General features: G+C 40.5%; 52 protein-coding genes and 2 pseudogenes (1 of these 54 running past the window's edge). 36 read left to right on the forward strand and 18 right to left on the reverse strand.

Annotated features, from left to right (window positions below; genetic code table 11):
* The 7 genes from V7K48_RS09050 to V7K48_RS09080 all read left to right on the forward strand — a co-directional run.
* Positions 1-1,498: hypothetical protein (locus tag V7K48_RS09050; protein WP_335071607.1), on the forward strand; the 1,498-nt coding region annotated here is incomplete at its 5' end.
* A 60-nt stretch (positions 1,499-1,558) separates the two neighbouring features.
* On the forward strand, positions 1,559-2,353 hold the full coding sequence (locus V7K48_RS09055; protein ID WP_335071609.1) for a CIS tube protein: 795 nt from the start codon (positions 1,559-1,561) through the stop codon (positions 2,351-2,353).
* A gap of 75 nt (positions 2,354-2,428) precedes the next feature.
* Positions 2,429-4,336 carry a VgrG-related protein gene (locus V7K48_RS09060; RefSeq protein WP_335071611.1) on the forward strand — a complete coding sequence of 636 codons (1,908 nt, stop codon included), beginning with the start codon at positions 2,429-2,431 and terminating at the stop codon, positions 4,334-4,336.
* 132 nt (positions 4,337-4,468) lie between these two features.
* Positions 4,469-4,894 (forward strand): GPW/gp25 family protein, encoded by a 426-nt coding sequence (locus tag V7K48_RS09065; protein ID WP_335071613.1) that lies wholly within the window; start codon positions 4,469-4,471, stop codon positions 4,892-4,894.
* Positions 4,895-5,024: 130 nt separating this feature from the next.
* Positions 5,025-7,226: a putative baseplate assembly protein gene (locus tag V7K48_RS09070; protein ID WP_335071615.1), complete on the forward strand. Its 2,202-nt coding sequence runs from the start codon at positions 5,025-5,027 to the stop codon at positions 7,224-7,226.
* A gap of 69 nt (positions 7,227-7,295) precedes the next feature.
* On the forward strand, positions 7,296-8,324 hold the full coding sequence (locus V7K48_RS09075) for a phage tail protein (protein ID WP_335071617.1): 1,029 nt from the start codon (positions 7,296-7,298) through the stop codon (positions 8,322-8,324).
* A gap of 242 nt (positions 8,325-8,566) precedes the next feature.
* Positions 8,567-9,766, forward strand: a complete 1,200-nt coding sequence (locus tag V7K48_RS09080) for a DUF4159 domain-containing protein (protein ID WP_335071619.1) — start codon at positions 8,567-8,569, stop codon at positions 9,764-9,766.
* 612 nt (positions 9,767-10,378) lie between these two features.
* On the opposite strand, the gene V7K48_RS09085 is transcribed toward V7K48_RS09080, so the two are convergent.
* From V7K48_RS09085 to V7K48_RS09105, 5 genes are all read right to left on the reverse strand, one after another.
* A complete protein-coding gene (locus V7K48_RS09085) occupies positions 10,379-10,621 on the reverse strand; it encodes a hypothetical protein (RefSeq protein ID WP_335071621.1) in 243 nt (80 codons plus the stop codon).
* Between the two features lie 59 nt (positions 10,622-10,680).
* The gene (cls, locus tag V7K48_RS09090; protein ID WP_335071623.1) at positions 10,681-12,123 is read right to left on the reverse strand and encodes a cardiolipin synthase; all 1,443 of its coding nucleotides are present in this window, start codon (positions 12,121-12,123) and stop codon (positions 10,681-10,683) included.
* Position 12,124: 1 nt separating this feature from the next.
* Complete coding sequence (locus V7K48_RS09095; protein WP_335071625.1) at positions 12,125-12,970, reverse strand: endonuclease/exonuclease/phosphatase family protein; 846 nt, start codon at positions 12,968-12,970, stop codon at positions 12,125-12,127.
* A gap of 230 nt (positions 12,971-13,200) precedes the next feature.
* Positions 13,201-13,371, reverse strand: a complete 171-nt coding sequence (locus V7K48_RS09100) for a hypothetical protein (protein ID WP_335071627.1) — start codon at positions 13,369-13,371, stop codon at positions 13,201-13,203.
* A 29-nt stretch (positions 13,372-13,400) separates the two neighbouring features.
* Positions 13,401-13,532: a hypothetical protein gene (locus V7K48_RS09105; RefSeq protein ID WP_335071629.1), complete on the reverse strand. Its 132-nt coding sequence runs from the start codon at positions 13,530-13,532 to the stop codon at positions 13,401-13,403.
* Between the two features lie 11 nt (positions 13,533-13,543).
* Between V7K48_RS09105 and V7K48_RS09110 the strand changes: the two genes are divergently transcribed.
* From V7K48_RS09110 to V7K48_RS09150, 9 genes and pseudogenes are all read left to right on the forward strand, one after another.
* Positions 13,544-15,382 carry a serine/threonine-protein kinase gene (locus V7K48_RS09110; RefSeq protein WP_335071631.1) on the forward strand — a complete coding sequence of 613 codons (1,839 nt, stop codon included), beginning with the start codon at positions 13,544-13,546 and terminating at the stop codon, positions 15,380-15,382.
* Positions 15,383-15,514: 132 nt separating this feature from the next.
* Positions 15,515-15,994: a thioredoxin-dependent thiol peroxidase gene (bcp, locus tag V7K48_RS09115; protein WP_335071633.1), complete on the forward strand. Its 480-nt coding sequence runs from the start codon at positions 15,515-15,517 to the stop codon at positions 15,992-15,994.
* Between the two features lie 66 nt (positions 15,995-16,060).
* The gene (locus V7K48_RS09120; RefSeq protein WP_335071635.1) at positions 16,061-16,306 is read left to right on the forward strand and encodes a hypothetical protein; all 246 of its coding nucleotides are present in this window, start codon (positions 16,061-16,063) and stop codon (positions 16,304-16,306) included.
* Positions 16,284-16,478 (forward strand): hypothetical protein, encoded by a 195-nt coding sequence (locus V7K48_RS09125; protein WP_335071637.1) that lies wholly within the window; start codon positions 16,284-16,286, stop codon positions 16,476-16,478. Before V7K48_RS09120 ends, V7K48_RS09125 begins: the two co-directional genes overlap by 23 nt.
* Positions 16,479-16,553: 75 nt before the next feature.
* Positions 16,554-17,180, forward strand: coding sequence for a restriction endonuclease subunit R (locus tag V7K48_RS09130; RefSeq protein WP_335071639.1), 627 nt, complete (start codon positions 16,554-16,556; stop codon positions 17,178-17,180).
* A gap of 3 nt (positions 17,181-17,183) precedes the next feature.
* On the forward strand, positions 17,184-18,410 hold the full coding sequence (locus tag V7K48_RS09135; protein ID WP_335071641.1) for a cysteine desulfurase family protein: 1,227 nt from the start codon (positions 17,184-17,186) through the stop codon (positions 18,408-18,410).
* A gap of 351 nt (positions 18,411-18,761) precedes the next feature.
* A complete protein-coding gene (locus V7K48_RS09140; RefSeq protein ID WP_335071643.1) occupies positions 18,762-19,304 on the forward strand; it encodes a Uma2 family endonuclease in 543 nt (180 codons plus the stop codon).
* 244 nt (positions 19,305-19,548) lie between these two features.
* Positions 19,549-21,502: pseudogene (locus V7K48_RS09145) on the forward strand (protein kinase domain-containing protein).
* A gap of 70 nt (positions 21,503-21,572) precedes the next feature.
* Positions 21,573-22,316, forward strand: coding sequence for a DUF561 domain-containing protein (locus V7K48_RS09150; RefSeq protein ID WP_335071645.1), 744 nt, complete (start codon positions 21,573-21,575; stop codon positions 22,314-22,316).
* 81 nt (positions 22,317-22,397) lie between these two features.
* Here the strand turns inward: V7K48_RS09150 and V7K48_RS09155 are convergent, their stop codons facing one another.
* Positions 22,398-23,546 carry a DegT/DnrJ/EryC1/StrS family aminotransferase gene (locus V7K48_RS09155; RefSeq protein ID WP_335071647.1) on the reverse strand — a complete coding sequence of 383 codons (1,149 nt, stop codon included), beginning with the start codon at positions 23,544-23,546 and terminating at the stop codon, positions 22,398-22,400.
* Positions 23,547-23,873: 327 nt separating this feature from the next.
* Between V7K48_RS09155 and V7K48_RS09160 the strand changes: the two genes are divergently transcribed.
* A complete protein-coding gene (locus tag V7K48_RS09160) occupies positions 23,874-24,650 on the forward strand; it encodes an ABC transporter permease (RefSeq protein WP_335071649.1) in 777 nt (258 codons plus the stop codon).
* Positions 24,651-24,655: 5 nt separating this feature from the next.
* Here the strand turns inward: V7K48_RS09160 and V7K48_RS09165 are convergent, their stop codons facing one another.
* Positions 24,656-24,886, reverse strand: coding sequence for a hypothetical protein (locus V7K48_RS09165; protein WP_335071651.1), 231 nt, complete (start codon positions 24,884-24,886; stop codon positions 24,656-24,658).
* Positions 24,887-24,936: 50 nt separating this feature from the next.
* Here V7K48_RS09165 and V7K48_RS09170 point away from each other — a divergent pair, with 50 nt between their 5' ends.
* On the forward strand, positions 24,937-25,548 hold the full coding sequence (locus tag V7K48_RS09170; protein ID WP_335071653.1) for a hypothetical protein: 612 nt from the start codon (positions 24,937-24,939) through the stop codon (positions 25,546-25,548).
* 196 nt (positions 25,549-25,744) lie between these two features.
* Positions 25,745-26,068, forward strand: coding sequence for an ISAs1 family transposase (locus V7K48_RS34955; protein ID WP_442949424.1), 324 nt, complete (start codon positions 25,745-25,747; stop codon positions 26,066-26,068).
* 217 nt (positions 26,069-26,285) lie between these two features.
* Here the strand turns inward: V7K48_RS34955 and V7K48_RS09175 are convergent, their stop codons facing one another.
* From V7K48_RS09175 to V7K48_RS09185, 3 genes are all read right to left on the reverse strand, one after another.
* Positions 26,286-28,037 carry an ABC transporter ATP-binding protein gene (locus V7K48_RS09175; protein ID WP_335071655.1) on the reverse strand — a complete coding sequence of 584 codons (1,752 nt, stop codon included), beginning with the start codon at positions 28,035-28,037 and terminating at the stop codon, positions 26,286-26,288.
* A 191-nt stretch (positions 28,038-28,228) separates the two neighbouring features.
* A complete protein-coding gene (locus V7K48_RS09180) occupies positions 28,229-28,366 on the reverse strand; it encodes a hypothetical protein (RefSeq protein WP_335071657.1) in 138 nt (45 codons plus the stop codon).
* 33 nt (positions 28,367-28,399) lie between these two features.
* Positions 28,400-29,053, reverse strand: coding sequence for a hypothetical protein (locus tag V7K48_RS09185; RefSeq protein ID WP_335071659.1), 654 nt, complete (start codon positions 29,051-29,053; stop codon positions 28,400-28,402).
* Positions 29,054-29,469: 416 nt separating this feature from the next.
* Here V7K48_RS09185 and galE point away from each other — a divergent pair, with 416 nt between their 5' ends.
* The 3 genes from galE to V7K48_RS09195 all read left to right on the forward strand — a co-directional run bounded on the left by galE (position 29,470) and on the right by V7K48_RS09195 (position 31,006).
* Complete coding sequence (gene galE, locus V7K48_RS09190) at positions 29,470-30,474, forward strand: UDP-glucose 4-epimerase GalE (RefSeq protein WP_335071661.1); 1,005 nt, start codon at positions 29,470-29,472, stop codon at positions 30,472-30,474.
* A 164-nt stretch (positions 30,475-30,638) separates the two neighbouring features.
* The gene (locus V7K48_RS34960; protein ID WP_373690607.1) at positions 30,639-30,815 is read left to right on the forward strand and encodes a DUF6888 family protein; all 177 of its coding nucleotides are present in this window, start codon (positions 30,639-30,641) and stop codon (positions 30,813-30,815) included.
* Positions 30,812-31,006, forward strand: a complete 195-nt coding sequence (locus tag V7K48_RS09195; RefSeq protein ID WP_335071663.1) for a DUF6887 family protein — start codon at positions 30,812-30,814, stop codon at positions 31,004-31,006. Before V7K48_RS34960 ends, V7K48_RS09195 begins: the two co-directional genes overlap by 4 nt.
* Before the next feature lie 103 nt (positions 31,007-31,109).
* Here the strand turns inward: V7K48_RS09195 and V7K48_RS09200 are convergent, their stop codons facing one another.
* Together V7K48_RS09200 and V7K48_RS09205 are read right to left on the reverse strand one after the other, a co-directional pair.
* Entirely contained in the window at positions 31,110-31,805 is a 696-nt protein-coding gene (locus tag V7K48_RS09200; protein WP_335071665.1) for a hypothetical protein, read from the reverse strand.
* Positions 31,780-33,051 (reverse strand): urease accessory protein UreH domain-containing protein, encoded by a 1,272-nt coding sequence (locus V7K48_RS09205; protein ID WP_335071667.1) that lies wholly within the window; start codon positions 33,049-33,051, stop codon positions 31,780-31,782. Before V7K48_RS09205 ends, V7K48_RS09200 begins: the two co-directional genes overlap by 26 nt.
* 264 nt (positions 33,052-33,315) lie before the next feature.
* Between V7K48_RS09205 and V7K48_RS09210 the strand changes: the two genes are divergently transcribed.
* The 3 genes from V7K48_RS09210 to V7K48_RS09220 all read left to right on the forward strand — a co-directional run bounded on the left by V7K48_RS09210 (position 33,316) and on the right by V7K48_RS09220 (position 36,255).
* Positions 33,316-34,278 carry a toll/interleukin-1 receptor domain-containing protein gene (locus tag V7K48_RS09210; RefSeq protein ID WP_335071669.1) on the forward strand — a complete coding sequence of 321 codons (963 nt, stop codon included), beginning with the start codon at positions 33,316-33,318 and terminating at the stop codon, positions 34,276-34,278.
* A 373-nt stretch (positions 34,279-34,651) separates the two neighbouring features.
* Positions 34,652-34,990, forward strand: coding sequence for a type II toxin-antitoxin system death-on-curing family toxin (locus V7K48_RS09215; RefSeq protein WP_335071671.1), 339 nt, complete (start codon positions 34,652-34,654; stop codon positions 34,988-34,990).
* Positions 34,991-35,184: 194 nt separating this feature from the next.
* Positions 35,185-36,255, forward strand: a complete 1,071-nt coding sequence (locus tag V7K48_RS09220; RefSeq protein WP_335071673.1) for a M28 family peptidase — start codon at positions 35,185-35,187, stop codon at positions 36,253-36,255.
* A 410-nt stretch (positions 36,256-36,665) separates the two neighbouring features.
* On the opposite strand, the gene V7K48_RS09225 is transcribed toward V7K48_RS09220, so the two are convergent.
* Entirely contained in the window at positions 36,666-37,118 is a 453-nt protein-coding gene (locus V7K48_RS09225) for a hypothetical protein (protein WP_335071675.1), read from the reverse strand.
* Between the two features lie 679 nt (positions 37,119-37,797).
* Between V7K48_RS09225 and V7K48_RS09230 the strand changes: the two genes are divergently transcribed.
* The 8 genes and pseudogenes from V7K48_RS09230 (at position 37,798) to V7K48_RS09265 (ending at position 47,757) form a co-directional block, all read left to right on the forward strand.
* The gene (locus V7K48_RS09230; protein ID WP_335071677.1) at positions 37,798-39,444 is read left to right on the forward strand and encodes an alpha/beta hydrolase; all 1,647 of its coding nucleotides are present in this window, start codon (positions 37,798-37,800) and stop codon (positions 39,442-39,444) included.
* Between the two features lie 629 nt (positions 39,445-40,073).
* Positions 40,074-40,787 (forward strand): DUF6875 domain-containing protein, encoded by a 714-nt coding sequence (locus tag V7K48_RS09235; RefSeq protein ID WP_335071679.1) that lies wholly within the window; start codon positions 40,074-40,076, stop codon positions 40,785-40,787.
* A gap of 638 nt (positions 40,788-41,425) precedes the next feature.
* Positions 41,426-41,617, forward strand: coding sequence for a hypothetical protein (locus V7K48_RS09240; RefSeq protein WP_335071681.1), 192 nt, complete (start codon positions 41,426-41,428; stop codon positions 41,615-41,617).
* Positions 41,618-41,801: 184 nt separating this feature from the next.
* Positions 41,802-42,281: a CYTH domain-containing protein gene (locus tag V7K48_RS09245; protein ID WP_335071683.1), complete on the forward strand. Its 480-nt coding sequence runs from the start codon at positions 41,802-41,804 to the stop codon at positions 42,279-42,281.
* Positions 42,282-43,197: 916 nt separating this feature from the next.
* Entirely contained in the window at positions 43,198-43,764 is a 567-nt protein-coding gene (locus V7K48_RS09250) for a DUF2808 domain-containing protein (RefSeq protein WP_335071685.1), read from the forward strand.
* Between the two features lie 355 nt (positions 43,765-44,119).
* Positions 44,120-44,425: pseudogene (locus tag V7K48_RS09255) on the forward strand (hypothetical protein); the annotation flags it as partial.
* A gap of 391 nt (positions 44,426-44,816) precedes the next feature.
* Complete coding sequence (hisD, locus tag V7K48_RS09260; protein WP_335071687.1) at positions 44,817-46,100, forward strand: histidinol dehydrogenase; 1,284 nt, start codon at positions 44,817-44,819, stop codon at positions 46,098-46,100.
* A gap of 445 nt (positions 46,101-46,545) precedes the next feature.
* Entirely contained in the window at positions 46,546-47,757 is a 1,212-nt protein-coding gene (locus tag V7K48_RS09265) for a type I restriction endonuclease (RefSeq protein ID WP_335071689.1), read from the forward strand.
* Between the two features lie 100 nt (positions 47,758-47,857).
* On the opposite strand, the gene acsF is transcribed toward V7K48_RS09265, so the two are convergent.
* A complete protein-coding gene (gene acsF, locus V7K48_RS09270; protein WP_335071691.1) occupies positions 47,858-48,934 on the reverse strand; it encodes a magnesium-protoporphyrin IX monomethyl ester (oxidative) cyclase in 1,077 nt (358 codons plus the stop codon).
* Positions 48,935-49,605: 671 nt separating this feature from the next.
* Between acsF and V7K48_RS09275 the strand changes: the two genes are divergently transcribed.
* Entirely contained in the window at positions 49,606-50,100 is a 495-nt protein-coding gene (locus V7K48_RS09275) for a TM2 domain-containing protein (protein ID WP_335071693.1), read from the forward strand.
* Between the two features lie 61 nt (positions 50,101-50,161).
* Here V7K48_RS09275 and V7K48_RS09280 read toward each other — a convergent pair whose 3' ends face one another.
* Entirely contained in the window at positions 50,162-50,944 is a 783-nt protein-coding gene (locus V7K48_RS09280; RefSeq protein ID WP_335071695.1) for a DUF2996 domain-containing protein, read from the reverse strand.
* Positions 50,945-51,349: 405 nt separating this feature from the next.
* Positions 51,350-52,405, reverse strand: coding sequence for a DMT family transporter (locus V7K48_RS09285; protein ID WP_335071697.1), 1,056 nt, complete (start codon positions 52,403-52,405; stop codon positions 51,350-51,352).
* Between the two features lie 254 nt (positions 52,406-52,659).
* Here V7K48_RS09285 and V7K48_RS09290 point away from each other — a divergent pair, with 254 nt between their 5' ends.
* The gene (locus tag V7K48_RS09290) at positions 52,660-53,022 is read left to right on the forward strand and encodes a hypothetical protein (RefSeq protein WP_335071699.1); all 363 of its coding nucleotides are present in this window, start codon (positions 52,660-52,662) and stop codon (positions 53,020-53,022) included.
* A gap of 364 nt (positions 53,023-53,386) precedes the next feature.
* On the opposite strand, the gene V7K48_RS09295 is transcribed toward V7K48_RS09290, so the two are convergent.
* Entirely contained in the window at positions 53,387-54,901 is a 1,515-nt protein-coding gene (locus tag V7K48_RS09295) for an NYN domain-containing protein (RefSeq protein ID WP_335071701.1), read from the reverse strand.
* Between the two features lie 63 nt (positions 54,902-54,964).
* Positions 54,965-55,837, reverse strand: coding sequence for a D-alanyl-D-alanine carboxypeptidase family protein (locus V7K48_RS09300; protein ID WP_335071703.1), 873 nt, complete (start codon positions 55,835-55,837; stop codon positions 54,965-54,967).
* Between the two features lie 541 nt (positions 55,838-56,378).
* Here V7K48_RS09300 and mnmG point away from each other — a divergent pair.
* Positions 56,379-57,671, forward strand: the 5' portion of a protein-coding gene (mnmG, locus tag V7K48_RS09305; protein ID WP_335071798.1) for a tRNA uridine-5-carboxymethylaminomethyl(34) synthesis enzyme MnmG. 630 nt of this gene lie beyond the right edge of the window; 1,293 of the gene's 1,923 nt are visible here — the first part of the coding sequence; it begins with the start codon at positions 56,379-56,381; the stop codon falls past the right edge of the window.

Here is a 57,671-nt window from a genome sequence, read left to right on the forward strand (position 1 = left end):
AGTTGAACCATTACAGCAAGCTACAAACCAGACATTTAACCCGACAATACCAAATATCCAAACAACGACAAATGTCTTGGGTGAATCTGCATCACTTCCAACTTCTGAAGTTGAACCATTACAGCAAGCTACAAACCAAACATTTAACCCGACAATACCAAATATTGAAACAACGACACCTGTTTCTGAGCAAACAGGGTTAACTCCAACTTCTGAAGTTGAACCATTACAGCAAGCTACAAACCAGACATTTAACCCGACAATACCAAATATCCAAACAACAGCAAATATTTTGGGTGAAACTGCATCACCTCCAACTTCTGAAGTTGAACCATTACAGCAAGCTACAAACCAAACATTTAACCCGACAATACCAAATATTGAAACAACGACACCTGTTTCTGAGCAAACAGGGTTAACTCCAACTTCTGAAGTTGAACCATTACAGCAAGCTACAAACCAGACATTTAACCCGACAATACCAAATATCCAAACAACGACAAATGTCTTGGGTGAATCTGCATCACCTCCAACTTCTGAAGTTGAACCATTACAGCAAGCTACAAACCAGACATTTAACTCGACAATACCGAATATCCAAACAACGACAAATGTCTTGGGTGAATCTGCATCACCTCCAACTTCTGAAGTTGAACCATTACAGCAAACATCAATCCAAAACAGTAACGCAACAATACCAAACATCGATACAACAGCGCCAGTTCCAGTTCAACCAGCATCACCAGAAACTATTGAAGTTGAACCCTTACAGCCTGCCTTTGCAGGCTTCGCTCATCTTGGGACACCTTTCAAAGTGTCCCAAGATGATGCCAACGACGGACAAGTAACGCAGTTAAAAGTTGACAATAATCAGCCAATAGCAGCATCAAACACAGTACCTGCTATACTCACACCTGGGAAGTTTGCAATTAATAAAGCAGATACACAAAAAAATCTTAATTTACTTGAACATCATAACAAAGGTGGTACAGCAGAAGATATTATACAAAGAAAAACTGCTGATCAAAATAATTATTCATCGCCACCCTTAATTTTTAGAAAAGCAAATTCGAATAATATATCCTCTGCTAATAATTCAGATATTCCTTCACAATGGTCAAGTATTGAAAGTTTACTAAATATAGGTGATGAAGAGTCTAATATTACTAACTTTAGCAGTAAAATAGCAGACGGATATAATTCCCAAAGAAGTAATCAGTCTTTTCCTATTCAACAAAAACCTGCATATTCGCATAAAGCAATTGATGATAATCAAGATAAAACTTTACCCAGCAATATATCTACTGATATAAAACCAATCACTGAAACTATAAAAAGTTCTTTTGATGAGTCATCTAATTCCAAATCAGCTAATTCCAAAGAAGATGATGAAATAGCTCTCGAAACCCTTGCTCGTGAAGTTTATACTAGATTACGACAACAGCTAGAAATTGAGAAAGAACGTCAAGGCATTTTTCCAGGTCGTTTACCCTGGTAATACGATTTTGGATTTTAGATTTTGGATTTTAGATTTTGAGTTTTAGGAGATAATATTCAAATGCCAAGTCCTTCTGTAATCACTCCTCAAAAACGCCAACCTCAACTTGAAAAAGCTAAACTCAAAGCTTACAACGGGGAGGCACCAGACATTGAGTTAATGTTTAACCCTCATGAAATTAGCTTTTCTCGAACTGTTAACTGGCAAAAACATCCTGGCAATAGAGGAACAACTTTATTGCCAAAGATTAACTTCTCAGGTGTTGAGCCTTATCAATTTACACTTAGACAATTAATTTTCGATACTTATGAAACGAAAGAGTCTGTAATGACATACATAAATATTATTAAAAAGGGAGTTGAAACTATTGAAAACCAAACTGATACACGTCCTCCAGTTTATACATTTATATGGAAGGATGAATATTTTTACTGTGTAATGAATAGTCTAACCTATACCCTGAATATGTTTCTTACTGATGGAACACCAGTTAGAGCAATGGTAGATATTTCATTGCAAGAAGTAGATAAAAATAACCTCCCAGGAGGAACTCAATCTGCTTCTCAGGGACAGGAGCGACAAGATAGCCCTCAAAGTGCATCTCTTTTCAACGAAACCCCGAATCCCGCAGGGGGAGGTCCGAATCCCGCAGGGGGAGGTCCAAATCCCGTAGGGGGAGGTCCAAATCCAGCAGGAGGAGGCCCGAATCCCGCAGGGGGAGGTCCAAATCCAGCAGGAGGAGGCCCGAATCCCGCAGGGGGAGGTCCGAAGCCAGCACCAGGAGGTCCGAAGCCAGCACCAGGAGGTCCGAAGCCAGCACCAGGAGGTCCGAAGCCACCAAGGGGAAAGAAATAAAGTATAAATAATATTTCGGTGGATTTATCTGACCTTTGCTTTCTTCAAGTTTCTGAGTGAATTTTAAAGTGAACTATGGCACAACAAACTCTTTATTTATCTCAACCTCTAGTTGAAATAGGAGGAGAACAAGCACCTCCTGAATTAATCAAGGATTTATTGCAAATTACCATTGAAGAAAGTTTGCACTTACCAGCAATGTTTACATTGGTAGTTCACAACAGCTATCTGCCTACCAACAATAAATCGCAATACCAACCCTGGCGTCACGAACATGTGTTTGAAATTGGTAAAAAAGTCAGATTAGGGTTTAGTTCTAGTACTACCCAAGATGAAAATTTTAACATAGAAAAATCTGGCTACTTAATTGATGGTGAAATTACAGCGATTGAAGTCCATTTTAATGATAAATCTGAGGCTCCTATAATTGTTCGTGGTTACGATACCTCGCATCGACTGCATAGAGGGCGCCAAAATCGCTCTTTTTTGAATAATACCGATAGCGATATAGTACGCAAAATTGCTCAAGAAGTAGGTATACAGCTTGGAAAAATAGACGAGAGTGGCGAAGCTCATGAGTATATTTTTCAAGAAAATCAAACTAATATGGAGTTTTTGCGAGAAAGATCTGCTCGTATTGGTTTTGAACTTTTTATTGAAGAAGGTAAAATAAACTTTCGTAAACCAGAAGCTCAAGAAGCTGTAAAACTGAAATGGCTAGACGAAATTAGTAGTTTTAGTACTCGCGTTACCAGTGCAGAACAAGTGAGTGCAGTTGAAGTGCGTAGTTGGGACTACACTCAGAAAAAGTTAATTACCTCCAAGGCTCAATCAGAGAAGGTAATAACTGATACTGGCAATCAAAAAGGAAGTAATAGCAGTAACAAGTTCAACATTAGCAAACCTCCGCTAATGACTGTTGTAGATAAACCCGTTTTTAGTGCCAAAGAAGCTGAGGTAATGGCTCAAGCTTTATGTGATGAATTGGGGGGAGAATTTGTCTATGCAGATGCAAAAGCAGAAGGTAATCCCAAAATTAGACCGGGTAGGTTTGTAACTCTACAAAAGATGGGCGATCGCTTTAGCGGTAAGTATTACATTACGGAAACACGTCACTTTTACAGCCAGCGAGTTTATACTACGGAATTTAGCGTTCGAGGTTTACGTTCTGGTAATTTATACAACTCAATATCGCCACAAACACGTTTACAACCAGGTCAAACATTTTTAGTGGGAATTGTCACCAATAATCAAGATCCCAAAGGATTGAGCCGAGTTAAAGTTAAGTTTCCCACCCTTACCGAAGAACATGAAAGTTATTGGGCAAGAGTGATATCAACGGGTGCCGGTTCCGGTCGTGGAACTGACTGGTTACCAGAAATTAACGATGAAGTGCTGGTTGGTTTTGAACATGGTGATATTCACCGACCTTATATTATTGGTGCAGTTTGGAACGGGAAAGATGCACCACCAACTTCTGTAAATGACAGTGTAGTTGGCGGTCGAGTTCGTCTGCGAACCTTCAAAACCCGTGTTGGACATCAATTACAGTTTGTAGATGAAGATAAAGCTACTAGTAATACAGGTGTATATATTGAGACAATAGGTAGGCATAAAATTAGTGTTAACGATACTAAAAAGTTTATAGAAATAGAAACATCAGCAGGACAGAAAATACTTGTTGATGACCTTACTGGTAATATCAGTATCAAAGCAAACGCCACTATTAGTAATACTGCTACAGCTTCTATTTCCTCAACAGCCTTATCCATTAATTCAACAGCAGGCACCACTATGAGCATGAATTCAGGTGGTGCGATGACTATGACAGCTGGTCTCGATATAAGTATGACCGCAGGTGGCGCCATCACAATTACTACACCCGGTCTTTTGGCGATTACTGCTGGAACTATGACACTAACTAGTACTTTGGGACCAATTACAATGACTACACCAATAACAGGTCCTAAACCAATTCTATAAATAAGGGGGAAAGGTAAAAATATTTCCTTTACCCTTTACCCTTTCGTTGAAACTCGACCTTTGGCGAATAGGTTTATATCTTCTGCCCCAATATTTTGGATATATATGGTATTTACTGCGGAGGGCGCCGAAATGCCAGATCCATATGGTCAGCAGCGAGAATATTTAGGGAGAGGTTGGACTTTTCCACTGCAATTAAATTTGCAGGGTGGAGTCAAGTTTAGCAGTGAGGATGAAAAAGTCAAAGAGTCGATATGGATTATTCTTCGTACCAGCCTAGGTGAACGGGTATATCGACCGAACTTTGGGTGTCGCTTATCAGAATTGGCGTTTGCTCCCTTGAATAGCGATACTTTACTGCAAATTCGTATGTATGTAACAGAAGCTTTGGAAGTTTGGGAACCGCGTATCATTCTTAATGATGTTCGCGCTGACCCCGATCCAATACGCGGCAGGGTAGACATTATTATCAAATACAAACTCAAAGATTATCCTGACGTTTACAGCTTTGTTTATCCTTTTTATTTGGTTTCAGCGGAGTCGGGACGGGTTAACTAGATTTTAAATTCATTAAGATATCAGTAAAACCGCCCCTACGGTAATCCAAAATTATGTAGAGGCGGGCAAGGATGCCCACCCCACAAGATTAATAATCTAAAATCTAAAATCTAAAATCTAAAATAAAACTGTGGAATTTGACTTTTTACCAAAATTACCTTCTTCAAATTTGGATGACCGTACCTTCGACGATTTGGTGGAAGAGTGCATTATGCGTATTCCTCGCTACTGTCCTGAATGGACAGATCATAATCTGAGTGACCCTGGAATTACGCTGGTTGAACTGTTTGCTTGGTTAACCGACCAAATGCTACTTAGGTTTAATCAAGTCCCACGTAAAAATTATGTCGCCTTTCTGGAATTACTAGGGATTCGTCTCCAACCCCCTGCCCCAGCGCGCACAGACTTAACTTTTTATTTAAGTTCTGATTTACCGGAAACTTACACAATTCCAGAAGGAATTGAGGTTTCAACGGTACGAACTCAAACAACAGAAGCTATTACTTTTAGCACTGATTCTCCTTTAATTATTGCAAAACCCCGTTTACAACATGTTTTAACAGCGTTGAGTGTAGAAGAAATTCCCCAATCTTTACGAGAAAGAATAACTAATACTTGGAACCGTCAATCTGATGCTTTCTGGGAAGGTAGCGAACAACCGATATTTGAAGAAGAACCATCAGTAGGTAACTGTTTTTACTTAGTTATTAATTCGGATGACCCTCTCGATGGTAATGTTTTAGAAATTACTATTCAAGCAGCATCTGCAACACCTACTGGTATTAATCCTAACCAACCCCCGCGCCGTTGGGAAGCTTGGGATGGCGAAAAGTGGCAAAGTATTCTTTTGAAAGAAGTAGACGATAAAACACGAGGTTTTAGTTTTTACGAAATTGCCCAACAAGGTAGCAATCCAGAGCAAGGAACAGAAATACGGTTGCATTTACCGCAAAACTGGCCTGTAACTAACTTTATATCTTATCGAGGTCGCTGGATTCGCTGTGTACTCACTCAATTCGGCACAAATGATTCTGGTTATAATCGTCCTCCACGAATTGCTGGTTTGGGAGTGCGTGCAGTTGGTGGTACAGTCCGCGCAAGTCAAAGTAATTTAATTGAAGATGAACGTTTGGGTCTTAGTAATGGCAAACCAGGACAAATTTTTCAACTTCAGCAACCACCAATATTGGAACGTCGAGAGAAGGAGTATATTATAGTTATTCCTCCAGGTAGTTTGCCTCAAAAATGGCAAGAAGTTCGAGATTTTGCCGATTCCACTTCAGAAAGTTTTCACTACATAATAGATTCGATTAGCGGTACAGTTCAGTTTGGCCCATTAATTCGGGAACCCAGTCAACTTAAAAGTCAAACAGAAGTTCGCTCACGTATCCAGCAACCAAGACCTGAAGATACATTTATTCAAGTTAGTGATTTAGACAAAAGTACTCTCGAACATCAGTACGGAGCAATCCCTGCACGTGGTGCCGAAATCAGAATGGTTAGTTACCGTACAGGAGGAGGTAGACAAGGCAATGTTCAAATTCATTCGCTGCAATTTTTAAAATCTGCTGTTCCTTATGTTGCTACTGTCATTAACCATAAAGGCGCCATTAATGGAGCAGATGCAGAGTCACTCGAACAAGCAGTAATTAAGGCACCGCAAATTTTACGTTCCCGTGACCGTGCAGTTACAGTTGAAGATTTTGAAGTATTAGCCCAACAAGCGGGTCAAGGAGCAATTGCTCGTGTTCGCTGTTTACCAGCCGATGCAAATCGACAAGCTGGTACAGTCAGTTTATTGATAGTGCCCAATTACAACACAGATGCGATCGCTCAAGGACAAGGTTTATCTCCCGATCGATTCGACCTTAGTCCAGCACTTCAAGAACAAGTTTTGCGCTATTTAGATGAAAGAAGATTATTAGGAGTGCAAGTTCAACTACAACAACCGGAATATATCGGTGTTTGTGTCCAAAGCGAAATCGGTTTAGAACCAGCTTATGATAACCCTCTGGCACGTGAAGAAATTCTGCGTGCTATCCGAATATCGCTGTATAAATTTTTAAATCCCTTAACTGGAGGTATTGAAGGAAAAGGCTGGGTATTCGGGCGCCCACTTTACGAATCAGATATTGTGGCATTACTCCAACAAGCTCCCGGTGTCCGTTATCTGGGCCCGGTTCTACTATTTCCTATACGCAAACAAAGCGACACATGGAGACGCCAGCCATCACCGGAGCGGGTAATTGACCCAGGAGTACAAGGTTTAATTTGTTCTTGGGCTGATAATAACTTGCGTTCCAATCACGTAGTTAATATTCTTAATCGTTAGTAAAGACACGATATATCAAAAATACATCAAGACGCTATTATATATCGCGTCTCTACATTTAGTATTACTATGATTCAAAGTCGTTCTACCTCTAAAGTCAAAATAGACTTAATCCCAATGCAAATTCCTGAAGCACTACCGGGAGTAGCTTTGGCGTTTACAGGGGCAGAAAGTTTTGATGTCACTGTTGGGCACAGTTTGTTACTACATCCTGGACAACCCAGCGAAATGATTGTGCAAGTGCAAAACTTGACGGTAAATCCTTTACAGTTGGACTTGAAAGTAAAAGGTGACTTTCCTCAAGAGTGGTGTCAAATAGGTACAGAAGGTTCTGAAATTGCACCTAGAGATACTATGCAAGCTGTGCTTTATTTTCAAGTTCCTGCCACCTTTTTTGAAGATCGCTCTGCAATCATCCCAGGAAAAAAAGATAGATTAGACCTTAACTTTCACTGTTCAGTTCATTTACATCTAGACCCAGGCACAGAACAACAAAAAATTGAGACAAGCGACGAATTTAATATATGTATACGACCTTGGTCTACGTACATGGAATTTTTGCCGCTTTTATATCGGGAAGTAGACTTTATTGGTCGCTTCATAAATATATTTGAACAAGCTTATCAACCAGCTATTGATAGCTTTAATACTATGTGGGCGAACATCGATCCTTTGACGGCGCCGCAAGCATTGTTACCATTTTTGGCTCACTGGGTTGGTTGGAAATTTGACTCAACATGGGAACTTCAACAGCAGCGTCGGTTAATTCGTAGAGCGGTTGACTTATATCGATGGCGAGGAACTCGTAAAGGGTTGCGTCTCTATTTACACTTGTATACAGGGCTACCATTAGATGAAAATATACCAAATGAAAATGATAAACACATTAGTATTACAGAACCTTTTGGTAATAGTTTTACTCTCAATGAAGCAGTACTTGGAAATGCTGTGTTAGGAGGAGGAAGAGCATATCATTTTGTAGTGTGTTTGCGACCAAAAGAATCAAATACTATACACGAAGCACTTGTAAGAAGAATTATCGAACAAGAAAAACCCGCTTTCTGTACATATGAATTATCTATAGAAGGGACAGGTTGACATTATTAGCAGTATCTATATTGTCATTCCAATCCGGCAAAGAATTTCAGTATTTATTACTATAAGCGAAGGACTGTATTCTCATTCTGGGTGTAGCGCTCCGGCGGAGCATTTGCCACAGGCTAGAATCTCAGTGATTTCGATGACTTGCGATATACTTCACTGCGGGACTCATGACATATTGAATACTCCTCTATGATAATCCCAATTCCTAACTCCCAATTTCTAACTCCTAACTCATTATGTCTCACCCTTTTCCACCTCCACCAATTCAACCTTTTGAGCGTTTACAAGCTTCCGATGGTTTACTTATAAATGCTGAACGCTGGCGGAAAGCACATAATTACCACCGCACACGACAAAATACTCATTATCAATGTTTAAACCAACCGGGAATTGTTTGCGGTTTAGGTGTGCGAGATGTTGAGACGCCGAATGAAGTCGAAGCTAAATATCGAGATGGACGCTGGTTACAAATTCAACCAGGTATTGCTATAGATTTGGCTGGTAATTTAATTGTTGTACCGACACCTTACGACTTTCCAATTGATCTGGAAGTGGCAAGTAGTGAGCCGCTGATGGTCTACTTAACAGTTAGTTATATTGACCCAGAAGAACTGCGATCGCGTGAATCAAGAGATACTGTCCGCGAAACTTATCGGTTTGACCAAAGAAATTCAACACTAGATATTTCCGAAATAGAAATTTGTCGTATTCTTTTGCAGCCAGGACAAAAAGATATTACTCAACCTACTGATGCATTTTTTCCTGGTTATAATAATATTAATTTACGTTACCGACGTCAGGCGCAAGCGCGACCTCAAGCAATTGTACAGCTGGCGCAAGTAAACCATAGTGACCCTGGATGCGATCGCAATTTTTTTAATTTATCTTACTTGTTACAATCTATTGAGCCTTTGTACTCTTATTTACAAGGAACTGAAGAAGCAGGACAGGTTACTTTATCAGAGAATATTCGAGAATACGACTTACTTTATCTTACTGGGCAACAAGCTTTATCCTTCAATAATGTCGAGTTGGAATCTCTGAAAAAATATCTCAATTCAGGTGGAGTACTTTTAGTCGATGCACCTAGAGATGCAACTCCTTTAATAGAAAGTACTCATTCTCTAGCCGAACAGTTAAAAAACCCTTTAAAACCTTTAACAGAATTACGAAGCGACCACCCCTTGAGAGTGCAACCTTTTTTGTTTGCGGCTTTACCAATAGTAAATCAACGACCAGTTGAAATATCAACTGCGGGAGGAATTATTCTAATCATTGGTGATTTAGCATCTGCTTGGGGATTAGATAAAGACCTTACCCTGCCTAGACTTGCTATTCGCACCGCTCAAGAATTAGGTATTAATATTCTTGCTTTTGCTTGGAAGCGGCGCCAGTTAATAGGTTTGCAGCAAGAAGACGACACTGGAAAGTGGTAGCTGTTTACATCTTGTGAAATGGGCAAGAAAGCTTGTCCCATAATATGTGTTGTTACTCACTGGGTACAAATTGCCAAAGTTGCTGCTTGTACTCCATCTTCCGCACCTATATAAAACTTGGGGCAACTCGGAACCGCTCTGCTAAATTACGTTGAGATATAGATTCCGATTCATAGGTTTCCATACAGCAGATTGCAACTTCTCTTCTTAGGCTACGTCAAGGTGAGGTACAGATTATCGTAGGGGCACAACATGTTGTGTCCCTAGCGGTGTACTTCATTTACCTGTAATACGCTGTATGTGAGACTTAGGCAGCGATCGCAGCTACACTAATTCCACAAGCGCTGCAACCAAAGCGTGAAAACCATACGCCAAACTCATGGATAAAAATATTACAATGTACTACCTAAATGGTTGCCCAGATCACAGTACCTATTTTGATAGTCCAGATTTCCCTTTCCCCTTTTCCCTTCTTCAGTAATAACTCAGTCGTTGCTAAAGGAAAATGAAGCTGTACATAAAACGTATAATCATCTGGAATAACAGTAAGAGGATGTTTATAATGTCTCAATTAATACTAGTATTTAGTCATCCGAGGTTCAATTCTCCTACTTAACCTTGGGGGCGATCGCAATGGTAAGGATAAAGCCACTCACACTTGAAAAGTCCGTGGGTATGTTTTTCAAAAAAGGTTCCAGCATGGCGTCCAGGCGATATGTCGATCCCAACCTTGGTTTTAATTTCGTATAGCCAAGGAAAGGCTACTACTAAAACAGCGATGACAACGAAGATGTAAAAAATCGTGGTTCTAATTTTGGGTAATCTTCGGGAATTGCTGTTGTGGTTTTGAGGCATAGTAGAAGTGAAAAACTAATAATCAATTTTAGTTTAAAGCTGAAAATGTCGTTGAAATATTAAAGTAAGGGAGTCAGCAATCGAGAGACTCTCACAGCTAACTTGAACCAAAAAGGTTTTTTATCGTACTCATCAAGCTCAACAGCAACACAGACAGCTAAATCATCCTCTAACATCTTTTTCACACTTTGGACAAACTGAGGCTCGGTAACAAAACCCATAACTTCAAAGTTTAGGGAAAAAGAGCGACTATCTAAGTTAACAGTTCCTACCCCTGCTATATTCTGATCAATGACTATAATTTTCTGGTGCATAAACCCATTTTTGTAACGATACAACTTGATACCGATTTTTTCCATTTCGGTGTAATAAGAGAAGGAACATAAATAAACAAATAAGTGATCAGGTCGATTTGGTAAGAGAATTCGCACATCTACACCTCGCATTGCTGCCAGTTTTAAGGCTGACAATGTTGCCTCGTCCGGCACAAAGTATGGACTAGCAATCCAGAGATGAGTTTGAGCTTGATTAATTAGTTCGACAAAAAAAAGCTTACAAGCTGGTAGCTGATCTGCGGGGCCTGTAGGAAGAATGAATGCAGTTTGATTAGTTTCCTGATTAATTTTTACCTGCCAGTTAACTTCGAGAAGTTTTTGAGTTGCCCAATACCAATCTCGCACAAAGGAGTTTTGTAGGCTTTGTACAGTTGGGCCTTCGAGCATCATGTGGGTATCACGCCAAGGACTCAAGCGAGGATTTTTTCCTAAATATTCGTCACCAATATTTAGTCCACCTACAAATGCTATTTCTCCATCCACCACCAGAATTTTCCGATGATTGCGAAAATTATATTGGAGCCGATTACCCTGACCTTGGGTGGTGTTAAATGCACTTACTGCAATTCCATGCTGTTGTAGAGACTGGATATAAGGGCGAGATAGTTTCTTTGAACCAATTTCATCGTAGAGAAAGTAGATGTTTATTCCTTGCTTGGCTTTAGCAATCAATGCTTCTTTAAACTCATTACCAGCTTGGTCATCGTTAACAGTATAGAATTGGAACAAAATATAATTTGTCGCCAATGCAATCTTTTTCAGCATCGCTTCAAAAGTTTGCTGACCATCAATCAGTAATTCGGCAGCATTGCCTGATGTGAAAGGAATTTCTGTAAAAGCCTCCGCGAATGGTTGCAACTTGGCTAGATTATCTGGTGGTGCAACCTGAAATTTATTAATTTCACTATAAATCGGATGAATAAGCTTGTAATGTTGTGCATAGACTGAGCGCAGTGTTTCAGCATATCCATGAAATTTAGTTCTTCCTAAAATCCAATACAACGGAATAGCTAGCCAGGGAAAGGTAATTAGAGAAATGCTCCAGGCAATTGCCCCTTGGGAAGAACGCACATTCATCACTGCATGGGCTGCATGTGCAACTCCCACGAGATGAACAACAACTGTAGCTGTGCTAAAAATAGCTAGAACACCACCATCTAGAAGCATCTTAATTTTTTTGAGTATTGGTATAAGTAAATTCTGCCAACAATGGCTTGTGATCGGATGAATAAATTTGGTCTAGCACCTTAGCACTGGCTTTCTTCACACTGAGATTTCGATAAAAGATATGATCTAAAGGGGGTGATAACAGGAAGCGTTTAATTTTCTCTTTCTCATCAGGTGCGAAAATTACTGGTGTTAATCCTAATTGAGTTGTTACTTGATTGAGGATAACTGCTCTTTTTCGACTCCAAGTATTGAAATCTCCTGAAAATATTAGTGGACCACGATGTATAGATAATGCTAGCTCTAATTCATTTAGTTGGATTCTAAATTTATTTAAATCTACAAAATTTATCAGATGACTATTGATTGTCAGGAGAGTTGTACTTTGTTCAGATAGCAGATACTCAGTAATTAAAGAAATTTTAGGAGTTTTAACAATCGGCTCATAATGTTTAGTAGTTATAACTTTTTTGGTGAGTGGACTGATTGTAGCTGCTGTAAAAATTCCCGAATATGTTTGATGATGAATATCTACAAAGTTAGGAGCAAAATTCCAATTCATTTTTAGCCATTTTTGCCATTCATCTGCTTCTAGCTTTAGAGAAAACTCTTGTAAAAATATGATGTTTGGTTGATAATTTTCAATTATTTTTGAAAAATCTTTAATCCAAGTTTTATTATAGTTTTGTTTGGCAATATTCCAACTGAGAACTTTAATTGATTTACTATTAATTTCTGTTTGGAGTGAATTATTTTTATCAATTGTGAGTTCTTGTAAACGAAGAAATCTATAACCAGGAACAAATTTTGTAACGAGAGTGTTGACGTGTTCTTGAATATTAGGCATCACTAATATTAAAATTACTCCAGGCTATTTTAACATCTGGCAAAACTTTATAAATTAAACTGAATGGCAGCGTAGTTGCAAAAAACGAAGATACGAAGTTGAAAATCTCAACACTTAGTATCAAATTCACAAAAAAGCTAAATAGCGCTGTCAAAGCAGCGTTGAGTACGAGGGACACGACCAGTAAAAAGTCAATCTCCAGCACTATAATAAACGATAAAAAGCGGCTTTTAATGATTTTGATGACACCGAGTCCGGGTTTTGGCTGTACTAGACCAAATCGTGTTAAGGGCATCTTGAAGTTGAGCGAAAACGCCGAAAGCTGCAAAAAGGAGAACCATCAGGTTGATTATAGAAGCGATCGCCCCAGTGGTTGGTTTGTTGACATTTTCAATCGCCATCTCAATAAATTTTGCACCATTAGAGCCGATTAAACCTTGAATCTACCCAACACATCTCGTCCCTTGCCATCAGGGGAATAGCCGGCCGCAGGCATCGCTTTGATGCTAATTTTATCCAAGTTCTCAGTAAGTAAAGCTAAAATATTAGATAAATCTGTCACATTTCGAGACGATGAGCCTGTGCATTAATCCTAACTGCCAAAGTCCTGACAACCCTGATAATCTACTGCGCTGTCAAAGCTGTGGCTCTGAATTGCTACTAGAAGGGTGTTATCGAGTAACACGACCTATAGGCAAAGGTGGCTTTGCTAAAACATTTGAGATAAGTGACAGTGGCAAGCTAAAAATTTTGAAGGTTCTTACACTCAATCAAACTAAAGTAGTATCACTTTTTCAGCAAGAAGCTGAAGTTTTAAAGCGACTAAATCATCCAGGAATTCCTAATGCTGAGGAATATTTTCAGTTTTTTCCTCAAGATAGCCAAGAGCCAGTTCACTGTTTGGTAATGGATAAAATTGATGGAGAAAATTTACATGAATGGTTAGAAAAACGTAGTAATCGTCCCATCAGTGAAAAGCAAGCAGTCCTTTGGTTAACACTGTTGGCAAATATTTTGCACGAAGTACATCAGCAGCAGTTTTTCCATCGGGATATAAAGCCTTCAAACATTATGCTAACTGCTGATGGACAATTGGTATTAATCGACTTTGGTATCGCGCGGGAAATTACCGGAACTTATGAGAAAAAACAAGCAGCAGGTCAAATCACAAAATTTGTTTCTGATGGCTATGCTCCATTAGAGCAAATCACTGGTCATGCTATTCCACAATCAGATTTCTTTGCCTTGGGTCGTACTTTTGTCCATCTGGTTACAGGAAAGTATCCTCTTGATCTAATGGATGATCCCTATGGTGACCCATACACTGCTGGTCTAAACTGGCGTGATGAGGCTGATCATATATCTCCTTTGTTAGCAGATTTTATTGATCATCTGATGATGCGATCAGCAAAGGATCGCCCAGTCAACACCCAAGCAATTTTGGAAAGTTTGGCAAAAATTCATGAGACTTTATATCCGCCTAGACAAGCCAAACCTAAGCTGAGTAATCTACAAACAGCACTCAAGTTGCAAAAAATCACATTAGAAAGCATCATGGGTGATTTATCATCTTGGCATTCAAGCCCAGTTAACTCTGTAGCTATTAGCCCCGACGGGGAAATATTAGCTAGTGGTAGTACAGATGGAAAAGTCAAAGTGTGGAACTTGCAAAGAAAAGAAGAAATTTACACCCTTACTGAACACTCTGCCTCTGTTAACTGCGTTGCAATCAGCCCAGATGGCAAAACTTTAGTTAGTGGTAGTGAGGATATAACAAGCATTATATGGAATCTTAAAACTGGGGAATTTATTCAAAGGTTTGGTGGGCACTCAAAAGGTGTTATGTCTGTTGCATTTCATCCAACTAAGCAAATTCTGTTTACTGCTAGCTTGGACAACATTATCAAGCAATGGGACTTAAAAACAGAAAAAATAACTCATACTCATGCTAGGCATTCAAAGGGTGTTACCTCTTTAGCAGTTAGCCCCAATGGGCAAAGCATAGCCAGTGGTAGTTATGATCACACAATAATTGTGTGGACAAATTATACCCTCACTGGGCATAAAGAAATTGTTCGGTCTGTGGCAATTAGCCCAGATGGGCATACTTTAGTTAGTGGCAGTGATGACACAGAAATCAAGGTATGGAACTTAATTAGTGGAGAACTTATAAGCACTCTGACTGGTCATTTAGGTTCTGTATTATCTGTGGCAATTAGCCCAGATGGACAGACTTTAGTTAGTGGTAGTCAAGACAAGACTATCAAATTGTGGAACTTAAGCACAGGGGAAGAAATTTACTCTGTAATCAGACATTTAGATGCTGTTAACTCTTTAGTATTTAGTCCAGACGGACAAACCATTTTCAGTGGGAGTCAGGATTCAACAATCAAAATGTGGAGAATCAATTAACTCAAAATTAAGAAAACAGACCTATTTTATGCAAATCACCTTACTGCTAATGAATTGGTGACGCTGGTAAATACGTAATATCGCTCAATCTATGTACAATTCTAAAGCGATTGCAATCTCTCACACCCCATCATGAGCAACATTCCCCAAGTCGGACAACCAGCGCCAGATTTCTCCACTCCTGACCAAAATGGCAATTCAGTCAGTCTCGACGACCTCAGCAGTCAGTGGGTTGTCCTTTACTTCTATCCCAAAGATGACACACCAGGCTGTACCGCCGAAGCGAAAGATTTCACCGAGTTGTATCAAAACTTCAACGCACTGGGAGCGAAAATCTTAGGCGTGAGTCCAGATTTGGGTAAGTCTCATTGTAAATTTATCAGCAAACATAAGTTGTCAATCACCCTCTTAAGTGATCCAGAACATATTTTGATAGAAGCCTACGGTGCTTGGCGGTTGAAAAAATTTATGGGTAAGGAATATATGGGTGTTGCTCGATTAACCTTTCTAATTTCACCTGATAAAATTATTGTCTATGCTTGGCCTAATGTAAAAACCAAAGCTCATGCTCAGGCAGTTTTAACTAAATTACAAGAATTAGCAGCCACATAACGCAATTGGATGCAGGATAGTTACAGCAATGCTAAGTGAATCATATTTATAGTAACAAAGCAGGATGTGAGCAGCCTATTTGAGCAAGCAATTATCAATGCGCTTAACTCAGTCAATCCTCAAAAAGTTCTGGAAGATAAAGTAGCTAATGCTATTATCCGGGCCGGGTTTGATTTAGTTAGTTTCAACAAAACAGTGGGTCTAAATGGTGAAATTGGTGAAATCGATATGGAAACCAGTAACGCTATCATCGAAGTAGGCAAAAGCGATTCCTCAAGCACTAACTTATATGCTGGCAAATCCTCAGCCTGAGCATCCTGCATATTCTTTAGTAATAAATGGAGAAGATTTCCAATTTATGAAACTGCTAAAACAAGATAAACCAATGTATACTTTATCTGATAGATTCACTTTATATAGACGCAAAAATGAATTATATAAAGTTGTGAATATCTTAAAGAATTTAGGTAAAGCTTTAAGCTAATTATCTTTGCTTTTCCTGTCTAAATTAATACTAAAATAGTGTCATAATAGTTATAAAGCATATTTTAAATAATTTATGGTTCAATTTATCCAAGCCCAAAATGTCGGGATTGCTTATCTGGAAGAAAGATTTGGTCTACAGCTAGCCGAAGATGAGGCATTCTTCACAGAATGGTTTGATAACTTACCAGAAATTACAGATTTAGAAAAGCAATATTTAGACAGAGTAAAAGTTCATTTTCTCCGTTTATTCAAGCGTCCTCCTCTGTCAGAAGAAACGGTGAAATTAGTAGTTTTATCTCCTTTACTCAATTTAGCTGGATTTTATGATGAGCCTTTTTATCTGAGAGGTGAGCAATCAATAGAAATTTCTGCGGAGGATGAAGGAGAAGTTATTAGAGGTAGAATTGATATTCTAGTTATTCCAGAACAATTGTGGTTGTTAGTAATTGAATCTAAAAGGGCTAGTTTTTCTCTTTTAGAAGCCGTACCTCAAGCACTTGTTTATATGTTGGCTAATCCTAGTGAAGACAAACCTACTTTTGGATTGGTAACGAATGGTAGTCATTTCATTTTTGTAAAACTGAATAAACAAAATATACCAAAGTATGCATTGTCTGATGAATTTACACTTTTTAAACGAAAAAGTGAACTATATCAGGTTCTAAGTGTATTAAAAAATTTGAGTCAAATTTTGAGTTAATTTATGTCTATTCGTCCTATCTATCTTGATTGTCACGCTACTACACCTGTAGATGAACGGGTAGTAGCAGCGATGCTTCCTTACTTCACAGAACACTTTGGCAACCCATCCAGTATTAGTCATGTTTATGGTTGGGAAGCAGAAGCTGCTGTTAAACAAACGCGAGAGACTTTAGCAGCAGCAATCAACGCCACACCAGAAGAAATTGTTTTTACGAGTGGTGCAACAGAAGCGAACAATTTAGCTATTAAAGGTGTTGCCGAAGCTTATTTTAAAAAAGGTCAGCATATTATTACTGTTGCCACTGAACATAGTGCAGTTATTGATCCATGTAATTATTTAAAAACTCTCGGTTTTGAAATTACTATTCTCCCTGTCCAAAAAGATGGATTGATTGATTTAACTGAGTTAAAAAAAGCTTTCCGTCCTGAGACAATTTTGGTATCAGTAATGGCTGCAAATAACGAAATTGGCGTGTTACAGCCTTTGGCAGAAATTGGGGAAATGTGCCGCAATGGACTAGGCCCCGCTGGAGGCGATCGCAATATCATTTTCCACACCGACGCCGCCCAAGCGATTGGTAAAATTCCCTTGGATGTACAAGCGATGAAAATTGATTTGATGTCGCTAACCGCACACAAAGTATATGGCCCAAAGGGCATTGGGGCGCTGTACGTCCGCAGGCGCAACCCCAGAGTGCAATTGGCTCCTCAACAGCATGGCGGAGGACATGAACGGGGGATGCGTTCTGGTACATTGTATACACCGCAAATTGTCGGTTTTGGGAAAGCTGTAGAAATCGCTTTGGCAGAACAAGCAATAGAAACCCAACGCCTCACCCAGTTAAGGCAAAGCTTGTGGGAACAGCTTTCCCAAGTTGAGGGAATTCATCTTAACGGACATCCTCAAGAGCGATTGGCGGGAAACTTGAATATCAGTGTTGAGGGAGTGGATGGAGCCGCACTTTTGCTAGGATTGCAGCCAGTAATGGCCGTATCTTCTGGTTCTGCTTGCTCGTCGGCAACTACTGCACCCTCCCATGTTCTTATAGCACTAGGACATTCAGAACAGCTAGCTTACGCCTCAGTGCGGTTTGGTATTGGACGGTTTAATACCCAAGAGGAAATTGATCGAGTGGCAAAACATGCGATCGCTACCATTCAAAGTTTACGTAATACCAGTTCAAAAAATATTGCAACAGATAAATATCCCCTCAATAATCTGGGGTAGCAAAAAGACTTAGCCAAGGCTTATTATCAGTTGGCATTGACTCATAAAAAATGGGTGAAATTGCTCAGAGTAGGGAAAGTTTTGTGCAAGCGATGTCTGCGATGGGCTGTGACGCTCCTGCGGACGCTTCGCTAACGCTAACGCTACGCTATCGGTGTTGCACTCTTTAATGAAATGCAAGCACTCAGGAAATTTTCTAGTTGATCCCAATTGACGTTATACAGCAGAACATAGGAAGTCTTTGGAGTGACGGGTTTTGCGATGACTGGGAAATTCATGGGGCGATCGCTCCTAAAGAGGTCTGTTGTCTCCATAATATAAATACAGGGCATGTAATAATTAGAGGTTTTTATGTCCCTAACGCTTGAAGACTTTGAAAAAATGCAGAAACAGTATCCTGACTATCGCATGGAACTAGTTAAGGGTAATATTATTGTCATGAGTCCATCAGGATACGAATCAGATGAGGTCGCAGCTGAAATGATAGCCCAGTTACGTAACTGGGTTAGACCGCGCAAACTGGGACGAACAGCAGCTTCTAGTGCTGGTTTCAGATTGCCAAATTCAGATTTACGCGCACCGGATGCCTCATTTGTTTTAGCCGAACGCTTGCGTCACAGTCCCAAGTCTTTTGCTCAATTGGCTCCTGATTTGACTGTAGAGGTGAAGTCCCTTAGCGATAATTTAGAGGATGTGAGAGCCAAGATTCAAGAATTTCTGAGTTTGGGAACTAAGGTAGGAATTTTGCTCAATCCAGATGAGCGGATTGTTGAAGTTTACAACTTTGGAAAAGAGGCAATAATACTTCATGATGGCGATGTTTTAACAGTTCCCGAACTGCTTCCAGGATGGGAAGTACCAATTACAGATTTGTGGCCTCTAGAGTTTGACTAGGATAGTGGTAAAAGATCCTCTAGACTAAATGGCATGTGTTCCTCTTGAAAGGCATAACTTAATTATTTTCGCATAGGCATTTACTGAACTTGATGACGTATGTGGCGCTATGCTGCATTTAATACCTAGCTGAATTAGGACAATAAGCTCCAAAAGCAAAATTTTACAACATAGCGATCAGAAATACTAAGGGATGCACAGGAAGTATTTATCATAGATTACAACGGGTGATAGATGCCTAACTATGAGCTACTGCCTCAATCTCAGTTGCATGAAGCCCCTCAACCCTAATGGCATAAATTTTTGTCAAAGTTGCGGGATAAGATTATTACCACGGCTCCGAAACCGCTACCACATTATTCAACCACTGGGAGGCGGCGGATTTGGCAGAACTTTTTTGGCAGAGGATGAAGACAAGCTCAAAGAGCATTGTGTAGTTAAGCAGCTAGCACCCCAAGTCCAAGGAAGTGCCGCTTTGCATAAGGCAACGGAATTATTTCAAGAAGAAGCACGGCGTCTGCAACAGCTAGGAGAACACCCTCAAATTTCCACTTTGTATGCTTATTTTGAGCAGGATAACTATTTATATTTGGTGCAGCAGTTGATCAAAGGGCAAACTTTAGGGCAGGAGTTACGACAACAAGGAATTATTCACTGAAGACAAGATTTGGCAAGTTTTAAGTGAATTATTACCTATTTTGAAATTTGTCCACGAACATCAGGTAATTCACCGCGACATTAAGCCAGAAAATATTATCCGTCGCCAAAGCGATTGCAAGTTAGTGCTGATTGATTTTGGCGTTGCCAAGCAGTTAACTACAAATTCTTTGGATAATACAGGCACGAGTATTGGTTCCTATGGCTATGCGCCAATTGAACAAATGAAACTGCGTCGCGCTTATGCAGCTAGCGATTTATTCAGTTTGGGTGTGACTTGCTTTCATCTGCTAACGAGAATTAACCCCTCTGAACTCTGGGCTGAAGAGGGCTACATCTGGGTAACACACTGGCAGCAATACGTGAGGTTGCCAATATCTGCATCTATAAAAAATGTACTAGGGAAGCTGTTACAAAAAAATATCGAGGAGCGTTACCAGTCAGCGGATGAAGTCCTCCTAGATTTGGATTCAAGGTTACAGCCGCTATCAATGGGTGAGTATAGACCCCCATCTGCTTTACTCGTCACTGTTGCACCGCCATCTGCTTTACTCGCCACTGTTGCACCGCCGAAAATCCAGTGGAAAAGTAAACTGCTGGTGGGGGGTGCTGTTGTGCTATTGGGGTTAGGGGGATATATATATTTACGAAGCTTGGCGTCTATCACAACTCTAACTGGGCATTTAGGTGAAGTTAATTCCCTGGCTATGAACTCTAACTCTTTAAGTCATAACCTTGCCAGTGGCAGCGATGACAAAACTGTCAAAATTTGGAACATCGAAACTGGGCATGAAATTCGTACTCTTACCGGGCATTCAGACTGGGTTTATGCTGTTGCCATCAGTTCAGATGGAAAGACTGTTGTCAGTGGCAGCAAGGATAAAACTATCAAAGTCTGGAATTTAAATACTGGCAAAGAAAGCCGCACTTTGAATGGTCATAAAGACTTCGTTAATTCTGTTGCTATCAGCCCGGATGGTAAGACTATTGTCAGTGGTAGTTATGACAAAACCATCAAAGTCTGGAATTTGAATACTGGTAAGGAAATACGTACTCTTACTGGGCATTCCGGGGCAGTTTTATCCGTTACCATCAGCCCGGATGGTAAGACTATTGTCAGTGGCAGTAAGGATAAAACTATTAAAGTCTGGAATTTGAATACTGGTAAGGAAATACATACTCTTACAGAGCATTTAGGCGATGTGAATGACGTTGCAATTAGCCAAGATGGTCAGATGTTAGCTAGTGCTAGCGATGACAAAACCATCAAAGTATGGAAACTGGACACAGGCATGGAAATACGCACCATTCCGGGGCATTTAGCTGATGTAAATGCGATCGCCTTCAGCCCAAATGGAGAATATATTGCTAGTGGTAGTGATGACAAGACTGTAAAAGTCTGGGAACTGACCACGGGAGAGTTAATGCACACCTTTAATGGACATTCAGCCGAAGTTTATGCGATCGCTTTCAGTGCGGATGGTAAAACTTTGGTTAGTGGCAGTAAGGATAAAACTATCAAAATTTGGCAACTGCCATAGTAATTTAGTCCCTCATCAACTGAGGGACGGTAGAATATACCTAATTTTCTATAGCTTCAAAAGCCCAACCATGACGATGCATTCTCCACTCCAACGTGCATTTAATAACCGCCGCGTTCTGAAAGTGATCAGCGGCTTAAATAACTTCGACGCCGCTAGCGTCGCTGCAACTGTCAAAGCTGCTGAATTTGGCGGTGCTACTTTTGTCGATATTACCGCCGATCCAGCCTTAGTCCAACTAGCTAAAAGTTTGACAAAATTACCAATTTGTGTGTCCGCAGTAGAACCAGAGAAATTTGTGCAAGCTGTGGCAGCTGGTGCTGATTTAATTGAAATCGGGAATTTCGATTCCTTCTATGCTCAAGGACACCGCTTTGAGGCTCCAGAAGTGCTAGCGCTGACTAAGCAAACCCGCGCTCTTTTCCCAGAAATCACCCTATCTGTCACCGTTCCCCACATTTTGGAACTAGATCAACAGGTGCAGTTAGCGGAAGAACTGGTGAAAGCTGGAGCAGACATTATTCAAACCGAAGGCGGTACTAGCAGTAACCCAACTCATCCTGGAACTTTAGGATTAATTGAAAAAGCTGCTCCTACCTTGGCAGCAGCTTTTGAGATTTCCCGTGTGGTGTCAGTGCCAGTATTATGTGCTTCAGGCATTTCTAACGTTACCGCACCATTAGCGATCGCTGCTGGTGCTGCTGGTGTTGGTGTTGGTTCTGCCATCAACCAACTTAATAGCGAAGTGGCAATGATTGCTGCTGTGCGTGGCTTAGTGGAAGCCTTAGCGACTGCAAATGTAGTAATGAAATGAGTTAGAAGTTATGAGTTGAAGAAACTTATTCATTCAAAACTCCAAACTCTTGTACAGACGCGATTAATCGCGTCTGTACTCCTAACTCATAACTTCTTTCAAAGCATAAATCACCTGGTCTTGCTGCTGTTCTGTTAGTTCTGGGAACATAGGCAAAGATATGACTTCATGACAAGCTTGCTCTGCTATTGGTAAGTCCCCAATTTGATAGCCTAGACTTTGATAAACTGGCTGCAAATGTAAGGGGTGGGGATAGTAAATCATTGAACTCACGCCCTGTTCTTGCAATTGACTACGCACCCAATCTCGATATTTGGCGCTAGAACCATTTCGCCCTTCACCTGAGATGCGAACAGTGTATTGATTCCATACCCCAATACCCCCAGGTAATTCTTGAGGCGGGACGATCCCCGGAACTTGACTAAGAAACTGATAGTAATAATTGGCAATATCTCGACGGCGATCATTCCAAATATCTAAATAACGTAACTTAATTTGCAAGATGGCTGCTTGGAGAGCATCCAAGCGGCTATTTACACCTATTTTCTCGTGTAAATATCGAATTTTACTACCATGATCCCGTAATATTCGCAGTTTAGTAGCGATCGCTGGGTCATTAGTCGTTATTGCCCCGCCATCACCGCAACCACCAAGATTTTTGGTAGGGTAGAAACTAAAGCAACCAATATGTCCAATGCTTCCTACTTTTTGATCAGCCCAAATCGCCCCTGTAGACTGAGCGCAATCTTCAATTATTGATAAATTGTGAGACTGAGCGATCGCCATCAATGATGTCATATCCACAGGTTGTCCAAATAGGTGAACCGGGATAATCGCTTTGGTTTTGGGTGTAATCGCCGCCGCCACTTGCTCTACATCCAAATTAAACGTAGTAGCGTCAATATCAACGAAAACAGGCTTTGCACCCACGGCACTAATCACTTCAGATGTCGCAATAAAGGTGAAAGGCGTTGTAATCACTTCATCGCCTGCACCAATTTCCAAGACTCGTAATGCTAAGTAGAGCGCATCAGTACCAGAATTACAAGCCACACATTCACTAACAGTATTATAAGCAGCAAACTGTTGCTCAAAGCCTTCGACTAAGGGGCCGCCAATATAGCGGCCAGAAGCCAGAACCTCTAATACAGCTGCACTTACTTCTGCTTCGATGGTGGTGTATTGCTGCTTAATATCAAAGGCAGGGATGGGATTTACACTTTGGATCATGAGTTCTCATTTTATCGGGAGATACAAAGGATGCACTTCGATAGTCAATTTTTGCTGATTGAATTATTAATCAAAGAGGAGCTACTAAAAGACTATCGCCCAAGATACGCATCTATTAGGGTTTTTACTTAAATTGTGGGGCGGTAAACTACCGCACATTTAATTTACAGATAGTAGATATACTAGGTGTTTGCCATGTTTTGGTCGTACCATTTTGAATTTTGAATTGATGAAAGTGATATATATCAACCAAGATCCAACACATCGGATCAAAGTTCCAGGCGTGTGGGCTGCTTTGAGAATAAAATACCAGGAGATAGAGAACCCATGCAGGATCTGATCAAGCTGGATTTCGTGGATTTAGCTATTGCTGTGGGATTGATGGCGATCGCCATTGGTTTATCTGCCTGGGAAAAATTAGGATTAGAGTTTAACTTAGCCCTTGCTACTGGGAGAACCATCTTACAACTACTTGTATTGGGATACATTTTAGATTTCATCTTGGCTTTAGACAATGCTTGGGCAGTTTTGGCGCTATTAGCAATAATGCTGACAATTACGGCGATTGTCGCACGAAATCGCATCAGCCAAAAAATTCCTTATGTGTTGCCTTTGGTGTGGGGTGCAATTTTAATTAGTACCGCCCTGACAGTGCTTTACACCAACTTCTTGATCATTCAACCAGAAAGATGGTATGAACCACAGTATATAATTCCCCTAGCAGGGATAGTCTTAGGTAATGCTACTAATGCAGCTGCGATCGCAGGCGATCGCCTTGTCAGCACCATTAACTCCAGCCATCTCGAAATAAAAACCCATTTGAGCTTAGGTGCAACTCCAGAGCAAGCAGTTAGCCAGTACCGCAAAGACGCCATCAGAGCCGGATTGATTCCCACTCTCAATCAAATGATCCTCATAGGTATGGTCGCAATACCAGGAATTACCACCGGACAGTTATTAGCTGGTGTAAAACCTCTGGATGCAGTATCTTACGAAATTTTGATTATGTTCATGGTTGCTTTCGCTAACTTGTTGACAACAGTTTTAGTCACAAAGGGCTTGTGTCGTCAATTTTTTAATTCCACCGCGCAGTTAATAAGGTAAGAGAATTAATCTAGATCCAAGAATATTTCATCATCTTGCCCTGGCAGATCAAGAGCAATCAATAGCGATCGCTTCCTCAGAAAGGGTTCCCCGTAAACGCAATCAGCACGATTTTGAAAGTACCCAAATCTAATCTGTGATTGCGATCGAATCATTCGCCAAGGGCGATCGTAATTGATAGTCTTGAAATAATGACGGTAGTTTAATAATGGGAGTAATGAAAATATTTTTGGCACATCATCTGTGTTTAGACGATGATAGAGTTTTCAAGGGAAGGTAAATTAAAATGGCATTTAGTAATTACAAAAGTATTAGTGCAGTAATTAAAAAATTTCAAATCAAGTATGTACAGTCTAATTTTATATTGGAAGTAGAGTTTCCAGTTAAACAGTCTTTCCAAGAAGAATTAGATTTACTATTTACAGATGGAGTTATTGATAATTCTGAAGATGCTATTTGTGAAAATCTCATCTATCCAGTATTGAAAGAAGTATGGAAACCTTACCGAAGTAAATTAACACTTTGGAGTCATGAAACATTAGCTTACGATGAAGATTTATCAGGCGTTCCAGATTATACAGTGACACAACGAAATCCTCTGGGTACGATTGTTTTTGATAAACCTTATTTTTTAACGGTTGAAGCTAAACAAGATAAGTTTGAAGAAGGTTGGGGTCAGTGTTTAGCTGAAATGCTCGCAGTACAGCGAATTAATAATGATTTTGTCAGCGATGTTTTTGGGATTGTTTCTAACGGCAAAATATGGCAATTTGGAAAGTTGATTGCTGATGTGTTTACTAGGAATAAAAATTTATATGTAATTCAAGATTTAAATAAATTATTTGCTGCGGTGAATTATATTTTTCAGCAATGTGAATTAAAAATACTAAAACAATAACATCATGTATTCTGCCGATAAAATTAGAGTGATTTTTTGGATTACTCGCCAAGTACAGATGAGCACTAACCTATGCGATTCAAGTATTCAACGACCAGCCAACCCAAAATCGGTTTGACAGCCTACCAATAATTCCACTCGGTTTTATGCTGCTCAGTTCTCAGTGTGGGCGCAATGGATTGGAATTAAATCTTGAATTTGGGTTGAAAGAGTCGGAATACGAGCAGATAAACAATACCATGAGATTGTCTGTTACATAAGTAGCCTGATCGGCACAACACAAGAATTTGCTTGTAGTATTCGCAGTCATTGGAGTATCGAAAATTGCCTTCATTGGGTTAAAGATGTAGTTCCTAAAGAAGAGGATTCAACAATCCGTCTGGGTAATGCTCCAGCAAATCTCTCAGTATTGAGAGCGTTCGCTCTCAATATACTTCACCGAAATGGTCATACTTCCATCACAATTGCTCAGAGATTTCTCTCTAATGATATTGACAAACTTCTTGCCCTTGTCAAATGAAACAGCCCTGCCCTTTTAAAGGGGGCACTCGATTCTAGTTCCCCCCAATTTATCGGGGGGTTAGGGGGGATCAAAATCTAGGTGATACATTGAAAAATTTTCACTCTTCTTATCAGACTAAGCTTTCACCTGAAGTTGACACCAATGGGCAATGCCGTGTCCCTACAAAAATTTGTGGTTCAATTAACTTAAAATCGCTGTAATGTTAAATGTTGTACTAGTGCAGTAATTCCTCAACTTGATGCTGGCCCCACAAAGTTCTGTACAGACCCTGTTGTTGCACCAGTTGTAAATGATTGCCTATCTGGACAATTTTGCCCTTTTCCATCACAAAAATTCGGTCAGTAACCGCCGCCGCCGATAATTGATGAGTAATGAAAATTACTGTTTTGCACTCTGTACCACCAGAGAGATTTTTGAGGATTTGCGTGGCTGTTTGATTATCCACACTAGAGAGGGCATCATCCAAAATTAACACTGGAGCATTGACCAGCATCGCCCTAGCCAAAGCAGTCCGTTGTCGTTGACCGCCAGAAAGAGTAATACCGCGTTCACCAACAATAGTTTCGTATTGCTGGGGAAAATTGTTAATTTCTGATTCAATTTGGGCAAGTTGAGCGATAGATTCTATCTGCTCTTGTTCGCAAATTGGGTCACCGTAGCGGATATTATTTTTGATTGTAGTGCTAAATAGAAAGCTATCTTGAGGAACGTAGGCGATCGCACCTCGTAAAGAAGCCAAAGCAATCTTAGTAATATCCAGCCCATCTAAAAACAATTGTCCTGATTCAATATCCAACAAGCGGGGCAAAGCATTCGCTAAAGTGGATTTCCCCGAACCAATTGCCCCAACAATTGCCACGGTTTCTCCGGGAGTAATCGTAAAGTTAAGATTTGCTAAAGCTGGAGTAGTGGAACCAGGATAAGTGTAGGTGAGATTTTTGGCTGTGAGTTGCCCTTTAAGTTCAGCCAGTGGTAGATGTATGGCATCGGCTGTGTCTTGAATTTTTGGTGTGACAGAGAGAATAGATTCAAGCCTATCAATACTAACTTCACCCCGTTGGTAAGCAGTAATTGTGAATCCTAAAAGGGCTGTGGGGAAAACTAGACGCTCTACATAGATTAGGAGTGCTAAAAAGTCGCCAACTTCAAGTGTCCCAGAAGACAGCCGCGCCGTCCCTAGCCAGATGATTACCAGTGAACTGATATTAGCTAACCCGCCAATTAGCGGAAACAGTGTATTTCGACTTTTTGCCAATTTCAAGTTAGCAGCTAATAGCTGCTGATTTTTCTTGGCAAAGGCTCGACGCTCGTTTGCTTCTTGGGCATAGATTTTAATCAAGGCAATGCCACTGATATCCTCTTGGATGAGTTCGCTGATGTCAGAGAGTTTCTCTTGGACTTCTGCTTGTTGTTTGCGTAAGCGATTGCTAAATAAACTCACCAACAAGAACATAAAAGGGTACACTGCCAGGGCGGCTAGTGTAAGATCCACACTAATCGCCAGCATTACTGGCAGTGTCAGGGCGTAGGCAAACACCGTATTTGCCAAACTCAAGACTGCAAAACCCAATAGCCGCTTGATATTGTCTACATCACTGGTAGCGCGATTAATCAAATCGCCAGCAGTATTACTGGCAAAATAAGCCGGCTCCAGCTTGAGTAAGTGTTCAAAAATCCGTTGTTTTAGGTCAAATTCCACCTGACGTCCCACCCCAAATAGCCAAATGCGGGATGCCATCCGCATTAGCCACATCGCCGAACTAAGCAAGGCAATGATTACTACGTAATGTAGTATTTGGTTCCAGTTGAAGGTTGTCGAGAGTTTGTCAACGCCAGAACGAATCAACCAAGGGATATAAACGCCCAGTGCATTGACAGACAACAAAGCGAGAATTCCTAAGGACGCCTCCCGCCAATGGGGTCTTAGGTAAGCATTGAGTTTAGCAATTCGTCGAGATTTTGCCATGAAAGCAATTTTGCAACTTTATCATCCTAGATTAACTGCTAGTCCAAGAAGGCAGCTATGTAGAGGGAATATCGCTTGTAAATTCAGCTTTTATTACCTCTATTAACTGGATAGTTATTGCCGTTCCCTTTCGCCCAAAGCCGAATGGGAACGTCTACTCAAACTCTTGGTGTTCTGGTGGCAATCACAGCCTAAATTAATCCAGCTACTAGCACAGCACCGCGTAAATAAACCAACCATTCAAAATGGCCCAAAAGCCCAGAATACAACTCTTTTGACTTTTGACTTTTGATTTTTAACTTCCACGTAGCGGTACTAGGGCGTGGCATTGTGACCTTTTTAGTTTTTCTTTTTTAACTTTATTACCGCTGAACACGCAAGAACCTGTAAATTTCAAAGAGATAAGTTTCCCAAATTCTGGTTGTCGATTGTAACGTTTCCGCATTCGGTACAAAGTCTTCAAGTCGTAAACCGCGTGTGCGAATATCTTGAGGACTTGCTTGTAACAAGTAGGGGGGCACTCTCAAATTATAAGAAAAAATGCGATCGCCCGTCACATCTGAGATGTTTGCTGCGGTGGTTGGTTGCCCTAATGCCACCAGTGTCCCAGATGTTGGTGCAGCACTTGCTACAGAGGTTTCACCTGCCATTGCTCGAGGTGCTCTATAAAGTAAATAGGTGACTGCTGGTGTACTTGCCAACAGCAAAATCGTCAGTGCCCAACCTATCAAGTATCCTCCTGGTTTGTCTATCCCACCTCCTTTGATTCTCTGAGCTGCAAAAATCATCAGTAAAACAGAGGCTCCTAGAGGCTTGAGTGGGAAAGACAGTATTTTGGACAACGACGCCACAGCTGGTTCATTGGGGTTAACAAATGATAGGGCTATGATTACCAAGATAACGACTAAGATTAATCGCCCGACAAAAGTTCCAGAGGGATAAAATCGCTGGAACAGAGAATATACGATAGTGCCAATCAGCAGCCACAGCAGTACCCGGCTTAGCAATAGAAACATAGATTAACTCTCAAATTTTCTGGTGCGGTGAGCCAGTGTGATGACAAGACAGCCCGCTTTGCTAGGGGTTTCCACGCCACTTCTTCTTTGAACAGAAGAAAAAGTGGCTCCCCAGGAGGAACTGTCGTGCATGGTTTCCCTGGATAAAACAACTAGTGACTTCTTAGCAATAGCAACGCTTTTAGCGTCACCTGTAAGGGTCAACCTAGAGGTTTCGGGAAATAGATTTATTTTATTGTCAAATTGTAATCGCACTGTTTGACTTAAAATACCTCAAACCTCACACCCAAAGACTACCGTCGTAGTGATTTTAGTGCAATTTTTTGACACTGCGTCTATTATTTATAATTTTCCAGAAGAGTAATGTGGCACCGGTAAACTAAATTAATTGAGTAATCCACTCAAAAGGAAAAACTATGTCGCCTGGAAAGCCTACCATTTTGGTAACGGGGGGAGCTGGATATATTGGTTCCCATACAGTGCTTGCTTTGAAGCAAGCGGGTTATAACGTTGTCATCCTTGATAATCTGGTCTATGGGCATCGTGACCTAGTAGAAAAGGTTTTACAGGTAGAACTGATAGTAGGCGATACAGGCGATCGCGCCTTGCTAGATCACCTATTTAAAACCCACGATATTGCCGCTGTGATGCACTTTTCTGCCTATGCCTACGTAGGTGAATCGGTGACTGACCCTGCTAAATACTACCGCAATAACGTCCTTGGTACTTTCACCCTCTTAGAAGCGATGCTGACAGCATCTGTGAAGAAATTTGTCTTTTCTTCCACTTGTGCCACCTACGGTGTACCGGAATTTGTACCCATTCCAGAAACCCATCCCCAAAATCCGATTAATCCTTATGGCGCTACAAAGTTAATGGTAGAGCGGATTCTGTCTGATTTTGATCTTGCTTACGGTTTCCAATCAGTGCGTTTCCGCTATTTTAATGCTGCTGGTGCTAATCCCAGTGGCTTGCTTGGCGAAGATCACAATCCAGAAACCCATTTGATTCCCTTGGTGCTAATGACAGCTTTAGGTAAACAAGAATTTATCTCAATTTTCGGCACCGATTACCCCACGCCCGATGGTACTTGTATTCGCGATTATATTCACGTTAACGACTTAGCAGATGCCCATATTTTGGGATTGGAATATTTATTGAAAGGTGGCGATAGTGAAGTTTTCAATTTAGGTAATGGCAGTGGCTTCTCTGTCAAAGAAGTCATTGCCGCTGCCGAACAGGTGACAGGAATTTCGATACCAGTAGAAGAACGCGATCGCCGTCCTGGAGATCCCCCAATTCTCATTGGCACCAGCGAGCAAGCTAGAACAATTTTAGGCTGGCAACCTCAGTATCCATCCATCCAAGATATTGTTGCTCATGCGTGGCAGTGGCATCAAAAGCGACATAATTTGACTTGATGACATTGAGCCGAGAGGCTGCATATTCGGAAATTAAAGCTCTTAACGATTAGTCTGCTTAGGTTTGGTAATTTGCTACTTTTTTGTACTTAATATCGCTATAGGTAACAAAAAATCAAGCCTTTTCAGCCTTAATTGATAGCTTTATTGAAAGTGGGGTCTAGATGGAACCAACAACAGAACAGTTGAGAGCGTTTTACAGCAGATGTGTGAGAGCAAGTAATATGTTTCAACCTATCAACGTGGTGCGACTAGACGAAAGAACGAAGCGCATATACGTTTTGATTGGGGACACAATACAAATAGAGATATATCCAAATGGTGAGGTGACATTTCCATGACTAAACTTGATTATCAAACCATGTCAGATGATGAATTAAGAGATTGGGTCAGATATCATCCACAGGACAGTGAGGCATTTCATATTTTAATGGACAGGTTAGACCAGCGACCAAAAGTCATCACTCGCACTGATGAGGAATTTGAAACCGAGTTACAACGGCGTATTGATAATATTAGCCAAGCTAGTTGAGAGTAAATTGAAATTAGCGAAAACCACCAGCTTTTACACTGGTGGTTTAGTCATGAGTAAAACCTACAATAAGATTAAACCCACATTCTGCACTCCCTACTTCCTACTCCCTGCCTCCTCTCATACTTTGCAGTACGATGACTAAGATGCCGATAAATCCGAGGATTGGGAGTGCGATCGCCCAAATTGGGAATTTCTGAGATTCACCATCTACTAAATCACCATTGACATCTCGTAGGTTTCGTGTGCTATCTGTAGATCCACCTGCTACAGTCACTTCAAATTTGAACTTAAATGGTTTGAATCTTCCCCCAGAGACTGGTTTACCATTTAGTTGCAACTCATAAATACCTGGCTTGGGAAAGACAACTTCTGCACCTGGGATGCCTTTATAGCGTTCAGCTGCCACAGATTCTAACTGTGGTTCTAGGAGTGGTGGCTCTCCGGCTGCATAGGGTTCGGCATAAACAGCCAACTGACAATTACACTGTGACAGGGGAATCACCCTTCCACCTCTGCGGGTAAGTGCAAACCAGACTTGGCTTGATTCTCCAGCCCGGGGGTTATCATTTGGTTCAACGTGGAGGGTGCCACCGACATCTCCAGCTACTTCTACCTGATGAGCAGCAGCAGGGTAAAGATTAGTTATTGAGATGACTAAGCAACTCAGGAATAATAAATACTTTATTCTTCCTTGATGCCATGAAATGTCTTTGAGCGGGTAACCTCTGTGTTTTTGACTCGTTGGGATGGAGCCAGAAAACAAGAATGATTTACCGCGATTTGGTTGGGGGAACATAAAACTTTTCTACGGCTAACTTTGACCAAAAAAAGCGCGATCGTACTAGCAAGACACAAAGAGTAACAATTCCCATCAGTACTGCCGCTAATTTATTTCCCCAAGTTGATTGCAAGGAACCCAGGTAATGGGAACCAATCAACACAGCATGAATGGCACTCAAGAGCAAGGCTGGCACACCCAATAGATGAATCTGTCGCCAACGCTTGCCCAAAGATTTCTGCAAGGATTCCCAACTCGTAAAAGCAGCGGGGGACATTAATAACAATGCTACAGCACCCGCAGCCATACCCCACTGAAATTCTTGTGGCATAAAATCAAAGGCGGCAAAATTCCATTGCAATGAGTGTTCTATCATGTGGGCGGTGTGAACCACAGAAAGCACAAAAGCTCCCACTCCCAAGGCGCGGCGATAACGCAGTGGTGAAGCCCACAACCCACTAATAGGACGCGCAATTAGCGCCAAGATTAAGCAAAATAAAGCGGCGTGTCCGGTGTAATCTACCATTGTGTCACCAGTCCGTAACAAGGTGATGATGCCAATGGTGAGTGTCACCCAACCGCCTAATCGAAACAACTGACTGCGCCTGTCTTTACTTACCAAAGAGGTGGAGACGCCTACACCTAGCATTGTAGGCAGGGTTCCTAAGCCAAACGCCAGCATAGTTGCCCCACCCATCCATAAATTGCCAGTTTCAGCAGCTTTAATTTGGGCAGCATACAGGAAACCACAGGGCATTAAACCCCAAGTCATCCCCAAAAGCATTGGCGTCCACCATTTGGTTTTGAAGGAAAGCTTAATCATTCCCGCGCTGAGGCGATCGTGTAAACTACCTTGCAATAGGGGATGTAACACGGGAATGTGCGGCAGCAAATCGGGTTTTACTTGTCCTAAGCCAAACCAAATCAGCATTACACCAGTTATAATTGCCATCCAGCGCCGAAAGTCGCTGCCAACACCCGCTAGCTGTCCACCTTGCAGCAATACCGAACCTAGCGCCCCAATGCCAGCACCGACTAGAGCATAGCTCAACATCCGCCCCAGGTTTAGCAAAAGATGAAATTTTAATTGCTGTTGCCAAGTGTCGGACTTTTCTAAGGTTGATATCCGTCCCAAGGAAGCTTTTTGTGGAATTTTCGGCTGATGAGACAGGGAAAACGCCACTGTTAGAGGGCCACACATCCCAAAGCAATGTCCAAAACTCCCCAGGAAACCCAGGATTGCGATCAGCAATAAATCTACCATAAAAAAATTCCTGAGTTCTGAGTCATGAGTCCTGAGTGTCAGAATAAAGATTTTGAAGAATTAAGGAAGAAATTGTTTTCTCTTCTTCTTTGCTCAGTACTCAGCACTCCTCTAGTGCGGCAGTGTAAGTGAAGTTGCGATCGCTGTCAAAAGACAAAGCGTCAAACTTGATGTTTACTTTCGGGAATTAGTTCTTTTGTACTGGTATAAGATATAAAGGTATTAATCATAAGTAAATACCTGCCTTTAATTAATAATCGTGGAATGGCTATAGTTTTTTTCTGTTATTCACATCGGGATGAAACCCTGCGCGATGAGCTGGAAGTTCATCTTTCTATGCTAAAAAGGCAAGGTTTCATTGAGATGTGGCATGATCGGCGAATAACTGCTGGTGAGGAATTGGATAAGGCAATAAGCAAAAACTTGGAAGAAGCAGACATCATCCTTTTATTAGTCAGTTCAGATTTTCTAGCTTCCAATTATTGTTATGACATTGAGATGCAACGTGCGATGCAAAAGCATGAGCAAAGAGAATCCCACATTATACCAGTCATCCTGCGTTCATGCGATTGGCGCAGTGCGCCATTTAGCAAGCTCTTGGTCACGCCAACTGATGGCAAGCCTATCAAAAAATTCCCTGATCAAGACGATGCTTTTCTTGAAGTAGTCAACGCTGTAAAAGCTACAATTACTCGCTTACAACCCCCTCAGGATATCACGCCACCAAGCAAAAGTTACGGTTCTGCTGTCAAACCACAAATTTTGGATATATTAAGATCGAGCAATCTCCGTATTCGCAAAACATTCTCGGATCGAGACAGGGATCAATTTGTGGAGGAATCGTTTGAATACATATCCAACTTTTTTGAGAATTCACTTGTTGAACTATCCAACCGAAATCCAGAAGTGGATACACATTTCAAGCGTATAGATGCAAATCATTTTTCGGCTCTTGTCTACAATGCGGGAAAGAAAGCTACTGAATGTCAAATTTGGATAAGAGGAAGTAGCCATCTTTTTACAAACGGGATTGCATATTCCTCGAATGCTTCAGGAAGTGACAATAGTTTTAATGAATCTATGTCTATAGTTGATGATGAACACGCTCTTTTTCTGCAACCTTTGGGAATGGCTTTCTTTGCAAGCCAACAGAATGTGAATAAATCATTGTCTCAACAAAGGGCTGCTGAGTATTTTTGGAAGATATTGCTAAGACCATTGCAATAAGACTCAACATGAACGTTCTGTCATAAGAGTCAATCTGTAAACTAAGAGAGACCTCTTGCACAAATAATTTATAGTATAATAACTGATTAACCAAAAGCTACCTGAAGATTACTGTCAATATTTGTATCTTCTAACTTCTAACCACCACTTTTGAGTTTATCATGCAAACCTTGAGACTTCGTAAGATTAAAAACAAATTGATCCCATCTTTTCAAAGTCTAAAATTTAGACGTAGCAAGAATGGGATACTTTTCGTTATGAAACATTCTCGTAATCCTCAAACAACACCTGACAAGTCTGAATTTGAAAAGGCTATGGAAGCTTATCAAAAAGTAAGCAGTCAGTATAGGAATGCACTTCGTGAACTAGCTAAGTGAATGATATTTTTTGGTTGAGTGAGGCAGTGATTAAAGCGATGCACGAAGAACAACTAGCAGAACACGGCGGACTTCTAGGTATAAGAGATAGAAATCTGCTTTTAACTAGTTTAGATAGACCTAAAAATTTATTTGCTTATGGTGAACCTACACCAACTGTTTTTGAGTTAGCTGCTGCTTATGCTTTTGGATTTGTAAAAAATCATGCATTTATAGATGGTAACAAAAGGGTAGCTTTCGTTTCGATGGCGACCTTTCTGATATTGAACGGCTATTCTTTAGAAGTGCCAGAAAAAGAAGTTGTATTAATGATAAAAAGACTTTCAACTGATTAAGAGACTCAAGAGTCAATAGCAGATTGGATTAAAGAAAATTGTATTAAAATAGACAATTAAGCTGATTGCAAAGTAACTTTGCAGGTTTATCTAAGAATTTAGGTAACCAAAATATTAAACCTTTCCTAGCAATCCTAGAAAGTTATGCCTGGGGATTCGCGCTACCCTAAGTCTGGAAGCCAAGGATAAATCACATGAAAAAATGGATTTGGCTGATGCTGTTGGTGCTGATGGCAGTTGCGGTGGTGGGTAGCAGAGGTAGCACGTTTTTTGAACAGCGTCCGTCACCAGCAGTTGTTCAAAGCATTCCAGTGGAAACACGCCAATCACAGGCACAGTCAAAGGAAGTTGACAGTACCCCGCAAGTGTCTACTGACAGGCTGTTAACCCATATCCAAAAGTTGAATTTTCAGCGCTACACAACAATAGAGCGATCGCTTACTCGCACTTATATCACAACTGAACTGAGAAAGTTAGGCTGGAAGCCGAAATTGGAAAAATTCTCTGACGGTGTGAATATTTTTGCCGAACGCCCAGGAACTAACAAAGCCGCTAAAGCAATTCTCGTAGCAGCGCATTACGACACTGTTCCCTTATCCCCTGGTGCTGATGATAATGCCAGTGGTGTAGCCGTGGTGCTGGAAATAGCCCGGTTGCTCGGTTCCCGTCCCACACCATGGACGTTACAGCTAGCTTTTTTTGACAAAGAGGAAGCAGGACTTTTGGGTAGTCAGGCTTTCGTTAGCAAGACACCACGCTTGCAAAACTTGGGCGGAGCGATCGTTATGGATATGGTGGCTTATGCTTGTTACACCGCTGGGTGTCAAAAATACCCTGCCGGATTGCCTGTTACCCCACCTAGCGACAAGGGCGACTTTTTGGCAGTAGTTGGTGATACAGAGCATTTGCCTTTGCTGAATGCCTTTCAAAACTCACAGATGCTCCCCTCAACCGCCCTAAATAAACAGGAATCAAATCTGCCACCAGTTCTAACACTACCAATTCCTTTTAAAGGTTTACTGACACCAGACACCCTACGCAGCGACCATGCAGCATTTTGGTATCAGGGCGTGGGTGCTGTGCTGGTGACAGATACCGCAAACTTACGTACTCCCCACTATCATAAACCTAGCGATGTTCCAGCGACTATCGAGCGATCGTTTTTCACAGGAGCAGCACAGATTGTGGTCAATACTACTACTGCCTTGTTAGAGAGGAACGAGGTTTTGGAAACTCAACCACCAAGCCGAGTAAATAATTCGTAATTCGTAATTAATCAATTCAGGGATAGAGTTACTTAATTTATTACAGCAGTTTTCATTTCTTTGAACTAGATATGTTGTAGGGGCACAGCAATGCTCATACGTATCAACTTAATGTGAAAGCTTAGTCTAATCAGAAGAGTGAAAATTTTTCGATGTACATCTAGATTTTAGATCCCCCCTAACCCCCCTTAAGAAAAGGGGGGAATTAGAATTTTAGCCCCCTTTTTAAGGGGGTTGGGGGATCTAAAACGATGGAAAATTGCGTGTTTGAGCTTAAGTTGACACCAATGAGCTTTTTCTATGTGCGTAGGGCGTTGCCTATTTACCTGAAAATAGCTGTAATGAAAAAATAAATTTATTCATTACTTATTTGCCTAGGGCACGTTGCACGAATAGGCATGGGGCTATAATTACGAATTATGTTGACCAACTTTTAGTTCCGGGAAAGTCAACGTCCAGTTCTGTTTATCATTGATCTGAAAGTACAAACCTTGGAAAATGAGTCGCAGAGCTGTTCGAGTTCTAATAAACTTCCTGACTAGATAAGTTCCTGGTTCAGCAAAGATATTATTAAAGTTTTTTTTATGACCAAATTGTTTTGAACAGTAACTGCCAGCACCTTGGACTGTTAATACAAAAAATGGAGCTTGTTTGTATTCATCAGGAATCATGAAGATTCCATATACATGGTGACGACCACGCCACGGCTGAACAATAACCTTAGTAGCATGTACTTGGAATTTTGTAGTTTTTGATGCAAGAATTGCCTCGAAATTGCAATCAGAATCATTCACAGGCCACCACAGTGTAATAATACTTAAGGAGAGCAGTAAAATCAAAATATAGCGGAGTCTGCGATGCATAAAGCCAAGAAAAATTGTTGATGCGGCTGGTAAAATTTGATGAGTAATGATAGTGCAGCTACAGCAGTAAGACTATCCACGTGCAACACCTCTGCAACACGTTCTAAAGGGCAAAGACAAAATATTAAGCCGTCGGTTAAAGTTTCCTGTAAAAAAAATTGCAGTCAATAATTTAGCCCACAAAGAGTGCAGATTGTAGATGCGTAGTTTACCGCCGCAGGCATCGCTTACTCTGTTCTAGAGCTTCGTTACAGTATTAAACCTAGCTGAGAAACAATCAGGCTTTTGTGGCTGTAAACACTGATTTATGCTCAAATTTTTAGCTGTGATGAATTCTACAATTCGTTGCTTTTGTTATGCTTTTGATGTAACTCTGTTCACATCACCAGATGCTTTGAGAGATCAGGGCGACGCCCAATAGCCCGCACTTCCTTACGAGACGCTGTGCATAGCTTGCTTAAGAGTAGGGGTACGACATGATTTGACTACTTCGGCTTACCTCGGCTTTGCTCGGTACAAGTCACTCAGTACAAATGTGCTCACCAGCTGCTCAGTGATCATCGTAGACATCGCCATCAAGTTCAAGAAAAATCTACTTTTATTTCTAGGCAATTAATAGAGTAGTAAAAAACACAAATATTGGTTATATTCCCGTAAGTAACAATTGGTATAAAAGTTTATGGGAAGAAGTTGGGGAAGTCTTAAGACAGTTGCGGCTTTCTTTGGCGCGATTGTACTTACACAGTTTGGGGCAAATACTTCAGCGATTGCGGCTGACACAGTTGTCGTGCGTTTGGGCTTGTTTACAGAATCCATCTCCCTTGCTGAGTTGCAAAAGGCTGCGACAAGTGGGGAATTGCCTGGGAGTTTGAAGCCTTACACTAAAGGATTATCTGAACAACAACGCCGCTTTCTCTTGGGGGCGCTGGGTATGAATATACCGATGAATGTTGTCACCATTAATAGGTTAGTTAATACTCGGATTGGCACAACTATTCTCAATGACCTCGCTACGGCCTTAGCCCGAAAGGACAAAGCTGGGGTACAAGCACTCAGAGCAGGATTGGTATTAGGCTCTACTGCACCGCAGGGTCTTTCTATACTGAGTTTTATCGCTGCTTATCCCAGTAAACGCCTAGAAATTAATTTGCCACAGGCTTTTATAGTTGCAAGGAGTTTGAACACAGCTTTTTGGCGTACCCAGCAATTTATGCTAGCCATCACTCCCCAACTCGACCCCAAAACAGCGCAGATTGCTTTCCCTTTTGACCCCAGCCAACCAGGAATAGCTCAAGTACAAATACTTAAATTAGACTGGAATGACCAAAAGCGTAACCGTAACATTCCAGTTGATATTTACTGGTCAACTGCTGCAACTGCCAATAAACCCGTAATTGTCTTTTCTCACGGTTTCGCATCAGTCCGCACAGACTTGCGTTACCTAGCAGAACATTTAGCATCCCACGGTTATGTAGTAGCAGCTTTAGAACATCCCGGTAGTAACCAGGCAAATACTAACTCAGCATTACAAGGCAAAACCAGAATTATGAAGCCTCAGGAGTTTTTGGATCGTCCTCAAGATATTAGTTTTGTCCTTGATGAATTAGAAAAGCTCAACCAAACGGCTAATCATCCATTGCAAGGGAAACTTGCAACCACGAACGCGATGATCATTGGCCATTCTTTTGGTGGGGGTACAGCTTTAGAAGTTGCTGGAGCCGAGTTACAACTCGAACATCTCAAACAACGCTGTAAAAAGAACTTGGCTATTTTCAGTGAGGGAGAAGTTATGCAGTGCATCGCTCAAGAACTGCCAGAAAATACCTATCAACTACGGGATACCAGAATCAAACAGGCGATCGCTCTCAATCCTACAACTTCTCTGATTTTTGGCGAAACTGGGTTAACTAAGGTGCAAATTCCTACTCTAGTGTTAGCAGGTTCCGCAGATAAAACCACCCCAGCTTTAACTGAACAGATTGTGGGATTTGACAAAATCCCATCCCCCAAATGGCTAGTTGGTATAGTTGGGGGTACTCATCTAAGTGTAAAAGACCCCAGTCAGACTTTAGATCAAATAGGACAACCAAATACACCAATTAGTGGCGGTGAAGTCGTGGGGGAACAAGCAGCAGATGTTCGCAAGTACGTTGAAGCTATAGCTTTGGCCTTTGCTGCACAGATGACTCCAGAAGCTAAAAACTACGCTATCTTTCTGACATCAGATTATGCCCAATTTGCTTCAACTCCGGCATTTCCATTTCGCCTAATTACGCATATTCCTCCTGATGCTATGGCAGTGGTGAAAGAATTTGTTGATAAATAAGGGACTTCAAATTAAAAAAATATCTAATTTTGTCAGGGAGCCAGTGTGTTGCCCAGAGTTGTCTGTAGCAAGATCTCGCAGAGTGCAAAGGTGCCCAGCCTCTTCTCTACCTTGGGCTGCACCAACAGAACGTGCAAGGGACAAAGACGCTCTCACTAGCTTGCTTCTGTGTAAGAGTACAGGAGGTTCCCGACGCTCAATGACCACTCGCTTCTCTACGAGACGCTGTGCAAACGCTCGAATTCAAAAGTCAAAAAAGGGATACAAGCCCACTTCGGCTCCCAACTCTTGGAGAGGCAATACTAAATTTTTACAGTAAAAATGACTATTTAAACATAAACTTTATAATATTATTCCTGAAAATAATAGAAACTTAAAAGTGTATAAAGAATAAGAACATCTGCTGGAGAAGATTACGTATTCTAGCTAAGATGCCATGAATAAACATAAATCGCTTGTTGCGAAAATATGTTTGTGTATATTTTGGCGTGAATTTCTTTAAATTAACAAAAATGCTTTAGCTTTTTATCTGCTACAAACCACAGATAAATCCAAAATAAAAAATATCAAATTTGATTTTATTCTTTTTAAATAATTAGTTTTAAATAGATAATTTAGTAAAAACTATTTTGGATTTTGAATTAAACAATTATTTCATTTCACTCAAGCTCATGCAACTCTATACAACTCTTGAAATCGAACAGCAATACAAAGACATTCCTTGCTTAATTGAAATTATGGAGTGGGTGAAAAACTTTTTAGGAAGGCCTCATCCTAACTTAGGAAGACCCGGTGTAGTTTGCCCTTTTGTACCTTACGCTCTCAAGTCAAACAGTATTCGTCTGGCAGTTATTCGTACAAAAGATTTGTATCCAGAACAAATAGAAGAGATTGTTAGCCGCTACCGAGATATCTTTCTTGAGATGGAAGTTCAAGAGCCAGAATTAGCAATTAATAAAGCTTTTTTACTTATATTTCCTGATATCCGTATAGAAGAAACTTCTAAACTAATAGATGGTGTCCAACAAAAACTTAAACCTTTGTTTGTTGAGTCAGGACTGATGATAGGGGAATTTCATAAACGTAATGAAAGTCCTGGTCTGCACAACCCAAATTTTCGTCCACTTCGTAGCCCTATCCCTTTGTTGGCTATCCGATTTATGGTTGAACTTGACCTCCCCTTTCTTCAGAATCCGGTTGATCCACGCTTACGTATTCGGTATCTGGAAGCTTATTTAAAGTGTTTTCGTGATAAATTTACTGATAAAACAAAGTATAAAAATGCTCACCAAGCATTAGCTTTAGCGAAAGAACAACTTAAAAACGAAAATTTGGTGTATTAGCATATAAAAACTCAGGAGTTAGAAGTTAGGAGTTAGGAGTAAAATTTGCTCTATATCTGGCTCTTGAGTTGAAAAGGTGTACCTCATTAAGTTACAAACTGTTGTAGACATCAAATATTTGAATTGGGAACTCGGACTAGTACAAGAAAGTAAAAGTAAAAAGTAAAAAGAAAGAATACTTTAATTGAATACACTACATTTTTCACTTCTAGGATGGGTGTCTCACCTGTTCTATGTAGTGAATAACCACTTGAATTTCCCTTAAACTATTCTTAACTTGTCTAGACATCTAGATGAAGATAGATTGACACAATTTTGGTTAGCACTCTGACTCAATCAACCCATCCTCCTAGCAGAGTCGGTGAATGTTGATCAAACTAGTAATGTGATTGAGTATGGCGTAACTCGACTCCGGGGCGATCGCATGGAATTATTTTTTAAAAATGACTTGACAAAATGACCAAATCATATATTTAAGGATATAGGAGGTAGATACCTAAACCACCTAAGTAAAATAACGAAATTCGGAGTTTTCCTTATAAAAATATCGTAATCGACTATAGTATAAAGTGTAAGAGGTTTTAGGGATAGATGCGTATATCCCTGTCAATTGTGACTTTCACGATGAATTAGAAGCGTTGGCGACCTTGCGCCAGGAATGTCGAATTGTGTATCGCGCAGCGAATGAGTTGGTGCAGATACAAAGTCGGATTGTGGACGTTTACGCTGCAAACAAAGCCGATTTTATCAAATTGAATGATCAGACTGAAATTCGATTGGATCGGATTGTATCGGTCAACGATAAACAGGTTTCCTCTTATTTGGTATGATTAACTGAGTTTTGAAGATTATGTCTGATACAGAAAAAAAGCCACTGTACGTGAGCAATCTGTTAAGTTACCTCAGACTTAAATTTTTCCAGCATCCTGCCTTATTCCACTAGGTTATTGATAGTAATTAGCTAATAAAAGTACTATTTTTTAATATATAAAAGCAAATAATCAAGTGACTAAAATGGCAAAAGAAATAGAGCGTAAATATTTAGTAAGAGGAGATAGCTGGAGAGGATTAGCTGAAGGTAGTGTATATCGTCAAGGATACATTGCCACACAAGACAAAGCAACTGTACGTATACGTATAGTAGGAGAAAAAAGTCATTTGACAATTAAAGGTCCTAATATAAAATATTCGAGATTAGAGTTTGAGTATCCTATTCCTGTTGAAGATGCTCAAGAAATACTTGAGACATTGTGTGAACGTCCCTTTATAGAAAAAATCAGATATAAAATAGAGTGGGGTGGTTTAATTTGGGAAATAGATGAGTTTGATGGTATTAATAAAGGACTAATTTTAGCAGAAGTTGAACTCAGTGATGAAAACCAACAAATTGAACTACCAACATGGATTGGACAAGAAGTTTCAGATGACTCCAGATATTTCAACAACAATTTAGTAAAACACCCTTTTTCACAATTTGATCCTTCTCTACAATGAGGCTGTGCCAACAGCAAGCTCAGGGCATCGCAAGCTCAGTGACCCCCGCAGACATCATAACTGCCATTGTGTTACGGCTTCTGTTTGCATACCGCAATGGCTCCTGATGAGCGACTGCCGCGAGAAAACCAGGGCTTTTAAACTTCCCAGTATCCCTTGTAAGCTATAGGACTCATATTTGATTTTTGAAATACACGTAGGGTGTGTTATACCGTAGGCTAACGCACCACCCGAAGGTTTCGGTGAGTTACAGAAGCCCTAACACACCCTACATATACTTAGATTTTTTCATGCAATCAAATCGGATTACTATATTACTTTCTAAGTAAATTTACTATTAAAAATTTATCTTTCTTATTGTATTTGTAGAGAAAATCACTAATCTAAACCTGCTAAATTTGTGTATTTTGAAGGAATTAAATCATCATAAATCAGTATATTTTCCTCTTTTTGTATCATTGTATAATTATAAATTAAGTAAGATTATTGATATATAATTTAATTGATAAATTTACTGCCAGATAAAATTGTTGATTTTTCAGATAATTTACTATTTAAACTACGATATATCGATATATAAAATTCTTTAAACTACGGCAAGCATATCGATGAATCGCTGTTTATATCTAGTCAAAGCCCGGTAAAATCATCGACTTTTGAGGGAATTTACTAATAAAAATTCCGGCAAAATTAATAGTTATATTTAAATTTAAATATCTGTTTTAATTCCTAGACAATTTTAAATTGCGTGCTAAAATTACAGCCAAGCTGTCTAATAAATAATCAGTAAACTTCATTACATCTTCTAATTTTGAGACTGTAGTAATTCATTTGCTTAGGCTAAAGTAGGAGTATTTTAAGTAAAACTAAAATAGTTGAGTCTTAGATAAAAATCATTGAGGTAAAAATATAAATTATGAAGTACGTTACTAGTTTTTTTAGTACTCTATTTGTTGTAAGCACTGGACTATATTTACTACCTCATTCGGTAGCCAATGCAGTTACCTTAGGCAATGGCACGATCGCCTTTGCCCAACCACCGCATTTAGTTAGTGCCAGCACTCCATACAGCAATACAAGTGTTCCGAATACGACGTACTATTTCACTCTGGAAGTGCCAGCGACAGCTGGGGAACCGTTGCAACAGGTTACCTTTAATCAGATTGAGGGGACTGAAGATATTGAATTCAATCAGAAAGATACTTTTGCCTTTGAAGGCACACGTAATAGCCAGGGTTCAAAGTTGGCACTTAAAGCTGTAAAAGGCAACGACAAACAACAGACTTTCACAGTAACCTTTGATACTCCTATACCACCAGGTAAGACGGTTACTATTGGTCTGCAAACTTACCACAATCCTTTTTATGATGGCGTCTATTTATTTGGTGTGAAGGCTTTTCCCTTTGGTGAGCAAACCGCTGGCCAATTTATTGGCATTGGACGCTTTCAATTTTATGGGCCAACGACGGCTACAGAGAACTAATTTTATCTAACCTATTCGACGCAGAATCTATTATTTTAAGCATTAAGGACAAGGATTATACTTGTCCTTAACTTTTTTGAGAAGTTTTCGCTACACACTCAACTCTCTTAAAGAGTAATATCAATAAATTTTAAATGATTTACAAACCCAAGTTACAGCAATGGAACAATTCTGTTTAGCTCAGGGGGTTTCTGTTACTGATGCTATTCAAGAAATTGGTGGGGGATTAAATTTTAAGCAAACTTAACGCCTGTGGACAAGTAGGAGCCGACTCCCTTGATCGAAGTAGGAAGATAACGTCAAAGTTAGTTTTACCTAAGTTTGAATAAGTTTATTAGAGCAGTAGGGTAATTCATCTAAAGTGAATTTATACAACACTGCTCTTTTTAACCTCGATAAGTTGTATCATGACATGCTCCAAACAGAGCGTGAATTGGCAGATATGGCAGAGCATATGCTGTTGGGAGTTGCTACTCAATATGGTAAAAGCAGTGTGGAGTACGGCATGGCAGGAGGTGTTCCTAAGAACCAGCGCCACAAGGGACTGCGAGGCGAATCACCAGTTTCTAGTTCACAGCAATCGTCATTCATTGCCAGTCTGAACGGTAACGGCAGCAAAAATGGCAACCAGAATGGAAACAAAGCAGCAGCGACAAGTTAGCTTGCATTAAAGGCCCCACGGATTCATCCGAGGGCTTGAATAATTAGCTTGAGCATTTTTCTTTTGATAACTGCTATAGACTAAGGCTTTATCAAAAATTATTCTGATTTATTCTTATTCATTACCAATACCATTGCACTGATAAACAGGTTATGAGTGTTACAGGCTAGTACTTATTTGGGAATACTTTTATAGAAGTGATCCAGAAGGCGATCACGCTAACACTTTCAATTTAAATCTACCATATCACCTTACAATCACTCCCATTTTAGGAAAAAAATGTAGGAGGAATGAGAATTTGAGAGGTATTTTGCGTAAGTCCTGAATTTTTTCAACCCGTCGAACTCATGTTAAACTACTTAGAGAATTTACCGCTTGCAAGATACTGTCTATGCAGCTGCTTCAAACTATCGACAAAGATTTTTCTAGTAGATTCAAAACTCTTGTTAGCGATCGCCGGGAAGCCACAGTTGATGTTAGTGGGACAGTACGTGAGATTCTAGCGGATGTCAAAGTGCGTGGTGATGCCGCTCTCAAGGACTATACTAACCGCTTTGATCGCTACAATCCCCAGTCTTTGCATCTGAGCGAAACCTTTATTGCCGAACACGCTGCACAATGTCCTGCTGATGTCAAGGCGGCGCTGGAACTTGCTGCTGAGAGGATTGTGGCTTTCCATGAAAAACAACTACCGCAAGATATTAGCTACACCGATACAGCCGGGGTAAAACTGGGATTAAATTGGATATCGCTGTCTCAAGTGGGAATTTATGTACCTGGAGGACGTGCCAGCTATCCTAGTTCTTTACTGATGAACGCCCTACCTGCCAAAATTGTCGGCGTGGAACGAATCGTTATGACAGTACCGATACCTAACGGTGAGGTTAATTCCGCCGTATTCGCAGCTGCCCAAATTGCTGGTGTCACGGAAATTTACGGCATTGGTGGGGCGCAAGCGATCGCAGCATTAGCCTATGGTACACAAAGCATTGCTCCCGTAGATAAAATTGTCGGCCCTGGTAATGCTTATGTTGCTGAAGCTAAACGTCAAGTATTTGGTACAGTTGGCATTGACAGCATCGCCGGGCCTTCAGAAATTCTGGTGGTAGCCGACAGCCAAAATAACCCAGACTGGATTGCCTGGGATTTGCTATCGCAAGCAGAACACGATCCTAGCGCCCAGTCAATTTTGATTACTGATTCGGAAATTTTTGCTGGGCAAGTAATAGCAGCGGTTGAGCAAATTCTCGCCAACCTGCCCACCAAAGAAGTCGCCAATGCCAGCTGGCAAAATCATGCAGCCGTGATTATTGTCAGCGATTTGACAGAAAGTATACCACTGCTAAATCAACTAGCTCCAGAACATGTGGAATTGTGCACAGACAACCCACAATTGCTTGCTAATCAAATTAAGTGTGCTGGTAGCGTGTTTCTAGGACGTTATACTCCAGAAGCAATTGGCGATTACTTGGGAGGCCCCAACCATGTACTGCCTACTGCACGTTCTGCCCGATTTGCCTCTGGCTTGAGTGTCTACGACTTTCTCAAGCGGATTACCTATTTGGAATGCAATCAACAAGCATTAGAGACACTAGGCAAAGCAGCCGTAACATTAGCAAACACAGAAGGTTTACCTGCCCATGCAGGTAGTGTATCTGTACGCCTGCAATCATAAGCTGAGATAATTTTGCAGTTCTTCGTTCCCAGTCAGCAATCCTAAATTTAAGAGTAAGTAGGTAAGTGGAAATATTTATAACTTATTGCTTGATTAAAACGCTTGATTGCTTTTTCATTTCGGTAGATTCAGCAAGCAAAAAGGCATATTGCTTTCTCATTTCAGTAGATCGCGCATTCATGACAACGATCGCTATCTAACAAAAACCATTGGAGAATTGCCGGAATTCTTTCAAGCTGCTCAATACGGAAGTTTTTTAAAGTAAAAAATATTAACCTGTCATGAGTGTTACAGGCTGGTACTGATTTGGGAATACTTTTATAAGAGTGATCCAGAAGGCGATCACGCTAAAACTTTCAGATTTAATCTACTATATCACCCTGCAATCACTCCTATTTTAGAAAAAATCTGTATCAAAAACCCTTATCTACCAAGAGTAAGCAAGATGGGATTTACTGAAGATATTATCAAGCTGTCTGAACAAGTGCGTAAGCGATTTGACCAAGTTGTTGGCGAAGAAGCTACTAAGATGGCATTGATTGTTCCTTTTTTAAGCGCTCTTGGCTACGATGTCTATGATCCTAGTGAAGTAATGCCAGAATACGTGGCAGATTTTGCGACTAGAAGAGCAGGGCAGTTTGAAAAGGTAGATTACGCTTTAGCTATTAACGGTACTAAGGTTATGCTCGTAGAAGCAAAAGCCCGTGGTCAAAAAGCTGAAGCACATGATGGGCAACTGAGCCGCTATTTTAATGGACTTTTGACAACAAAAGTGGCTATCGTCACTAATGGGGTTGAGTACCGTTTTTTTACAGACTTGCGTGATAAAAATGTCATGGACAAGGAGCCATTTTTTACTTTTAATATCCTAGAATATGATACTAAAGATATTGATAACCTCAAATTTTTTCACCGTGATAATTTTGAGGTTACAGCTATTACCAACCATGCGGAGGAAATGGTTTATGTAAAAGGCATGACTCAGCTTCTAGGAAATCTTTTACGTTCTCCTTCTGAAGAATTTGTTCGTTTCTTAGTGGCTGAACTCGCTACAGTTGCCCCTAGTTATGAAATTAAAGGCCGAATTACTGGTAAAATTATTGATAAATTTAAACCAATTGTTAAAAAGTCGATTCAGGGAAGTTTAGTAGAGTTAATGACTCGCTCACTTAGCCAAGAAATAACTCAGCCTGTTGAACTGGAAGTAGAACAAGAGATTGAAGAAGAGGAAAAACAACAAGAATCTCAAGAATCAAAAGTAGTAACAACTGCTGAAGAAATCGAAGCTTTTGAAAAAATTAAAGCAATTATCCAAACTTCAATAAGTTACAATTTTGAACTCCAATATAAGGATACTGCTTCATATTTTGGTATCAATCTTGGCAAAAGTACTTGGTGGTTTCTGCGGCTGTATCTATCTTCGCAGAAAAAAAGTTTTATCACTCGACTAAATGTAGATGAAGTAAAGTCCCTAGCTTCAAACTTTGAAGTGCAGGAAGTAACAGCTTCTCTGGGGGATGCTGCATCAAAAGTAATTATTTCTTCTGTCAGTGACTTCGATAAGCTGACATCACTGATTCTCAGATGCTACGAAGCAGAAGCAGCCAAGCACCAAGTATTCATCCCAGATATAATCAGAATGGAAAAATCAGCTTAACTCAAGATATATACTGCAAAACTACGCCTATCCAACTTTGACAAAAAAAGTGGCTCTGCAATCAGCAGAACCACTAAAGCTTTCGCAAACCTGTTATAACTTAACGAACTGCCCCTTGAGCAGAAATAGTATCAATTGGCTTCATCAGGTACAGCCGCAATAACTGCCAGCCATTGGAGATGTAAAGTGGCAGTTTCTGGAAGAATTGCAGAAATTTGGGAGTGTTGGAGTTAGCGATCGCACCCAACTTCTCGTTATTGCTTATACAAGTATCCAACCGCTGATAAAACTCTGGATTCTCTACATCCAACATCAGCGGGAACACCCTACCTGCATTTTCGTTAGTCTTCTGAATAACATGGATATCGTATTCTCGCGCATCCAGTCCAAGGGTGGCATAAAAGTCCTTGCGTTGGATGTCATTGAGATACATTGTCGCAAACACCGACAATAGGAAGAACCGACTCCACAGCCGTGCTTTCCAATCATTCAATATTTGCGGCTGGGATTTCATGATTGCATCGAAGAAATCGCCATGACGGTTTTCATCTTGACACCAGTTTTCAAAGAACCGGAAGATTGGATAAATCCGGTCTTCGGGATGTGCTTCTAAGTGGCGATAAATGGTGATATAGCGCCAATAACCAATCTTTTCAGAAAGATAAGTGGCGTAAAAGATGAATTTTGGCTTAAAGAAGGTATAATTGCGGCTCTTAGTCAAAAACCCTAAATCTAGGGACAGATTAAAGTCTGACATCGCTTTGTTCAAAAAGCCAGCATGACGCGCTTCATCCCGTGACATCAGGTTAAAGCACTCTGCCAAGACGGGGCTTTTGCCTTTCAAGCGACGCCCAAGTTCTTTATACAGCAAAAAGCCGGAAAACTCTGCCGTACAGGAACGTTCTAGAAACTCAACGAACAATCGGCGAGTTTCCCCATCAATATGATCCCAGGATTGTTCAAACTCGGCATCCCGAACAAAGTGATGGCGGTTGTAGTCAGTGCGAAACTCTTCGAGAATGGCTCTTAACTCGTCTTCGTTGACGGAGATATCCATCTGTGCCATTTCATCAAAATCGGTAGTATAAAACCGAGGTGTTAACAGGGTTTCTTTTGCCGGGACTTTAATCCCTGGCCGGATTTCTTCAAAGCCTGGTTTTTTGAGGGAATCTACCATGTCTTGATTGCTCTTTCGTCTTTATTATCTTAAGTAGACCCTTCGGGTGACGCTCTTACGTCGCTACCGCTACGCTAACGGCAGTTCCTCATGGGGGAAACCCCAAAGATCGGACTGCCTCACCAGAAAGCCAAGGGTTAAGCTCTGTTAAGGCGCAACAGCCCACAATAATTTAATTGATAAAGTTCAGTCTACCAAGGTACGGGTTAGAAATTTGTAAGCAAAACATTAAGAGTTGCAACAATAATTCAATGTTTGCGGAATCAAAAATCGCAGATTAGTAGTCAAATAAACGTAGTTCAGTGATCAGCATTGTTTTGATCAAGTGGAATAGTACGCTCCTCTTGTATTTTCAAAGCACTGCTATCTCAGTAATTTTCTGTGGTTGTTACGACAATAAATTAATGCGGTTTTATCAATAGGTTGATATCTTAAAATCAACAATAAACAGTAAGTACAATTACTGAAATTATTTAATTAATTTAGTGATATCTTGCACTCTGATCAATAACTTTAGGTTGGACACTGCCTACAACCTCAAATCATAGTTAGACCAGACAGTAGTACCCACCTACAAAAATTGCCAGGTACAAAATGTAAGTCTAATTGTTTATACTTGGTATAAAAGCTATTTTAAATAACAAGAGTAAATCCAAAGAGTTGAAAACAAGATGAATCTTGAAAACAATAAGCATAAAGACCGACTTCTTGTCTCTTACATTTTATGTGCAGTCGGATTTTTCGGGGTGGGAGGGCTACACCGCTTATACAATGGCAAAATAGGGACGGGTTTGTTGTGGCTGTGTACTTTTGGTTTGTTTTACATAGGGCAGACCGTGGATCTGCTTCTCATGCCCGGTATGGTTGACGAATACGAATACAAGCTGAGACTAAAAGCAGGTGTATCTCCCTTGGGTGTACCGTTAAATCAAGCAGTGGTTGCCTCTCAAGTTCATCGGCCAACTGGTAACCAACTCATGATTAAACTAATCGAAGCGGCGGAAAGCAAAGGTGGTATTTTAACCGTCACTCAAGGCGTAAAATTCACCGGAGCCAGCTTTGCTGAAGTGGAAACTACTCTCAATGAAATGTATAAATCAGGTTATGTGAAAATTGATAACGACCCCAATACTGGAGCCGTTATCTACCATTTCCACGAACTTTAAACAACTGTCATTAGTCATTTGTTTTTGTCAAAAACCAAAGACAATGACTAATAACCAATGACTAATTTATACCTAACCACTTTTGACCGTCCAAGCGCTGAACTAAGCCAAATACCAACAAATCGAGTGTAACTCTACGCTCATCGATTAAGAATGACTCAAGAGTGCTAGGTTTTTTGCCTTCATTACAGGAAAATCCCTTTTTCCCTTGAATATCTTCTTCGGGGAAATACAGGTTGAACTGACGCCGACCCGTTTCTTTCCAACTGCCGATAATTTGCCAGCATTCTTCGGCGGATTCAAAGCCAGTGATTGGCACTTTCTGCTTGGCAAAAGACACCTGTAAATCTTGTACGCCTTTTTGAGCGATCGCTTTTTCTAAGGCTGGCAAGTAGTTTTGCTCGATGAACTCTACAAATGGCTTATCTTCAACATCTGGGGCTTTTTCCTTTTTCGCAGCTTTCGCTGCGGCGGCTGGTTTTTCTCCTGTTTCTGCGGGTTTTTCGCCTGTTGCGGCTTTAGCTGCGGCGGCTGGTTTTTCTCCTGTTTCTGCGGGTTTTTCGCCTGTTGCGGCTTTAGCTGCGGCTGCGGGTTTTTCTCCTGTTGCGGCTTTAACTGCGGCTGCGGGTTTTTCTCGCTTGGGTGGTACAGCAGCTGGTTTAGCAGCATTGGGGTTATCTTCGGGGTTTGCAGCTTTAGGATCTGGCGCGTTGGCAGTAGGAATATCTGTGACTTCGGGTGAATCTGTACTAGGAGCGTGTTCTTCAGCCACACTGGGAGCTTGCTTGTCAACAGTGCTGGGAGCTACTTCTCCCGCTTGATTGTGATTGGTTTCGTCTGCCATTGCTCAGGTCAATCCTTTAATCTAGCTTTGGGAGCGATCGCTCACCTTGAGGTATCGGGTATTTTCATTTTGACATAATAGTAACGCAAGCCAATAATAGCTGTACAGTTAGAAATAACGCAAAGGCTTAGGACATAAGCTTTCTTCCCTTCTATCCCCTGCCCCTGCAATTTTGGATTTGCAATAGACCTCTTGCATAAATCAAAAATAAAAAACCCCTCCCCGCATTTGCTCACGCAAACGCTCCCCTCCTCGCTTGCGGGGAGGGGTTGGGGGTGGGGTGTTAGGGACTTTTGCAAGAGGTCTAATGTTTAGATTGTTCAATCCAAAATTATTCGACTGAGCGAACGCAAGAGCGTCTCGTAGAGAAGCCGAAGTCCAAAATCTAAAATTCTTCCGCCTCCTTCAAATCCCCTTGAATCCCATACCAGTTTCTACCTGTTGCTGCACTTGAGTAGAACTCACCTTGCCAGACGCAATCCTAGAAGTCTGACGCCAAATACCAACTTGGCTCAAGAATAAACCTACTAAAATCAAGCTACCACCAATATATTGAGGTAGGGTAGGAGCTTCACCTAAAATTAAATAAGCTGCTAGGATGCCCACAATTGGGCTAAACGAGTTAACTAAGGAAGCCATAGATACAGTGGAAGTTTTTAAGCCTTTAATCCAAAAAGACTGACCTACTACCACAATCAACCCACCATACAAAAACATCCATTGCCACAAGAACGGTGAGAGGACATCAGCAAAATGATCCCTGCCATAAACGACTAAAGCAATAAGGAAAAAGATTACGGTTCCTAATGCAGTCCGAAAGATGCTATAGATTCCCAAAGGTATCTGCGAAAGGTATTTCTTGCCAATAATCGTAGAAGCAGCTACAGCCACAGATCCTACTGCTGCCAAAAGTTCCCCTATACCTAAACTGAAACCTCCCATGTTCATTATGGCTTCTGTTGGGGGCTGAAGGATGATAGTTAGGATAACACCGATAAACGCTGCGATCGCTCCAATAAATTGCCAAATATTTACCTGTTCCCTCAATAACCAGACTGATAAAGCCAGAGTTAGAGGCGGTTCCAAGCGTCCCACCAAGATGACATTGTTCACTCCTGTGAGTGCGAGTGCCTGGAAAATTAAGCCAGGGGCCAATGCTCCCGATAAAATAGCTAGTGCTGTTAGACTGACCCAATCCTGACTTGAAAGTTGCTTCAAAGTAGCTTTGTTCCACTGTCGCCCATAGATTAGGATCAGAAGTATCAAGGCGCAAAGGTTTCCCACGAATAAAACATTACAAAAAGAAATTGGATTGCGAGCGCCTATGAAGTGTTGAGCACCAATTTCTGTTAGCTTCCGGGTAACTGCGCTAGATGCTGCAAAAATTACCATTGCTAGCCAAAGATATGTTTGTCCAGAAATTCTATGGATTAGGCGATGTGGTCTTTTGGGTCTAGTCACAATAACACTACTGCAATAAAAGCATTGCTCATTATATTAAGTTGCCGTCACCAGTTCTGAATGAGGTTTTGTTGAGAAAATACTTAAATTATGCTGTGACTTTGAGCCACCATCATTGCCTGAGAAAGCGCTGAGAATCAACTAAATTTTCTCAAAGGATAAATTCATGAAAATAGTGGCTTAGTTTCAATAGGCTCTCACTCCTACCTGAGATGCTTGGGATGTTCAGGATAAAACAAAGAAGAGAGTAACAAATGAAACTTGCACCCCTACTTACAAGTATTGCTTTGGTTGGTTTTTTCACAGTTTGGGACGCACCATTAAAGGTGATCAATCCGTCATTAGTGCAGGCGTCAGCAGCCGAAGAGATGTCTGTAGCACAAAAACTAGACTTGCTTACTAAGAGTAAGGGTCAGATTGGTAGTGGTGATCAACTACGTCGTTTCTTTTTTGGTGACTTGGAGCCAATCGGTATTCAGGTAGGTGGCGCAGGTCACGTAGTTAACCTTTATAACAAAGCCAATGATATCACATTCGCTTACTGTTCGCACTACGATGTGATTGTAGCGATTAAGAAAGGTAAAGTGACTAAGTTTGAACCCAGTGAAGTGAAGTAATACTAAATCCACTTTCTAATTAATATTTTGCTAAAATTAGAGGAGCAATTTGATTGCATCTAGATTACGATGTTTGACCACATTTTGGAGTCTACGGTACTGTATATCTACGACCTAGCAAAAGTCTGATTTAGTCTTCCACAAAAAGACATTAAAGTTATTGCAGAATCAGGTTGAAGGGTAAAGTTAAAAAGATAAAAATCCCTTTTGATCTTTGTCCTTTAACTCTTTTTTTATTCTTTTTACTGAAAGTACTTTGAAGTGAACAGGTTAATAGCGATCGCCTGCGAAGATTAAATTGTTTAAGACAAGCCCATATATCATTGTCTGCACCCGCAAGCTAAACGACGGTATTAGAACTAACTTAAGGTTTCCCAGCTATAACAATCTCTTTAAAATTATTGCTAGAGTCAGTTAGACCTTTCAAACTTTTATTTGATGAGCTATTAGAGGCGATGGTTAACATTTCACTCAAAATTAATTTATTGTTGTCAATCAATAGATAAATATCTGTTCCTTCAAGGACTTTCTTCAAAAAAGTTGTCAATTTTTCACCATGCTCTTTTCTTTTTTGGTCAAAGGCTGGGATTTCCTTTATCAATATCTTGTGAATTTGAGGCAGATGAATACCACCTTTTTTAAGCTGACTTAATTGCTCAAAATCCTGCTTCAATTCCTGCAAAACTTTCTTAGTTACTACTAAAATATCGTCATTTAATGGACTCTCGATAGTTACTTCATTAATGGGAATATCCTCTATTTTTGCTTGGGCAGCAGGTATAAGTATAAAGCGATCGCAAACAGACTTAAAAATACGATTAATTTGTGCTTCGTAAGCACATCCAATTACAGTCTTTCCATATTCATGGAGCTTTTTAGCTAAAGCGGCAAATGCACCATCACCTGATACAATAACGAAAACTTGCAGTGTAGAACGACTCTGGGCTAATTCCATGACATCAATGGCTAGTTGCATGTCTGCTGCATTCCGTTTGTGACTATAATCAAAAATTTGAATTGCTTCAATGCCAAGTTCTTGAATCTCATTCTTGAGCAGTCTTAATCGAGAATCACTCCAGTCAGCATAGGCACATTGAATAGCAATTTTATTAACTAGGCTAGTGTTTTCTATATTTGTTTGAATTTGTTTCAGAGAAAAATTTAAGTTGGGTTTGCTTCTACCCATTGTTAAGTTTTCAATATCATAGAAAATAGCTGTATTAAACTGCTCAGTTTTAGCTGAAACGTTAGTTGTGGTAGTAAACTGCTCTACACGAAACTGACGCTGCTTTAACTCTTCAAACTCAGCTATTAAAGATATTATCTCTATCCTTGATTCAGAATTATCTTCTTCCTGTTTTAACTGTGTAATTACTGTTTTAAAATCATTGATTTGCAGCTTTGCCTGTTGTAATTCTTCTTGTAAATGCTCAGTTAATGTATTGATTTTAGTCTGGGTTTGGATAGTCTGCTCCCGCAGTTCTCCAATGCTTTTAGAAAGAAGATGTTGGCGTTGCTGATAAGCTGTTACCAAAGCTTGTTGGACAATATCCCATTCTTGGGGAAAAGTCTCACGGGTACACACCTGTAAAACTGTTTCATAACCAGCGATCGCAATTTCCAAATTACTCGCAAGGTTTCCTTGTTCAAACTTTTGAATAATTGTACTCAGTTTAACAATGACTCTGGCTATATTAATAGCCTTGGCAGGTTCTTGAACAAAGCGATCGCTTACCCATTTTCGCAAAATTAAAGCTAAGTTATTATTTAGTTTGCTTAAGTTATGTTGCAGAATTGGATATATTTCCTGATTCTGATAAGTTGCTTTTAATAAATCTATCAGGAAGGTTTGCTCCTGGTTAGCAGCTTCGTTTGGCATAGCTAAATCCCTGATAATACACACTTAAGATTAGTATTCCCAAGTTTTCATGCTATCTAACAATTATAGTGGTGTCAGCCAATAATTAATGCCCCGGATAGCTTGTTTTTTAAAACCAAACAGAGGTAAATTCTCTTCAGATAAACCTACATAAGTCCAATGTGGAACATCGTTTTCTACAGTTTGAAACCAACCATTTTGATTAAGAGCTTTTCTCTGTTCTTGATTAGATATGCGTAAATCAATTGCTAATCCCCAGAGATGTTGTGAAGTTCCAGGAGGTGCAACCAAACCGAGAATTTTTGTTTCTCTGCCTTGTTGAACTTTTGCCAAAATTTGATTGTTAGCATATTTGTGCCAAAATATTAAATTCGTATTAAAAGTGCGAGTACAATCACCAGAACCATAACCAGATTTCAGCGGAATATGTTGTTGGATTCTTGCTTTATTTAAAGCATCAGCCGCCGATTTTTGTAAGTAACAATCGTTAGTGCCATCAACATGACCCATTATTAAAGTAGCTTGAAACTCTTTGGTTTCTTGTTCATTTGCAAAGATATCTTTTTGTGGCAGTTTAATCCCAACATCTTGATTTACAAAGACTGCACCATATGTTCGCAGCAAAGTATATTCATAAGTACCAGGCTGGGGAATTGTAGGTAACTTCCTAGCGATCGCAGATAAAAAACGCTGTTGCTCATTTAATTCTGGGTTGGGAAGAAATGGTTCTGATATTGTCTCTTTAGAGGTATCTCTACAAGGTAATGAATCAGTACTCAAGCATCCGTTTAATGGTTGGGCAGTTCTAGCTAATTGGTTGTGGGTAATCTCATTACTAGCTACTAAGACAAAAATCATCAAGATAACTATACTGATGAAAGTTGCCTTTCTGATAACTCTAGTAAGATTTTTTTTCTTCATAAGGGGCAGTTTCATTTTAAATAATTACTTAGTTTATTTCAGAATAAAAGTAATCGGCTTTTTGCCAAAGTATGTTATTGTTCAATCCGTTTGGATTAAGGCTTTATCCTCCCTAACCCTCCTTACAAATGTGGTAATTAACCCTCTTTTAAGGGTAGTTGAGGGGATCTTCTGGGGCAAAATATCACTAACACCAAGCAGATTGTTTTATTGATGAAGTTCAAACCAGAGATGATAGAGATAAACACAGATAATTCATTGATATTGATATATGCTTCTATATAACTTATGCAAGATATCTAATATATATCTGTAATAAATCAAGTTGTGTTTATGACTAACCATATGAAAAATATGTGTGATAAATAAATCGGAACATTGCTACGATTCTTAAAAAAGATTATATTTTTAACTTAATACTCCAGTTGAAAAATAAAAATTTGTTTTTAATTGAGTATTAGTAAATTTGATAACTTTTTTATCAGAAAGTTACATCCATGAAACCACTGGAACAGTTAAAATTGAAAAGAACTCTAAGCTTGCTGATCCTGTAAGTATGACCATGCACAATTCCGTTGAATTCCAAGACGCTTTTGATGTCATAGTCGTCGGTGCAGGTCACTCCGGTTGCGAAGCAGCTCTTGCCTCTGCACGCCTCGGTTGTCGTACCCTGCTATTGACGCTCAACTTGGATAAAATCGCTTGGCAACCTTGTAACCCAGCAGTAGGTGGCCCGGCCAAATCCCAGGTGACCCATGAGGTAGATGCACTCGGCGGAGAAATTGGTAAAGTAGCAGATCGCACCTACCTGCAAAAACGTGTCCTCAATTCTTCACGGGGGCCTGCTGTTTGGGCATTACGCGCCCAGACGGACAAGCGCGAATATGCAGCGGTGATGAAAAATATTGTTGAGAACCAAGAAAACTTGACAATCCGCGAAAGTATGGCAACAGATTTGGTGCTGGGCGCTAACGATGAAATCATCGGCGTTGAAACTTATTTTGGCGTAGGGTTCCAATGTAAAGCAGTCATCTTAACAACTGGCACTTTCCTGGGAGGTAAAATTTGGGTTGGTAACAAATCAATGCCAGCCGGACGGGCTGGGGAATTTGCGGCTGAAGGATTGACACAAACCCTGAATCGGCTGGGATTTGAAACCGGAAGACTTAAAACTGGAACTCCAGCCCGGGTAGACAAGCGATCGGTGGATTATAGTAAAATGCTAATCCAGCCAGGGGATGAAGATGTGCGCTGGTTCAGTTTTGACCCAGATGTGTGGGTAGAACGCGAACAAATGCCTTGCTATATCACCCGCACAACCGCCGAAACCCATCGCCTGATTCAGGATAATTTGCACCTATCGCCAGTTTATGGCGGTTGGGTGGAAGCCAAAGGGCCGCGTTATTGTCCCAGTATTGAAGATAAAATTGTGCGCTTTGCCGATAAGGAAAGCCATCAAATCTTTATTGAACCAGAAGGAAGGGATATACCCGAACTTTATATCCAAGGGTTTTCCACAGGGTTACCAGAAAATTTGCAACTGCATATGTTGCGGACTCTCCCCGGTTTGGAAAAATGTGTGATGCTGCGTCCGGCGTATGCTGTGGAATATGACTATTTACCTGCAACTCAGTGTTACCCCACACTGATGACCAAGAAGATTGCTGGGCTGTTTTGTGCTGGGCAGATTAACGGCACCACTGGTTATGAAGAAGCTGCTGCCCAAGGGCTTGTAGCGGGAATTAACGCAGCTCGATTTGTTCGCTCTCAAGAAATGATTGTCTTTGCCCGTGAACAAAGTTACATTGGAACCCTAATTGATGACCTGTGTACCAAAGACCTGCGGGAA

Origin of the sequence: Nostoc sp. (genome assembly GCF_036919615.1) — a bacterium.
Classification (GTDB): domain Bacteria; phylum Cyanobacteriota; class Cyanobacteriia; order Cyanobacteriales; family Nostocaceae; genus Nostoc.

Coding starts and splice junctions, on each gene's coding strand:
- V7K48_RS09205 (WP_335071667.1), bottom strand. CDS start 33,051: ATGGTAGATTTATTGCTGATCGCAATCCTGGGTTTCCTGGGGAGTTTT.
- V7K48_RS09220 (WP_335071673.1), top strand. CDS start 35,185: ATGAAAAAATGGATTTGGCTGATGCTGTTGGTGCTGATGGCAGTTGCG.
- V7K48_RS09065 (WP_335071613.1), top strand. CDS start 4,469: ATGCCAGATCCATATGGTCAGCAGCGAGAATATTTAGGGAGAGGTTGG.
- V7K48_RS09175 (WP_335071655.1), bottom strand. CDS start 28,037: ATGGCAAAATCTCGACGAATTGCTAAACTCAATGCTTACCTAAGACCC.
- V7K48_RS09060 (WP_335071611.1), top strand. CDS start 2,429: ATGGCACAACAAACTCTTTATTTATCTCAACCTCTAGTTGAAATAGGA.
- galE (WP_335071661.1), top strand. CDS start 29,470: ATGTCGCCTGGAAAGCCTACCATTTTGGTAACGGGGGGAGCTGGATAT.
- V7K48_RS09290 (WP_335071699.1), top strand. CDS start 52,660: ATGAAACTTGCACCCCTACTTACAAGTATTGCTTTGGTTGGTTTTTTC.
- V7K48_RS09200 (WP_335071665.1), bottom strand. CDS start 31,805: ATGTTCCCCCAACCAAATCGCGGTAAATCATTCTTGTTTTCTGGCTCC.
- V7K48_RS09130 (WP_335071639.1), top strand. CDS start 16,554: ATGGTTCAATTTATCCAAGCCCAAAATGTCGGGATTGCTTATCTGGAA.
- cls (WP_335071623.1), bottom strand. CDS start 12,123: ATGCTTCTAGATGGTGGTGTTCTAGCTATTTTTAGCACAGCTACAGTT.
- V7K48_RS09110 (WP_335071631.1), top strand. CDS start 13,544: ATGAGCCTGTGCATTAATCCTAACTGCCAAAGTCCTGACAACCCTGAT.
- V7K48_RS09230 (WP_335071677.1), top strand. CDS start 37,798: ATGGGAAGAAGTTGGGGAAGTCTTAAGACAGTTGCGGCTTTCTTTGGC.
- V7K48_RS09295 (WP_335071701.1), bottom strand. CDS start 54,901: ATGCCAAACGAAGCTGCTAACCAGGAGCAAACCTTCCTGATAGATTTA.
- V7K48_RS09150 (WP_335071645.1), top strand. CDS start 21,573: ATGACGATGCATTCTCCACTCCAACGTGCATTTAATAACCGCCGCGTT.
- V7K48_RS09085 (WP_335071621.1), bottom strand. CDS start 10,621: ATGCCTCAAAACCACAACAGCAATTCCCGAAGATTACCCAAAATTAGA.
- bcp (WP_335071633.1), top strand. CDS start 15,515: ATGAGCAACATTCCCCAAGTCGGACAACCAGCGCCAGATTTCTCCACT.
- V7K48_RS09075 (WP_335071617.1), top strand. CDS start 7,296: ATGATTCAAAGTCGTTCTACCTCTAAAGTCAAAATAGACTTAATCCCA.
- V7K48_RS09055 (WP_335071609.1), top strand. CDS start 1,559: ATGCCAAGTCCTTCTGTAATCACTCCTCAAAAACGCCAACCTCAACTT.
- V7K48_RS09080 (WP_335071619.1), top strand. CDS start 8,567: ATGTCTCACCCTTTTCCACCTCCACCAATTCAACCTTTTGAGCGTTTA.
- V7K48_RS34960 (WP_373690607.1), top strand. CDS start 30,639: ATGGAACCAACAACAGAACAGTTGAGAGCGTTTTACAGCAGATGTGTG.
- V7K48_RS09170 (WP_335071653.1), top strand. CDS start 24,937: ATGGCATTTAGTAATTACAAAAGTATTAGTGCAGTAATTAAAAAATTT.
- V7K48_RS09210 (WP_335071669.1), top strand. CDS start 33,316: ATGGCTATAGTTTTTTTCTGTTATTCACATCGGGATGAAACCCTGCGC.
- V7K48_RS09180 (WP_335071657.1), bottom strand. CDS start 28,366: ATGCCACGCCCTAGTACCGCTACGTGGAAGTTAAAAATCAAAAGTCAA.
- acsF (WP_335071691.1), bottom strand. CDS start 48,934: ATGGTAGATTCCCTCAAAAAACCAGGCTTTGAAGAAATCCGGCCAGGG.
- V7K48_RS09100 (WP_335071627.1), bottom strand. CDS start 13,371: ATGGCGATTGAAAATGTCAACAAACCAACCACTGGGGCGATCGCTTCT.
- V7K48_RS09155 (WP_335071647.1), bottom strand. CDS start 23,546: ATGATCCAAAGTGTAAATCCCATCCCTGCCTTTGATATTAAGCAGCAA.
- V7K48_RS09275 (WP_335071693.1), top strand. CDS start 49,606: ATGAATCTTGAAAACAATAAGCATAAAGACCGACTTCTTGTCTCTTAC.
- V7K48_RS09280 (WP_335071695.1), bottom strand. CDS start 50,944: ATGGCAGACGAAACCAATCACAATCAAGCGGGAGAAGTAGCTCCCAGC.
- V7K48_RS09125 (WP_335071637.1), top strand. CDS start 16,284: ATGCTGGCAAATCCTCAGCCTGAGCATCCTGCATATTCTTTAGTAATA.
- V7K48_RS09225 (WP_335071675.1), bottom strand. CDS start 37,118: ATGCATCGCAGACTCCGCTATATTTTGATTTTACTGCTCTCCTTAAGT.
- V7K48_RS09245 (WP_335071683.1), top strand. CDS start 41,802: ATGGCAAAAGAAATAGAGCGTAAATATTTAGTAAGAGGAGATAGCTGG.
- V7K48_RS09095 (WP_335071625.1), bottom strand. CDS start 12,970: ATGCCTAATATTCAAGAACACGTCAACACTCTCGTTACAAAATTTGTT.
- V7K48_RS09185 (WP_335071659.1), bottom strand. CDS start 29,053: ATGTTTCTATTGCTAAGCCGGGTACTGCTGTGGCTGCTGATTGGCACT.
- V7K48_RS09300 (WP_335071703.1), bottom strand. CDS start 55,837: ATGAAACTGCCCCTTATGAAGAAAAAAAATCTTACTAGAGTTATCAGA.
- V7K48_RS09250 (WP_335071685.1), top strand. CDS start 43,198: ATGAAGTACGTTACTAGTTTTTTTAGTACTCTATTTGTTGTAAGCACT.
- V7K48_RS09140 (WP_335071643.1), top strand. CDS start 18,762: ATGTCCCTAACGCTTGAAGACTTTGAAAAAATGCAGAAACAGTATCCT.
- hisD (WP_335071687.1), top strand. CDS start 44,817: ATGCAGCTGCTTCAAACTATCGACAAAGATTTTTCTAGTAGATTCAAA.
- V7K48_RS09195 (WP_335071663.1), top strand. CDS start 30,812: ATGACTAAACTTGATTATCAAACCATGTCAGATGATGAATTAAGAGAT.
- V7K48_RS09160 (WP_335071649.1), top strand. CDS start 23,874: ATGCAGGATCTGATCAAGCTGGATTTCGTGGATTTAGCTATTGCTGTG.
- V7K48_RS09135 (WP_335071641.1), top strand. CDS start 17,184: ATGTCTATTCGTCCTATCTATCTTGATTGTCACGCTACTACACCTGTA.
- V7K48_RS09265 (WP_335071689.1), top strand. CDS start 46,546: ATGGGATTTACTGAAGATATTATCAAGCTGTCTGAACAAGTGCGTAAG.